Origin of the sequence: Candidatus Accumulibacter cognatus, from assembly GCF_000584975.1 — a bacterium.
GTDB lineage: Bacteria > Pseudomonadota > Gammaproteobacteria > Burkholderiales > Rhodocyclaceae > Accumulibacter > Accumulibacter cognatus.
In genome coordinates this window covers 1-49,488 of sequence record NZ_JDST02000057.1, presented here as the reverse complement: position 1 = coordinate 49,488, position 49,488 = coordinate 1, and the positions used below count along the sequence as shown (strand labels likewise).

The window sequence follows — 49,488 nt, the reverse complement described above, 5'->3', positions numbered from 1 at the left end:
ACCCGCCCGCCCCGGCCAAAGAAAGGAGCCCTGCATGATCTCCCTCACCGTCAACGGCAAGAAGCTCTCCGTCGATGCCTCGCCCGATACCCCGCTGCTCTGGGTGCTACGCGACCACCTCCACCTCACCGGCACCAAGTACGGCTGCGGCGCCTGCACCGTGCATGTGGACGGCGCGCCGCAGCGTTCCTGCGCGATCCCGGTCTCGATGGTCGCGGGCCGCGCGATCACCACCATCGAATCGGCCGACCAGACCAAGGTTGGCAAGGCCGTGCAGGCGGCCTGGCAGAAGCTCGATGTCGTGCAGTGCGGCTACTGCCAATCGGGACAGATCATGAGCGCCGTGGCGCTGCTCAGCACCAAGCGCAAGCCGACCGACGCCGACATCGACGAAGCGATGGGCGGCAACCTCTGTCGCTGCGCCACCTATCAGCGCATCCGCGCCGCCATCCACGAAGCCGCCAAGTCCCTCGCCTAGGAGCCGCGCCATGGACACGACAATCGCCACACCCCTCGCCGCAGCCGATCCCGCAACCCACGCCACGAACGCCCCGCCCGCCATCGAGAACGCCAGCCGCCGCCAGTTCGTGCAGGGCGTCACCGGACTTACGCTCGCCTTCTGCCTGCCCGCCTCTGCCACCCTCGCCGCCCCCGCCGGAGCCGGCAAGCTGGCCGCCACGGGTGGCGCAGCCGCCCCCCCCTTCGAACCCAACGCCTTCCTGCGCATCGGCGCCGACGACACGGTGACCGTGATCTCGAAGCACCTCGAGATGGGCCAGGGCACCTATACGGGCCTCGCGACTATCGTCGCCGAGGAACTCGACGCCGACTGGGCGAAGGTACGCATCGAAGGCGCGCCGGCAGACGCCAAGCGCTATAACAACCTGTTCTGGGGTCCGGCGCAGGGAACCGGCGGCAGCACGGCGATGGCCAATTCCTGGGAACAGCTGCGCAATGCCGGCGCCGCCGGCCGCGCGATGCTGGTCCAGGCCGCCGCAAAGAAATGGAAGGTGCCGGCCGCCGAGATCACCGTGAAGGACGGCGTCGTCATGCACGCCGCATCGAAGCGCAAGGAGCGCTTCGGCGAACTGGTCGCCGATGCCGCCAAGGAGGCGGTGCCGACCGGCGTGACGCTCAAGGATCCGAAGGACTTCCGGCTGGTCGGCAAGCACGCGCCGCGCAAGGACTCGGCCGACAAGACCACCGGCCGCGCGATGTTCACCCAGGACATGCAGATGCACGGCATGCTGGTCGCGATGGTCGCCCACCCGCCGCGCTTCGGCGCCAAGGTGCAGCGCTTCGACGCGACGCGTGCGAAGGCGATCAAGGGCGTCGTCGACGTCGTCGAGATCCCCTCCGGCGTCGCCGTCCTGGCGCTCGACACCTGGACCGCCAAGAAGGCGCGCGACACGCTCACGGTCGAATGGAACGACACGAACGCCTTCCGCCTGGGCAGCGAGGAGATCCTCGCCCGCTACAAGGAGATGGCGAAGAGACCCGGCCTCGTCGCCCACCAGGCCGGCGACACCGACGCCGCGTTCGCCAAGGCCGCGAAGAAGCTTTCGGCAAGCTACGACTTCCCCTACCTCGCGCACGCCGCGATGGAGCCGATGAACTGCGTCGTCGCCCGCACCGAGACCGGCTGCGAAGTCTGGAACGGCGAGCAGCTGCACACCGGCGACCAGTACGCGCTGGCTGTCGTGTTCGGCTTCAAGCCCGAGCAGGTGACGATCCACATGCTCTACGCCGGCGGCAGCTTCGGCCGCCGAGCCAACACCAAATCGGACTACGTCGTCGAGGCCGCGCAGATCGTCAAGGCCAGCGGCACGAAGGCGCCGGTCAAGCTGGTGTGGACGCGCGAGGATGACATGCGCGCCGGCTACTACCGGCCGCTCTTCCACCACGCGCTCGAAGCCGCGCTCGATGCCGAAGGCAGGCTCACCGGCTGGCGGCACCGCCTAGTCGGGCAATCGATCCTCAAGGGCTCGCCCTTCGAATCGATGATGGTCAAGAACGGCATCGACGCCGTCTCGGTCGAGGGCGCCGCCAACCTGCCCTACGCGATCCCCAACATGACCGTCGACCTGCACACGCCGGACGACATCCAGGTGCCCGTGCTGTGGTGGCGCTCGGTCGGCTCCTCGCATACCGCCTACTCGACCGAGGTCTTCCTCGACCAGGTGGCGCGCGCCGCCGGCAAGGACCCGGTCGCGATGCGCATGGACCTGCTCGACAAACACCCGCGGCACCGCGGCGTGCTCAAGCTCGCCGCCGAGAAGGCCGGCTGGGGCAAGCCGCTCGCCGCCGGCGCGCCGGGCACCCGGCGCGGCCGCGGCGTGGCCGTGCATGAATCCTTCAACAGCTACGTGGCGCAGGTGGCCGAGGTCACCGTCGATGCCGAAGGCAAGCTGAAGGTCGACCGTGTCGTCTGCGCCGTCGACTGCGGCATCGCGATCAACCCCGACAACGTGCGCGCGCAGGTCGAAGGCGCGGTCGGCTTCGCGCTCTCGGCGGCGCTGCACGGCGAGATCGAACTCAAGGACGGCCAGGTCGTCCCCGGCAATTTCGACGCCTATCCGGTGCTGCGCATTGCCGAGATGCCGAAGGTCGAAGTCCATATCGTGCCCTCGGCCGAAAAGCCCACCGGCATCGGCGAACCCGGCGTGCCGCCGCTAGCCCCGGCAGTCGCCAACGCGATCGCCGCGGCGACCGGCAAGGTTCCGACGCGCCTGCCCTTCAGTGCCGACGACCTCAAGGCCTGACGCCGTGGACAGCCAGGATCTGCAGGTCCTCGATGCCGTACGCCGCTGGTCGGCGGCGGGCCATACCTTCGCGCTGGTCACGCTGGCGCGCACCTGGGGCTCGGCGCCGCGCGCGCCCGGCGCCTGGCTGGCGCTGCGCGACGACGGCCTCGTCCAGGGTTCGGTCTCCGGCGGCTGCGTCGAGGCCGACCTGATCGAACGCATCCGCGCCGGCCGCCTCGGCGGGCCGGCGCCGACCAAGGTCGCTTACGGCGGGACGCCCGAGGAATCGGCGCGCTTCGGCCTGCCCTGCGGCGGCACGCTCGAACTGGTCATCGAGGCACGCCCCGATGTCGCGCAACTGATCGACATGGCCGACCGTATCGCTGCCGGCCGCCTCGTGCGGCGCACCGTGGACCTGGCCTCCGGCCACACGGCCATCGACGACGGCGCCCGCGGCGACGCGCTGACCTGGAACGGCACCCGCCTCTGCACGCTGCACGGTCCGCGCCGCCGCCTGCTGATCATCGGCGCCGGACAGATCTCGTACTTCCTGGCTTCGATGGCGCTGCTGATGGACTACGAAGTCACCGTCTGCGACCCGCGCGAGGAATACGCCGACGAGTGGCGCGTCGCCGGCACCACCCTGTCGCGCGAGATGCCCGACGACGTGGTGCGCGCGATGGGCCTCGACCCGCACAGCGCCGTCGTCGCGCTGACGCACGACCCCAAGCTCGACGACATGGCCCTGCTCGAAGCGCTGAAGTCGCCGGCCTTCTACGTCGGCGCCATCGGCTCGCGGATCAACAACGCGCGGCGGCGCGAGCGGCTGGCGCGCTATTTCGACCTCAGCGGGGAAGAACTCGCTGGCCTGCACGGCCCGGTCGGTCTGCCGATCGGCAGCCGCACGCCGCCCGAAATTGCGGTCGCCATCCTCGCCGAAATGACCGCGGTGATCCGTGGCGTGACCCTGGTCCGCAGCGGCACCGAGGTGCCCCTCACGAGCGGCGTCTGCGCGGCCAGCCTTGCCGGCTGACCCTGCCCGGGCCCGCTTCGTCGGCCTCCTGCTCGCTGCCGGCTACGGCCGGCGCTTCGGGACCGACAAGCTGATGTATCCGCTTGCCGACGGCACGCCGGTCGCCGTCGGCGCTGCCCGCGTGCTGCGCGCCGCCTGCCCCGATTCGATCGCGGTCTTGCGCCCCGACCAGACCGCGCTTGCCAAACGCCTGGCCGGCGAAGGCCTGCGCGTTGTGACCAGCGCGGTTTCGACGCTCGGCATGGGCCACAGCCTCGCCGCTGGCGTCCGTGCCAGTGCCGATGCGGCCGGCTGGATCGTCGCCCTTGCCGACATGCCCTTCATCGCCCCGGCGACCGTGCGGCAGGTGGCCGACGCGCTGCGCGATGCGGCCCGGACCGGCCATGCCCAGGCTATCGTCGCGCCGGCGCTGGGGAGCGTGCGCGGGCACCCGGTGGGTTTCATGACCGGCTGGCGCGACGCGCTATCGACCCTGCAAGGCGATGCCGGTGCCGGGCGCATCCTGAAGGCGCACCCCGAGTACCTGCGGCTGCTTGCGGTCGACGACGCGGGCATCTTGCGCGATATCGACATTCCCGGCGACCTGGGGTGAACGGCCGACGACGGTGTGGCACCAGCCCTTCCCAGGGCCAACGAATGACCCCTGTCGGCGGTTCGATCCACCGGATGGAGAGCCGAAACCCCATGGACGCATTTGTGAGCGGGTGAATCTTCCCAATCGCCAGCAATTGATCTCGGTAGGGCGAAAAATCGTCCGTCGAGTGCCCAATGGGCTGATTGTTTGTCGAAATCCCGACAGAAACACTCGTCAATCCGGTACGCTAGCGGGTTTTCCACCCCTGCCACTGCAATTTCCGGAATCAACGCCATGACCAGCTCCCCGCAAGCTCAAATTTCTGTCGAAAAGATCGGCGGCACCTCGATGTCCGCCTTCGGCGACGTGCTTCGCCACATCATGCTGTACGACAAGGATCGCATCTACGGCCGCATCTACGTCGTTTCCGCCTACTCGGGCGTAACCAACCAGCTGCTAGAACACAAGAAGACCGGCGAGCGCGGCATCTACGCGCTGTTCGCCGAGGGTGCCGACTACCACCAGGCGCTGGGCGGCCTCGCGGCCAGCCTGAAGAAGCTGAACGCCGGCTTCGCCGACCTCGGGCTGCCGCTGGCTATCGCCGACGCCTTCGTCGACGAACGCATCGCGCAGGCCAAGAAATACCTCGAGGCGATGCACCACGTACTCGCCAGCGGCTACATCAGCCGCAAGGACGTGCTGCTCGCGGCGCGCGAGGTACTCGCCTCGATCGGCGAATCGCATAGCGCCTTCAACGCCGTCGAGATCCTCAAGGCGAACGACGTCAAGGCCATCCTGCTCGACCTCGCCGGCTTCGACGACGACTACGCATGGACGATCGACGAGCGTATCCAGAAGAGCTTCCTTGGCCTCGACCTCGCCAACAACGTGATCGTCGCCACGGGCTACACCAAGGGCGTGGAAGGCATCATGCGCGAGTTCGACCGCGGCTATTCCGAGGTCACCTTCAGCAAGATCGCGGTCGAGGTGCGCCCGGCCGAGGCAGTGATCCACAAGGAGTTCCACCTCTCCTCGGCCGACCCCAACCTGGTCGGCCTCGAGAACGCGGTCATCGTCGGCGCCACCAACTACGACGTCGCCGACCAGCTGGCCGACGTCGGCATGGAGGCGATCCACCCGAAGGCCGCCAAGCCGATGGAACTGGCCGGCATCCCGATCCGCCTGAAGAACACCTTCGAGCCCGAGCATCCCGGCACGCTGATCACCAAGGACTACGTCGGCCAGCGCGCCCGCGTCGAGATGGTCACCGGCACCGACAAGGTGACGCTGGTCGAGATCCACGACCCCTCGATGGTCGGCACCGTCGGCTTCGATTACGGCCTGATGGAGATCTTCTGCAAGCACGAGATCAGCTACATCCTGAAGGCCACCAACGCCAACTCGATCGCCCACCTGGTCTGGGACAGTTCGGTGACCACGGAACTGGTCGAAGAGCTCGAGGCGCGCTACCAGGTCGTCACGGTGAAGAAGAGCGCCATCGTCTGCGCGATCGGCTCCAACATCGGTATCCCGGGCGTTTTGGCGCGCGCCGCGCAGGCGATGGCGGAAGCCGGCGTCAATGTCAATTGCATATCGCAGACCTTGCGCCAGGTGAACATGCAGTTCGTGATCGAGCGCGGCGACTACAAGAAGGCGGTCATCGCCCTCAACCAGGCGCTCTGCGTTGCTCCGGGAACGGTGGTGCCGAAGGCCTGACGTTCGGCGGGCGACCGATCGCGCGCGCCCGATTCAATCGGCGTCGAGCAGCGCGCGCACTGCGCGCGTCATCTCGTCGATCGCGTACGGCTTGGTGATCAGGTGCACCGGCGTCAGCGTGGCGTCGAGTTGCTGGATCGCGTTGCCGGTATAGCCCGACGTGTACATCACCTTGAGGCCCGGACGCCGCAGGCGGGCGCGGCGGGCGATCTCCGGGCCGTTCATGCCGCCGGGCAGGACGACGTCGGTGAACAAAAGGTCGATCGTCGCGTCGGACTCGATCAGGACCATGGCGTCGCGCCCATCGCAGGCCTGCAGGATGCGGTAGCCAAGCCCGCCGAGGACGCGGCAGGCCAGCTGCCGGACGTCCTCCTCGTCTTCGACGACGAGCAAGGTCTCGTCGCCGCCGCGGATCGGCAACTCATCCGCCGTGGCCGGTTCCGCCTCGCCGATCGACGTGGTGGCGACGACCTCGGGCAGGAAGAGCTTGATCGTCGTGCCGAAGCCTGGTTCGCTGTAGATCTTCACGTGCCCACCCGATTGCTTGACGAAGCCATAGACCATCGCGAGGCCGAGGCCGCTGCCCTTGCCGACCTCCTTGGTCGTGAAGAACGGCTCGCAGGCGCGCGCGACGACCTCGGGCGTCATGCCGCAGCCGGTATCCGACACGGCGAGCATCACATAGCGTCCGGGTTTGACATCGACCTCGTTCGCCGCATAGTGGGCGTCGAGCGTCACGGCGGCAGTTTCCAGCGTCAGGGTGCCGCCGTCGGGCATCGCGTCGCGCGCGTTGACGGCAAGGTTGAGCAGCGCGGTCTCGAGCTGGCCGGCATCGGCGATCGCGCGCGGCAGGTCCGCCGCGGGCGCGACGCCGATCGACACATGCTCGCCGAGCACGCGACGCAGCATGCCGGTCAGGTGGGCAATCATTTCGTTGCAGTCGACGGCCACCGGGGCCAGCCGCTGCTTCCTCGAAAACGCGAGCAGGGTGCGGTTGAGTTCGCTACCACGCCGCGCCGCCTTCAGGGCGGCCCCGGCCAGTTCTGTCGCGAATGGGTCCTTCGCGACATGGCGGGCCAGGATCTGCAGGCTGCCGATGACGACGGTGAGGAGGTTGTTGAAGTCGTGCGCGATGCCGCCGGTCAGCTGCCCGACGGCCTCCATCTTCTGGGCCTGGCGCAGCGCACCTTCGGCCTGCTCGCGGTCTGCCATCTCCTGGTGAAGCACACGGTTGGTCTGCTCGAGTTCGGCGGTCCGCTCGTGGACGCGCAACTCCAGTTCGTCTCGCGCCTGACGCAACGCTTCCTGGGTCCGCCGGCGCTCGGTGATGTCGCGGATCGCCGCGGAGAACAGCATGCCGCCCGGCGTGCTGAGCGGGCTCAGGCTGATCTCGACCGGCACCTCGCGACCGTCGCGGCAGCGTGCGCTGAGGTCGAGCGAGACGCCCATCGGGCGCGCCGTCGGGTGCTCGCCGAACGCCTGCCGACGCCCGACGTGCCCGGAGCGCAGGCGGTCCGGCACCAGCACCTCGATCACCTGCCCGACGAGTTCGCCACGCGAGTATCCGAACAAGCGCTCGGCCTGCGCATTGACAAGGACGATGCGGCCGGCGCCATCGATGACGACGATCGCGTCTGGCGCGGCATCGATCAGTGCGCTCGCCCAGGATGCGGTCTCCGGCGCGGGTCCCGGTGCTGATCCCTCCGGGGACAGTCGCGACATGACGGACGCCACGCAGGGCTCGGGAGGAGTATTCACGCGACCGCCGCTCAGGTTCGATCGACTTCGCGCTGAAAGGCTTCGATCACGCCGCTGAATTCGGCACGATTATTTTCACAGAGATCGCAGAGCATGCAGTGCGCCGAGACGATCGTTCGGGCAAGCTCGCGCTCGTCGGGGGTCGTTGCGGGAATCTCGTTTTCGGCGACCACTTCCGGTGCGCTGGCGACGATCGTGCAGACCTCGTCCAGGCAGACATTGCGCAGCGTCTCGACCACGTCGGCGTTCGCCGAGAAGACGATGGGCATTTCGCGACCGACAACCCGCATGCCGTTCGACAGCTTGGCGATCAAACCGATGCCCGTGCTGTCGATACTCGTCGTGGCGTTGAGATCGGCACAGATGCGCAGGGGATTGCCGTGTGCGAACATGTCGTCAATGAAGACGTCGACAGCGTGCGCCATCGTGTACCGGATATCCCCCTGGAACCGCAAGATCCAGGTACCGCCCTGGCGCGCGAAGCATACATTTCCGTCATCAGACACGGTGCAGGCATCTCCTCAATGACAGTACGGTGGCATCGTCCGGCAATTGCCGATCGCCGTCGATGCAGAGCCGGCGCGCCAGTTCGGCGGCGTCAGCGTCGATGTCGCCCGCAAGCTCGCGCAAGGCCGTCTTGCGACCGCTCAGGTCCGCTGCGTCCATGACATCGAGGACGCCGTCGGAAAAAAATCGCAGGGCGAAACGATCGGGAAGATCGATCTGCTCGTTGACGTAGCTCGCATCGGTGAACATCCCGACCGGCCGGCTGCGGCCGCCGATCTCGCTGACCGTTTTTCCGTCACAAAGCAGCGGGAACGGAAAATGCCCGCCATTGGCAAAATCAAAACGGCCGCTCGAAAGATTGACCACGCCATAAAACATCGTCAGGTACTTGCCGTGGCGCCCCTCGAAGATCTGCCGGTTGAGCGCCGCGAGCAGCGCCGCCGGGTCGAGGATCGTCGGGTCGGCATACTGGCGGAAGCTCTCCAGGTAGCGGCCCACATAGCTCTTGAGCAGCACGGTCACCACCGCCGAGGGAACGCTGTGGCCCGAGACATCGGCGATGTAGATGCCGATGCGTCCGGAATCGATCGCGAAATAATCGACGAAGTCGCCACCGAGGATGGCAGATGTCGCGAGGAAGCGGCTGCACTCGTAGCCGCCGAAGGCGGCCCGGTCGTCGGGCAGCAGAGTAAACTGGATCCGTCGTCCGGCCTCTTCGTCTTCCTCGATCCGGCGCAGCGTCTCCGCCAGCTTGGCGTTAGCGGCCTCGAGGTGCTCGCGGTAGGCGAGGTTCTCTTTGATCAACCTCGCCCGTTCGAGCGCCCGGCCCACGGCATGGTCGAGGACAGCAAAATCCTCGATCGGCTTGGTGATGAAGTCCCAGGCACCGAGCTTCAGCGCCTGGATCGCATCGCCGAGGTCGCCGGTGCCCGAGACGACGATGGCCGGAAGTCCCGGATAGTCGGCATGCAATGCCTCGATGACCCCGAGGCCGTCGAGACCGGGCATACGCAGGTCGCACAGAACCAACGCCGGGCGCTGGGCGGCACAACGCTCGACGCCGGCAAGACCGTCGCTCGCGGTCGCCGTCGCATAGCCCTGGCCGCGCAGGTGCAGCGCGAGCAGGTGGCGAATCGCCTCGTCATCGTCGATGATCAGAATTTCCGTTGCCGCCGCATCCATTCGTGACTCTGCCTAGGCTCCCCGAGTTGGCACGACACGACGGGCGTCGGTCGCTGAGTGCTTGGACCAACGCGAACGGTTGTCGTTCGCGTTGTCGAAAAACAGTGAGTATTCCGCAATCGCCCGATGCGGTCAAACGATTCAAGACCCTGAAAAATACATGGAAATGTGAGTACAGGACCGCTGGTCACCGGCACGACTGCATGGGTATCCCCGACCTCCACCGGGGACCGCGACAACCGCCCTGCGCCGCCGCGACCTCAGGCGATGCTAAAGTCGGAGCCCTTCAGGCCGGATACAGCAACCCTTGCCGTTCTATGAAGCAGACGATCTCGTCGAGGTCTTCATGTTCGTGAACACGACGGATCAATCGCCACGCATGCGTTTCGCGTGCCATCACGTCCATCGAGGCGCAGACCATGAAGCCGTGTCATCGATCTGATAGAGGATCGTGAAGAACATCATGCCCTGTTCCAATGAATGAATGCCGCCGCACTGTCCGTCGTTCGCAGGATAATCCGTCCCGGCGACCGGAAGCATTGCCGTCGGGAAGGACGGTGATCGTTGGCGTCGCCGCCTTGAGAGGGAATTTGCGTGAAAAATCACCACATCCTTGCGCTCGCGTGGGTCATTCTGGTCAGCGGCTGTAGCCTGCTTTCCCGCCATGCCCTGGACGAACAATACGGTCCGGCCGATCCGAAGCGCTTTGACGCGATGCGCGCACCGTTGCCTGGACTGGCTTTTCGGCGTGACGTTCAACCTATCCTCGAGCGCCGTTGCGTCGTTTGCCACGCCTGCTACGACGCGCCTTGCCAGCAGAAACTGACTTCCTGGGAGGGGATTGCCCGCGGCAGCAGCAAGGACCGGGTCTACGCCACGCGTTTGCGGGAGGCGCAACCGACCCGGCTGTTCGCCGATGCGCAGACGGCGTCGCAGTGGCGCAACCTGGGTTTTTCGGCGGTGCTCAATGAACGCGACGCCAGTGCGAATCTGGCGGCGAGCGTCCTTTATCGCCTGCTACGGTTAAAAGCGCAGCATCCCTTGCCAGCAGGCAGTATCTTGCCGCCAAGCTTCGACTTCTCGCTCGATCGCGCCGAATCCTGTCCGCGGATCGAGGAGCTCGACGCCTTCGAACGCGAGAACCCCTTCTGGGGAATGCCGTTCGGGTTGCCCGGACTGACCACGGCCGAGATGAGCATGGTGACTCGCTGGCTGGAAGCGGGAGCACCGTTCGAAGGAATGCCACCGTTGCCCAAGCAGGTCGAGGAACAGCTAGATCAATGGGAGCGTTTCCTGAATGGCGATTCGCTCAAACAGCGCCTGGTCAGTCGCTACCTCTATGAGCATCTCTTCCTCGCCCATCTCTTTTTCGACAACGATGCGCAGCGTCATTACTTCCAGTTGGTTCGCTCGCGCACGCCGCCGGGGGTAGCGGTAGACCTGATCGCAAGCCGAAGGCCGTACGATGATCCGGGCGTCGACCGCGTGTACTACCGCTTCGTGCGGGAAAGGGAAACGGTCGTCGACAAGACGCACATGCCCTATGCACTGGGAGCGAAGCGCCTGCTGCGCTGGCGCGAACTCTTCTTCAAGCCTGACTACGCGGTCGATGAACTTCCCGGCTACGATCCGGACGCGGCGTCGAATCCGTTCACGACTTTCCGCGCGCTGCCGGTCAGAGCGCGTTATCAGTTCCTGCTCGACGAAGCCGAGTTCACGATCATGGGATTCATCAAAGGGCCCGTGTGCCGTGGGCAGGTCGCGCTCGACGTGATCCAGGACCGCTTCTGGGTCTTTTTTGTCGCCAACCATGGCGTGGCTCAAGCGCGCGACGAGTTTCTCGATCGTCAGGCCCAGTTTCTGCGCCTGCCCTCAGAGGAGGGCAGTAACGCCAGGATCATCGGCCCGTGGCGCCGGTATGCCCAGCTCGAGGAGAAGTACCTTCAGGAGAAGTCGGCTGTGCTGACGCGTTACGCGCTTGACGATAATCGACCCGATCTCGACTGGATCTGGAAAGGAGAAGGCGTCAACCCGAACGCGGCGCTGACCGTCTTTCGCCACTTCGATAGCGCATCCGTGGTCAAGGGCTTGCTCGGTGAGCCACCGAAGACGGCCTGGTTGATCGGCTATCCTTTGCTCGAGCGCATTCATTACCTGCTGGTCGCCGGTTTCGACGTTTACGGCAACATCGGTCATCAATTTTTGTCGCGCTTGTATATGGATTTCATGCGCATGGAAGGCGAATTCAATTTTCTTGCCTTGCTGCCTCTCGACCGGCGGCGGGAAGTACGCGACTATTGGTACCGTGGTGCCGACGAGGACGTCAAGAACCATGTCTACGGCAGCTTGGCGCGTCTTGACGTCGACAGCGCGATTCCGTACCTGAGCGACGACCCGCTACCCGAGTTGTATGCCATGCTGCGCAAACACATGGCACCGGTGCTCGATCGTCGCCATGAACTGACCGGCATGGCCGATGTGGATCTGCGTCGCGACCTCGGCACCTTGGCAGCATTGCGCGGACCCGCGCTGTCGTGGCTACCGGAAGTGGTGATCCTGCGAATCGACCAGCCGGCACGAGTGCCGGCCTACTTCACCTTGTTGCGCAATACGGGACACAGCAACGTCACCAGTCTCTTGCGGGAAGGACGCAACCTGTTGCCGGCCGAGAACAGCCTGACCGTCGTCTCCGGATTCATCGGCGCCTACCCGAACGCGATCTATCGCGTCGAACGCAGCCGGGTTCCCGCACTGACGCAAGCGATCGCCGGGCTTGCCGGCGAAACCGACTATCGCGCGCTCGCCGATCGCTTTGCCGTGCGGCGAACGCACCCCGATTTCTGGCCGATCAGCGACGCATTGCAGGACGAGCACCTGCAACGCGAGCCGATCCGCGCCGGCTTGCTCGATTACGGGCGACTCGAAAATCGCTGACCTGGCAAGGCTGGCCTAACCCCGAACACTGTGCATGCTCGTTTACGGACCTAGCAAGTAACGAAAGGACAAGAAGGACTCACCAGTCCATGTCGTGCGCTACGCGCAGGGCGAGGTCTACAGCCTGCCGCTGCCGCATTCCGTCGATCACGTCGAAGCACTGGGCAAGCATGCGCTGGTCGTCGGCAGCGACGGCAAGGATCTGCACTTCACCAGCGTGCGTCTGGCGCGACTGCCGGTGACGGTGGACCGTTATACGCAGAAGAACTCGGCGCAGGGAGAGACGCGCAGCCACGGCTTCTTCTACCAACCGGAGAGCGAATTCGATGGCCTGCTCGGGTTGCCGATCATTGGCGGCGGCGACGCGGCGGCCGACCAATTGCGCCGTGAATCGGCCGGCGTCCTGTTTCTGCGCAACCATGCGCTGTCGCTTGGTGACCTAGGAAGGCTGGACGCGCGCCCGGCGGGCAAGGAGCGCAACGATGGTTGCCGCGCCTCGTGTGTGGACTGGTAAGGGAATTCGCGTCCGCTCTTCCTGCGGGGCCGGATCTTCGCGCTGATGGGCTACGAGATCGTCGAGGGCAAGCTCGACCAGCAACGTATCGTCGAAACCCGGCGCATCGACTTCTCGCCAGCTCCGCTGCTGATCAACCGCTAACCGCGAGAAAAGCACGCCGCCCGTGGGCGGCATGCAAGCGGCCATCAATGGATCGGTGACGGATCTGCAGGCGGGGCAGAACTCGAAATCCTCTTCGTGGAACTCGAGTTCACCGCGTGCAGAACCTCGCGGCGCTGTTCGCCTGCACGCAGCTCGACACCTGGGGAAGCGGAAGCGATCCTCTGTCACGCCGCCCGTTTCGCCTGGACACTGCTGCTCGCGCGGATCGATGAGGTCTTTCCGCTCGTCTGAGCACGCGGCGGCGAGAGGCGAATCATCGCCTTCATCACCGACGCCGGTGCCGTCTACGAAATCCTGACCCATCTGGGCGAACCGGCCTCGCCGCCACGGCTGATGAAAGCCCGTGCGCTCCCGCTCTGGGAGATGCAGGGCGAAACCCTGGGCGAGGACGACTGCCAGGCTCAGTCCGCGCCTGAGTACGCATCCGATCAGCGCGTTGCCTGGTAGGTGCTGGATGGAAGTAGCAGCCATGCGCAATGGCCCAGACTGAAGCAAGAAGAGTGCTCATCGCCCGTCGTGGGAGGACTCATGCCTGTGGTCATCCACCCGGCCGGGCGGATGACCACAGGCACTGAGCTGGGCGGGATTCAGATCGTGCATTCGATCGCGTTCCCCGCGATCGCGTATGCCCCATCGGTGGCTGCCCGGTCGATCTGGCAAAGGAGTTGGTGGCGAGTGGGGTGTTCAACGGCTTGCCGAGCGCGCCGGCAGTTCGGCGCTTTGCCCGCACGTGCTTCGTCTGCGGCCGCTCGCCAGGCTTCCGGCGATGCGCTGCGCCGCGAACCATCGACGAAAGACATCGCGACGCGCAAATGGTGTCGCGATGTTGTGCGCGATCGCCAGAACGGCAGACCGCCCGATGGAGTTCAGCTCGGGAAGAAGCGCCGGCGACCGGCGAGCGAAGCAAGCGCAGCGCCAACCAGCAGCACCGTACCCGGCTCGGGGACGGTTCCCTCGGATTTCACGTCGTGCTTCAGCTTCAGGTTGTCAAAACCAATGCCTGCGGCGTCATCATTGAAGATCGAAATGCCCGCGATATCAAAAGTGCCGCCCTCGCGGCTGAAACCGTAAAACGCGTCAGCCAGTCCGCCGACGACGAGGTGGTCGATCAGCAATCCGTCGCGGAGGAAGAAGTCGATGGTTGCCGACCCTCCGTTTCCGCCGACCAGCTGAAAACCGAACTCCGATTGATCGGTAGAGAAGAGGATGGCGAATGACCCTTCACCGATCGCGTCGAAGTCCTGGAAACCGGAGGGACCCAGTCCGGTGAGGACTTGACTCCCGGCGTTGATGAAGACGTTCAGGTTCTGATTCGTGGCGCTGACGGCGAGTGACAGCGATGCAGTCGGAGTCCTGCTGAGAACTTCGAGGCCTCCTGACGGCGTATTCGTCTGTCCGGCGAATCGCTCGGCAAAGCTCGCGCCGCTCAAAAAAAAGAATGGTGAACTGCTGGCCTACCTACGTCCGTGACGAGGAGGACGCACGCCACGCCTGGCAGCAGATGGCCGACCTGCTCGACCAGCTCAGCCGTCTCGGCCCCGGCATGCCGGTATCCGTCATCGCGCACGGCATGGGCAATTGCATCCTCGGCATGGCCTGTGGCCATCGGTTCGGCAACAGAACCGCCCACTTCGCGCTACACTTCGGCCCATGCCCTTTTTCCGCTTCACCGCTCTGTCGCTGCTGCTCCTGCTCACGGCCTGTGGCAGCGAGCAGAACGACCCCTATCCGCGCGCCGAACGCGGCCAGAACATCCTCTACTCGGCATTCACCGAGCGGCCCAAGCATCTCGACCCGGTACAATCCTACACCGAGGACGAAATCACCTTCACCGCGCAGATCTACGAGCCGCCGCTGCAATACCATTACCTGAAGCGACCGTACACGCTGATTCCCCTGACCAGCGATGCCGTGCCGACACCGCGTTATTACGACGATCGCGGTCGCGAACTGCCGGCCAGCGCGCCGGCCGAAGCCATTGCGCACAGTGTTTACGAGATTCGCCTTCGCCCCGGCATCCGCTATCAACCGCATCCGGCCTTTGCCAGCGATGCCACCGGCCAGCCCTTGTATCGGAATCTCGACCGCGAACAACTGCGCGGTATCGAGAAGATTGCCGATTTCCGCGCCACCGCCAGCCGCGAGCTGGTCGCCGATGATTACATCTACGAGATCAAACGCCTGGCGCATCCGCGCCTGCATTCGCCGATCTTCGGGATGATGGCCGAGCGCATCGTCGGCCTGCGCGAACTCGGCGACGCGCTGCAGGCAGAAGCCAGGACACTGCCACCCGACGCCTGGATCGACCTCGACCGCTTTGCGCTCAGCGGCGTCACACGGGTCGACCGCCATACCTACCGCATCACCCTGCGCGGCAAGTACCCACAGTTCGTGTACTGGCTGGCGATGCCCTTCTTCGCGCCGGTGCCGCGCGAGGTCGACCGTTTCTACCACCAGCCCGGCATGGCCGCGAAGAATCTGACGCTCGACTGGTATCCGGTCGGCACCGGCCCGTTCATGCTGACGCAGAACAATCCGAACAGCCGCATGGTCCTCGAACGCAACCCGAACTTCCACGGCGAGACCTATCCCTGCCTGGGCGACCCCGAAGACCAGGCCGACGGACTGCTGGCCGACTGCGGCAAGATGCTGCCGTTCATCGACCAGGCGGTCTTCTCGCGCGAAAAGGAGAGCATTCCCTACTGGAGCAAGTTCCTGCAGGGCTATTACGACGCTTCGGGGATTTCCTCCGACAGCTTCGACCAGGCAGTTCGGCTCGGCGTCGGTGGCGACGTGCAATTGAGTGACGAGATGCGCTGCAAGGGGATTCGCCTGCTGACCAGCGTGCGCGCTTCGATCTTCTACATGGGTTTCAACATGCTCGACCCGGTCGTCGGTGGCCTGGCAGAAGCGCAGACCAAGCTGCGTCAGGCGCTGTCGATCGCCATCGATCAGGAAGAGTTCATTTCGATTTTCATGAACGGTCGGGGTATTGCCGCGAATGGCCCGCTGCCGCCGGGAATCTTCGGTCATGTCGAGGGGGAAGCGGGCATCAACCCGGTGGTCTACGACTGGATCGACAGGCAGGCGCGGCGCAAACCCATCGACGTGGCGAAGAAACTGCTCGCCGAAGCGGGCTGGCCGAATGGTCGCCAGGCCAGCACCGGCGAGCCGCTGGTGCTGAATCTCGACACCACGGGTGGCGGCATGGGCGACAAGTCGCGACTCGACTGGCTGACGCGCCAGTTCGCCAAGCTCGACATTCAGCTCGTGGTTCGCTCGACCGATTTCAACCGCTTCCAGGAGAAGGTCCGCAAAGGGGCGGTGCAGCTCTACTACCTCGGCTGGAACGCCGATTATCCGGACCCCGAGAACTTCCTGTTCCTGCTCGCCAGTCGCGAAGGCAAGGTCGCCAAGGGCGGCGAGAACGCTTCCAACTACGCCAACCCGGCGTTCGACCAACTCTTCGAACAGATGAAGAACCTCGAGAGCGAGGGACCGCGCGGCGTCGAGAGGCTGGCGATCATCCGCCAGGCAGTGGCGCTGCTGCAGCACGATGCACCGTGGATCTACGGCTTTCACCCGACGAGTTATACGCTGAGCCATGTCTGGCTGAAGAATCGCAAACCGACCGAGGTCGGCCACAATACGCTGAAATACCAGCGCATCGATGTCGCCGAGCGGCAGCGCCTGCGGCAGGAATGGAATCGGCCGGTACTCTGGCCGCTGGCGGCAATCGCCGTTCTGCTCCTGGCCCTGCTCCTGCCGGCGGCGCTCGGCTATCGCCGCCGCGAGCGCAGTACGGCGCGCGGATGAATCCCTTGATGAGCGACCCGCTACCGCCACTTTCACGATCACCATGCTTGCCTATCTCATTCGCCGTCTGCTCTACGCGGTGCCGATCCTGATCGGCGTCAACCTGATCACCTTCGCGCTGTTCTTCGTGGTCAACACGCCCGACGACATGGCACGCATGCAGCTTGGCGTCAAGCGCGTGACGCCGGAAACCATCGAGCGCTGGAAAGCCGAGCGCGGTTACGACAAGCCGCTGTTCATCAACCCGGCGGCGACCGGCAGCGCGGTGTTCACCGATACCATCTTCTTCGCCAAGTCGGCGCGCATGTTCGCCGCCGATTTCGGGCGCGCCGAGGACGGTCGCGACATTGCTCGGGAAATCGTCTCGCGGATGGGCCCGTCGCTGGCCATCGCCCTGCCGACCTTCATTCTCGGCCTACTGGTGACGGTCTCGTTTGCCTTGCTGCTGACCTTCTTCCGTGCCAGCTATCTCGATTTCTGGGGCGTCGTCCTGTGCGTCGCGATGATGTCGATCTCGGGCCTCTTCTACATCATCGGCGGCCAGTATCTGGTCAGCAAGATCTGGCGACTGGTACCGATCTCGGGTTATGGCGGCGGCCTCGATGCCTGGAAGTTCCTGATCCTGCCGGTGCTGATCGGCGTCATTTCCGGCATCGGTTCCTCGACGCGCTGGTACCGCACGATCTTCCTCGAGGAAATCGCCAAGGACTATGTCCGCACCGCCCGTGCCAAGGGGCTTGCCGAAGCGGCCGTGCTCTTCCGGCATGTCCTGCAGAACGCCCTGATTCCGATCCTGACCGGCGTGGTGGTGGTGATTCCACTGCTGTTCATGGGCTCGCTGCTCACCGAATCGTTCTTTGGCATCCCCGGCCTCGGCAGCTACACCATCGACGCGATCAACGCGCAGGACTTCGCGGTCGTGCGCGCGATGGTGTTCATCGGCTCGGTGTTGTACATCGTCGGACTGATCCTCACCGATCTCTCCTACACCCTCGTCGACCCGCGGATTCGCTTCCATTGATGGCCCCTGTCCTACTCTGGTCGGATGGGCTGATCTGGCTGCTGGTGCTGGCGGCGAGCGTGCTCGGCTGGCTGTCCCGGCGTAATCCGCTATGGCGCGCCGCCTGGCGGCGGGTCGGCCGGAGCCGGTCAGGAATGGCGTCGGCAACGGTGTTGCTGGTCTTCGTCTGCATCGGCCTGCTCGATTCGCTGCACTATCGGCCGCGCCTCGAGGAAGGTGCCGGTCGCGGTGCCGGCAGCGGCAGCGAGAAAACCGCGGTCTATTCGGTCGAAGTGCTGTCGCTGCTCGACTTCCTCCTGACGCCGCTGCGTACGCGTACCGAGAAAACCTATTCGGAGCCTCTGGCGACGCGTGCGCACGCCAAGGAGTCGATCAAGGTCCGCGATGCCGACGGCCAGCTTCGGCAGAGTCGCGAATACCCGCGGCTCAAGCATGGCGGCGCGCATCTGGGTGCCGACGAGGCTCGCCGCGATGCCGACGTCGCTGAACGCGTCCTGCGCGCGCTCGGCATGGCCATGCTCGTCTGGTGGGCGCTGGCGGCAGCGACCGCGGCACTCCTGGCGCGTCGCCAGAACTGCTCGCACCGGCAAGCATGGCGGCGCATCTGGCACAAGGAGAGCGATCTGGCCTGCAAGGCGGTGCTCGCCGCGCTCGCCGCATTGCTGCTGTGCGGCCTGCCGCTGGCGATGCTGGCCACCGATTACCATGTCTTCGGCACCGACAAGGTGGGTCAGGACGTGCTCTATCAGGTGCTCAAGAGCGTGCGCACGGCGCTGGTCATCGGCCTGGTGACGACGCTGGTGATGCTGCCGGTGGCAATCTTCCTCGGCGTCGTCGCCGGCTACTTCCGCGGCTGGGTCGATGACCTGATCCAATACCTCTACACGACCTTGAGTTCGATTCCTGGCGTGCTGCTGATCGCTGCCGCAGTGCTGATGATGCAGGTGCTGATCGACACGCATCCGCAATGGTTCGCCACCGCCGCCGAGCGCGCCGACCTGCGTCTGCTGGCACTCTGCTTCATTCTCGGGGTGACCAGCTGGACCGGCCTGTGCCGGCTGCTGCGCGGCGAAACGCTGAAGCTGCGCGAACTCGAGTATATCCAGGCGGCGCAGGCCTTTGGTGTTTCCGACCTGCGCATCATCGCGCGCCACATCCTCCCCAACCTGATGCACATCGTGATCATCGCGCTGGTGATGGACTTTTCTAGCCTGGTGCTCGCCGAAGCGGTGCTCTCCTACGTCGGCATCGGCGTCGATCCGACGATGATCAGCTTCGGAACGATGATCAACAATGCCCGCCTGGAGCTGGCCCGCGAACCGATGGTGTGGTGGTCGCTGGCGGCAGCATTCGTTTTCATGTTCACGCTGGTGCTCGCGGCCAACCTGCTGGCCGACGCCGTGCGCGACGCTTTCGACCCCCGCCTGACGGGATCGGCATGAGTCAGGAAGCCACCGTGAACGAAGAACGCTTGCTTGAAGTGCGCGATCTCTCGATTGCTTTCGCCAGCGGGCGATCTCTGCTGGCGGCGGTCGATGGCATCGGCTTCGCGGTTGCCGCCGGCGAGACGCTGGCGCTGCTCGGCGAGTCCGGTTGCGGCAAGTCGGCCACGGCGCTGGCACTGCTGCGGCTGCTGCCAGCGGCCGGGCGGATTCTCGGCGGCGAAGTCTTATTCGCCGGCCGCGACCTGCTGCGGCTGCCGGAAGCCGACATGCGCGGCGTGCGCGGTGGCGGCATGGCGATGATCTTCCAGGAGCCGGCGACCAGCCTCAATCCGGTGTTGACCGTCGGTCGCCAGTTGGCCGAGGTGCTCGAACGCCACCTCGGGCTGGCCGGGCAGGCGATACGCTCGAGTTCGCTCGAACTGCTGACCGCGGTCGGCATTGCCGACCCCGAGCGCCGCCTCGGCGAATATCCCTTTCAGCTCTCGGGCGGCATGAAACAGCGGGTGATGATCGCGCTTGCGCTGGCCGGCCAGCCGCGCCTGTTGATCGCCGACGAACCGACGACGGCGCTCGACGTCACCATCCAGGCGCAGATTCTCGAACTGCTGCGGCGTTTGCAGGCCGAACGGGCGATGGGGATGCTGCTGATCACCCATGACCTCGGCGTCGTCGCGCAGATGGCGACCCGCGTCGGCGTCATGTACGCCGGCGAGATCGTCGAAGAGGCGCCGCGCGCGGCCTTCTTTTCATCGCCACGCCATCCCTATACGCAAAAGCTGTTCGCCGCCCTGCCCGACCTGGCGCGGCGCGGCGGCCGCCTGGAAACGATCCCTGGACAGGTGCCGCCACTGTCGGCCATGCCCGGCGGCTGCCGTTTTGCCGCGCGCTGCGCGCACGCCTGGGATCTGTGCCGCCGGGAAGCACCGCAGTGGCGGGAGGTGGGCCCGGATCATCGCGTCCGCTGCCACCTCGATGACGCACAGGGGCACGCGCGCAGCACCGGCAGCGCAGCGGCGACCGCCCGCGCGAGCGCCACCCTGGCCGCACCCGCGCTGCTCTCGGTCGCCGATTTGTGCGTCCATTTCCCGATCCGGCGCGGCATTCTGCAGCGCCCCGTCGGCTACGTTCGCGCCGTCGACGGGGTCTCGCTCGAACTGGCGCGCGGCCGTACGCTGGCGCTGGTCGGCGAATCCGGTTGTGGCAAGACGACGGTCGGCAAGGCGATCCTGCAACTGCTGCCGAGCAGCGGCGGCAGCGTGCGCTTGCTGGGACAGGAACTCGTCGGCCAGTCGCGCCGCGAGCTGCGGCCACTGCGTCGACGCCTGCAGATGATTTTCCAGGACCCCTTCGCTTCGCTGAATCCACGCATGGCCGTCGGCGAGATCATCGGCGAGGGCATGCGCGCGCTGGCAATGCCGGGAACCCACCCGCAGCGGCTGGAACGCGCGGCGGCAATCGCCACCGTCCTGCAACAGGTGGGCCTCGATCCAGCCGCCGCCGGGCGTTACCCGCACGAGTTTTCGGGCGGGCAGCGGCAGCGTATCGCGATTGCCCGCGCGCTGGCGGTACAGCCCGATCTGGTGATCTGCGACGAGCCGACCTCGGCGCTCGACGTTTCGGTGCAGGCACAGATTCTCAATCTGCTCGCCGACTTGCAGGCCGATCTCGGGCTCGCCTACCTGTTCATCACCCACAACTTCGCCGTCGTCGATCATCTGGCGCACGCCGTGGCGGTGATGTACCTGGGCCGTATCGTCGAGCAGGGAACGGTCGATGAAGTGCTGCGTTCACCGCAGCACCCTTACACGCGCGCCCTGTTGTCCGCCGTGCCGAGTCCGCGCCTGGATGCGCAGCCGCAGTTCATCCGCTTGCCGGGAGAAATCCCTTCGCCAGCCCATCCGCCAGACGGCTGCCATTTCCATCCGCGTTGCCGGCAGGCCAGCGCTACCTGCCGCGAACGCTATCCTGGGACGAGCACGCTGTCGGCCACGCATACGGTGCGCTGTCACCTGTATCGATAGCCGAGGTGCACGAAAAAAAACGCCGCCTCACGGCGGCGTTTTGCATTCTTCCGCGACAGGACGCGGCCGGGTGTCGGGCGAGCGAAGACGCGCAGTGCGTCGCCTGGGCTGCGGGCGGCAGCGCGAAACACCCTGGCCGCCCCCGTCCGATCATCGTGCCAGCAGGCGTAGCGGCCGGCAAGCGGGGTCGTCGTCGAGGGTGTTGGGCTTCGTACCTCAGCCCAACCTACGGCCTGCGTCCCCTTCATAGCTCCGCGCAAAGCAATACGCCGCCTCACGGCGGCGTATTGTCGGAAAACGGGTCACTTACAGCATGTTCTGCACGAGCTGGATGGTCAGCGTCTGTCCAGGCTTTATCTCGTGGCCCTGGATGCGGTTCCAGCGCAACAGATCATCCTTCTCGACCCGGAATTGCCTGGCGATCGAAACCAGGGTGTCGCCATGACGGATCGTGTATTGGGCCTGTCTGGCCTGTTTCTTGCTGGCAGGCCGGGAAGTGTCTGACGAATCTTCAGCCTTTTTCCCGGTCCTGGCTTCGGCCTTGGCCAGCGTCTGGCGGCTGTCAGCCTTGCCATGCCGGCTCTCGATCTCGGTGGCTTCGATTCGCGACTTGCCTGCCGGGACCTTGCTGACCGGCTCGGGTGCGGCCACCGCCAGTTTGACGCCGGCGTTCACCTGGTCGCCACGCAGCTTGTTGAGCTGCTTCAGCTCGGCCACGCTCATGTCGTAACGACTTGCCACCTGCGCCAGCGTTTCTCCCTTGCCGACGGTATGGCTGCGGGTCGCGGCAGGTGGGGTCGGTTCGGCGCGTGTTTCGGCACGTTTGCCGTCCACTGCCGCCAGGACGGGAGGCGCGCCCGCGGATGCCGGTTTGCCATTGTGCTCGGGCGCGGCCACCGCCAGTTTGACGCCGGCGTTCACCTGGTCAACACGCAGTTTGTTGAGCTGCTTCAGTTCGGCCACGCTCATGTCGTAACGCTGCGCCACCTTGAGCAGGGTCTCGCCTTTCTGCACCGTATGCGTGCGCGTGACTGCAACTGGCGCGGGTTCCGGCGGTGCGAGGCGCGGTGATGGCGGCGCGAGGCGCGGTGGTTCTGCCACCTGGGGTTGTTCAGGCAGCCCGGCCAGGTCGGCAGGCTCTGCGCCCTCCTGACCGGCAACCAGCAGGGTCAGTCCGGGGGCAAGTCTGATCCTGCCATTGATGCCATTGACCGCTTTGAGATTGGCGACCGTCATGCCGAAACGCGGCGCGACCTCTTCGAGCCTATCGCCTGCCCGCAGGGTATAGGCCTGCCAGGACGAAAGCGGCTTTTCGCTCTCTTCATGGGCCTCGAGATTGCTGATGAAGGTGTCGACCTTGTCGGCCGGGATCACCATCGGCGTCTCGGACTTGATGACCGGACGATTGTGTGCCGGGTTCAGCGCGACAAACTCCTTGACCGGCATTTCGGCAAGCTGCGCCGCCAGCTTGACGTCGATGTTGGCGGTCTTGGTGACCGTCGTGAAATAGGGCCGGTTGGGAACGCCGCGGATATTGAGATTGGCAAGGATGTTGGGGTTGCTGAAAACGTTCTTCAGCGCCTGCAGTTTGGGAACGTAATGCCGTGTTTCCTCGGGCATCGTCAGGCTCAGATAGTCGGTCGGCAGACCATTCGCGCGGTTCTTGTTGATCGCCTTGCCGACGGCGCCTTCGCCCCAGTTGTACGAGGCCAGCGCGAGATGCCAGTCGCCGTGCAGATCGTAGATGTACTGCAGGTAATCGAGTGCCGCCGCGGTCGAAGCAACGATGTCACGGCGTTCGTCAACCCACCAGTTCTGTTCGAGCTTGTATTGCCTGCCGGTTGCCGGAACGAACTGCCACAGGCCGGAAGCATGGCTACGCGAGTAGGCGGTCGGATTGTAGGCGCTCTCGACCATCGGCAGCAGGGCAAGCTCCATTGGCATGCCACGCTTGTCGAGTTCCTCGACGATGTGATGCAGGTAACGACTGCTGCGCTCGACCATGCGGCGCAGCGATTCGGGATGATTCAGATACCACTGCTGATGATGCAGGACCAGTGGGCTGTTGAGGTTGGGCATCGAAAAGCCCTGGCGCATACGGTGGAAGATTTCCTCTGGCTGAGCGGTCAGATCGATGGTCTCGGCAAGCGGCTTCGATGCGGGCAGCTCGATCACCGGCAAGACCCCTTCGGGGTCCAGTTGCCAAGCTGCGGTACCAGCCTGCGATAATCCGGCACTGGGTGGTGCCTGGCTGATCGAGGCAAGGCTCGTCGCTTCATCTGACGAAGCCGCCCCACAAGTAAAAGCAAAAGCAATGGCGAATGCAATTCGTGGCGTCATCCGTACATCCTTTTCTCGTTCTCGGGTGGGCGCCAGTTCATCCCCGCTGCGTGGGATCACCTGGTCGAATGGTGAAACTGCAAACGTAGAATTATAGAACAAAGAAACCGAGTGCGAATGAAAGCGTCAGCAATTCAGTCTGAGACCGGCGCTTGCCATCGGCGTCTGCTCGCCGTTGGGCTGAAGACCTTTCGGCGCACGCTCGACTGACTCGGTGCCAACAACGCGGCAGGCGTTGGCGGCAGTCGCGATCGCCAGCGGCGTTTTCACATTTCCGCGTGTCTCGGGGCATCGTCCTGTACATGCGCGAGCTGTTTGCGGCGCATCGGTCCGGCCAGCTTGAGCACCTGCCGGATCAGCTCCTTGCCGTCGGCATCGAGCCGTCGGGTCTGCCGGTAGTCGAGCAGGAAGCGCAACCGCTCGCTGCGCCGGAAGAACCACGGTGCCGGCGCATCCAGCGCAGCGAGGTCTGCCGCCCGCGCCGCGACGCCCAATTCCCGCGGATGCTGTCGGCCGCGCGGCATGTCGATGAGCGAGAGCCGCGCCAGCTCGTTGTCCGCAATCACCAGGTTTCGCCAGTACAGATCACCATGCGTAAACTGTCGCGCATGCAGCACGCGCGTGAGCCGGGCCACCTGGCGCAATAATTCGCCGCGGCCGGACCACCGTTCGGCGCCAGGCAGGCTCGGCAGCACGTCCCGGATGAACGCGTCCATGGACATTGGTTCGGCGATGCCCGTGGTGATCAGGAACGATCGCCACAACCAGCCGGCCCGTCGTTCCTCGCCGAAGGCCACGGGCGTTGCCTCGGTGAGCTGCCACTTGTGCAGCCGCTCCAGATTGCCAAACTCCCGCCGCACCTGCGAAGCACCGAAGAACGTCCCGCGAAACAAGCGGCTACGCAATTGCGCCCAGCGCGTTACCCAGGATTTCTTCAGGAACAATACCTGGCGTGCGCCCTCAACCTCGACGCGCCTCACCTCGCTGCTGCCGCTGCGGCGCACGACCGTCCCCTGCTCGCACAGGAACGCCAGTTCGAACGTGCCCAGTCCGGCGGCACGTAGCCGGGCTTCCCAGCCCGGCGCAAAATGGAGGTATTGGCTGCGGAGCACGCTGACCCCAGGGTGGCGGCGACTCAACCCGATACGCGTTCAAACACCGCCAGGTGAAGATTATTGGTCAGGTCGAGCGGAAAGTTTTTCACCAGCCTGAAACCATTGGCCTTGAAGTAGCCCATGACCTCAGCCAGCGGCGTGTTGAAGACGGACAGCTTCTTGCCCCGCCAACGGCGCAGCTTCTGTTCCAGCGCACGCAGCGTTTTCGGGTTGAAGTAGGACATCGCCACATGCTTGCGCGCGACCCGGCAGAGCTCGCCCACGACCTTGCGGCGCAACTCCTCGTTGGGGAGATGGTGAAAAAAACGGAAACAGACGATCGCATCGAAACTCGCGTCGGCCTGCGAAAGCCTCTCAATGTCCTCCTCGAACACCGGAACGTTGAGCCCTTTCGCAGCGGTGGTCTCGCGGGTGATTTGGCGCATCGGCTCCGAGTAGTCCGCCGCGCTCATCTCGTACCCGAGCTGGCTCAGCAGCACGGTCACCCGGCCGCCGCCACAGGGTACGTCGAGGACGGTGGCCGGCCTGGGGATGAGCTGGAAGGCGCGCTCGACCAGCTTCAACTCCGGCACGTTGCGCCGTGCGTCGCGGTTGGCATAGCCGCGAGCCTTGTCCTCGGTGTAATTGGTCTTGGCGCGGTAAGTCGCAGTGGGAGTTTCGTTCATGTTCGTCACCAACTTAACGGGATGATGATGCGCTCGCGACGCTTGGACACATCGCTAGGCGACGGCGACTGGCGGAGAGCGGTTCAAAAAAGAGGTTCAAAGGCATCTGGATCAGATGTTACCACCTCGGCCTGAAGCCCACCTTAACCCACGTTCGACGTGCCAAGGCTCGGTCGACATGCAACTCCTGGGACAGCCGATGAGCTGATGCGGCAAGCTCTGCTTATGCTCACCGATCAAAGAAGTTGACGATCTTGCTGATCCGCTTGCGGTCGTCGTCGGTCACCCGCGCGTGCCCTGCATAGTCAAGATAGAAGCGCAGTCGCTGCGTGCGCGATAACAGACGCCGGGCAGGCTTGTCGAGGCACGCGAGGTCCTTGGCAATGCGGTACTGCAGAACTGCGCCACGATAGAAGGCGCCACTGGGGCAATCGATCAGATACGCCGTTGGCAAGGATCCGCCATCGATCAGCAGGTTGCGCCACTTCAGATCGTTGTGCGCGAAACCGTGGTCGTGCAGGGTGCGCGCCATGTCGGCGATCTGCCGCGCGACATGGGCGACCCAGCAACGATCACGCAGGCGCGAATCGTTGGCGCGGGCCAGTTGCGCCAGATCGCAGGTGGCAGGGATCTCGTCGGTCACCACGGCACCCCGCGTGAAACCGCCAAAGCGACGCTCGAGGCCATAGGCAACCAGCGTCGCCGTCGGAATTCCCCAGTCCCGGAAAGCCTGCAGGTTTCGCCACTCAGCGCGTACTCTCGGCGAACCCAGCCAGCGCCGCAGGCCCAACCAGCGGCGCTGGAGATTTTTGCCCGTGCCACTGTAGCGCTTGACGTAGTAGCGCCTGCCACCGGCACTGACGCGCAGCACGCGGCAGAGCGAATCGCTGGTGATCAACTCGCCGTCGAGCGAAAAGACACGGTCGATGTCGCCGAACAGTTCTGCCACTTCGCTTGCCGGGTGCTGCCTGTTGACCCACCAGAACCTCACCTCTTTCGTCCTCTCGCATACTTCCCGGTGGTGCCAGCAAGCCCCGTGAAACCCGGAACACCAAAGTATTTGCGAAAGCGACATCGGCCGTCAAGCGCAGACGAACGCTTCAGTTCAGGTCCGCATGAAAAATGACCCCGCCGGACTGCACGTGCGGCGGCGTCATCAAACGACAGGAACTCGCCGCCTCCACATCTTCTCCAGCTAAAGATTGAAGAAATTCGCCGGGTCACACGCCGGGAAGGCATTCGTTTCCGCATTCATCAGGCCGAGGCCTGACGTCTCGTCCATGACCTCCGCCGCTTAACAAGCCTCACGATGACGTCGAGGGGCTTCCTTCTCCGCACCTTCCTCAAAAGCTTACGGAAGCGATGGCACTTCGTGCTTGTGGACGTCATCGAAAGTCATGAAGTCATGCGAAACTAGCCCGAAGTCGTCAGAGAATGGTGCTCCCAGCCGACAGCTCCCGCCCCGGCCCCCGGAAAGATCTGCCAGGCGGGCGGCTGCAGCATGTTGCCCGACCGGCATCCGGCAGCCGGCCCTGCAAACCTGGCCCTGGCTAGCGAAAGAATTCCTCCAGCCGCACAAACACTTCATGCTCGGCGCCGTGCCGGCGCACTGCCAGGACATCCTCGAGCTTCTCGATCTGTTTGACCATCTGGTCCAGTCGTTCATCCTCGTTGACCAATAGCCAGATGCGACTGGTCACGCCGCTTCCGACCGGCATCACCAGGATGCCTTCGACGTTGTACGCTCGCCGCGAGAATAGGCCGACGACATGTGACATGACACCAGCATGGTTATTGACATCCAGTTCGAGCACCGTGCGCGACAGTGCCTGGTGTTCCGTACCTGCAATCGAGTTCATCGTTCAGCCTCCGATCATTTCCTTGTTGGCCGCACCCGGCGGCACCATCGGCAATACCTGCTCGTGCATGGCGATGCTGGCGTGGATCAGCATCGGGCCCGAGGACGATAGTGCTCTGGCCAGCGCGGCCGTGGGATCGCTCTCCCGGTCGAGATCGATGGCGGGCACGCCGAACCCCTCGGCAACCCGGACGAAGTCGGGCATGCCCTTGAACTGGGAAGCGTAGATGCGCTCACCGTAAAACAGTGTCTGCTGCTGGAAGACCAGCCCCAGCGAGGCGTTGTTCATCAGCACGATCTTGACGTTGACGTCTTCCTCGGCGGCAGTGACCAGTTCCTGGATGTTCATCAGAATGCTGCCGTCGCCAGTGAAACAGACCACGGTGCGTTGCGGCTCGGCCAGCGCTGCGCCAATCGCCGCCGGCATGCCGAAGCCCATCGTGCCGAGCCCGCCGGAGGTCAGCCATTGCCGGGGTCGGCGCAGCGGATACGCTTGCGCGACCCACATCTGGTGCTGACCGACGTCGGTGGTGATCGTCGCCTGGTCATCGAGGCAATCGGCGACGGCACGGATCAGGCCGTAAGGGGTGCGCGGGTCATCGATACCCGGCATGCGCAGCGGATGCTCGGCCTTGAGGTTGGCCACGCACGCCAGCCAATCCGCACGTGCCGGCGTCTCGATCGCCGGCAGCAGCATCGCCAGGGCCGCGCCGACGTCGCCGGCGATGCCGATGTGTGCGGTCTTGATCTTGTCGAGTTCGGAAGGGTCGATGTCGATATGGATGATCTTCGCCTGCGGGCAGAAACCGGCCACCTTGCCGGTTGCCCGGTCGTCGAAGCGGGCGCCAACGGCAATCAGCAGATCACACTCGTCGAGCGCGAGGTTGGTACAGCGCGCGCCGTGCATGCCGAGCATGCCGAGCGACAAGGGATGATCGACCGGCATCGCGCCGAGCGCCATCAGGGTCATGACCGTTGGCAGGGAGGCTTTTTCGGCGAGCGCCACGGCCGCGCCAGAAGCGCCCGAATGCACGACGCCGCCGCCGAGGTAGAGGATCGGCCTGGCGGCCGCATTGATCATCGCCGCCGCCGCCTCGATCAATTCGGCGGCCGGCGCCGGCACACGGTCGGCACGGCCCGGCTCGGGCCACTCGTCAACCTCGACGAGCTGATTCTGCACGTCCTTGGGAATATCGACCAGTACCGGCCCGGGACGCCCCGACGCAGCGATGCAGAAGGCGCGAGGAATGATGCTCAGCAGTTCGTCGGCCGAACCGACCAGGAAGTTGTGTTTGGTAATCGGGATGCTCAGGCCATAGGTATCGACTTCCTGAAAGGCATCGGTGCCGATCATCGGCTTGGGGACCTGCCCGGTGATCGCCACCAGGGGAATCGAATCCAGTTTGGCATCGGCAATCGCGGTCAGCAGATTGGTGGCGCCGGGGCCGGACGACGCCATGCAGACTGCCGGTACGCCGGTGGCGCGCGCCATCCCCTGGGCCATGAAACCGCCGCCCTGCTCGTGCCGGGCGAGGACGTGGTGGAGTAGCGCCGATTTCGACAGGGCATCGTAAATCGGCAGGATGGCGCCGCCGGGAATGCCGGTCAGCGTTCGGACGCCCTGGCGTTCGAGCAGGCGGACGACGACCTGGGCGCCGGTGAGGGTTTCGGGGGGGTGTTGGGACAAGGGAATCTCCTCAAAATGAACGGCCGCCTGCGGCATCGCCAGGCCTTACCGTGAAAGTCGCTTCGGCGACTCACGAAACTCCCGAAACTCCCTTCTCCCGCGTGCGGGAGAAGGGTCGGGGTGAGAAACGGTCATGACTGCGGGTCCGGAAATGCAAAACCCCCGCTCGGTTCGCACCGGCGGGGGTTTCTGGAATATTCTGTGCTTCGATTTATCTCCTTCCGACCCTCGACGGTGTGTCAGGTTCTACACCTAGCACGCGTACGACCAGCACGGCGATCGAAACACCGCCCACGGCAAAACCCGCAACCTGGGCCACAGCCAGTCGAGCAGGATTGTCGGAACGGCGCATTGTCGTCAGCCAGCCTCAAGTTCAAGAAGCCCAATTAGAACCGAGTGCCGCGGGAAATGCAAGCGCTCAACAGCAGGCCAGATCGACGGCGTTGTGAATCATGAGCTGGTCCACCCACGCCTTGGCGTAAACCGTGCTATAGCTATTCGCACAGGCAGCCACTTCAAGGGTCAGCGTCACCGTACGGTTGGCAAAACGCTCCAGATCGATCGCCGCCTGGCGCAGCCACTCGGTTTCCTGGTGGACCATGCCGATGGCGGTGACCTCGTCAACCACCTGGCCATCAATCAGCACCCGGAAACTCGCGCTGGTGTAATCGTTGACCCCGGCGTTGAGATCCAGACGCCGCACGTAGCTTAGCTCAGGCTGAGAACCCAGTTTGATCCGCCGAGAAATCGACTGCGCCCGCGCGCCAAGGGCACCGTGGTCTCCTGACGAGGCATGGCCGTAGAGCATCGACCCCCCCCTAAAGGCGCGCGGATCATCAAGCAGCAGTTCCCATCCCGCCCCTTCCCAGCCAGATGCTTTCAGCATCGCTTCGGGAGCTGCTGACGCCGACCGCTGCGAGATGCCCTTCAATACACCGGCAGCCTCCAGCGCCGTCGAGATGATTCCCGGAACGTCGATGCCAAGCGGCGCCTTGCTGTCCGACCGGCGATTGCTGGTACCCGGCTTGAGCAGACCCGCCGCTTCCAGCGAGGCCGAAATGATGCCATGCACGTCGAGACCGAATGGCCGGCTGGTTCCGGAACGCTGCTCCTGCGTACCGGAGGCGTAGTCCTCCGGCCCGGTTTTCTGCGTGGCGTCCTCTTTGCAGGTACGCTGACCAAAATCGTCGATCGTGTGGGTACTCCCGGCAGTCGACGCACGGGCAGATCGCCCTGCTTCCTGCCCCGCCGTGGCCGGGTCACGCGCACTTGCCGGACGCTCGGCAAGGAGTCCCCAGAAGTCGGCAATCCGATGCGTCGAAGAAATTCCGACGGCGTTGAAGAACGGGGCTGCCGTGCCGCACTGATGAGGCTCGGCACCCGGATCCAGGGCAGCACCATGTGTCATGCCGGTGACCGTATAGGACTCGATCAGTTCTTCGCCACCGGGTCCCTGCCAGACCCGGCGCGGGTAGCCATCGACCATCATCTGCATCGTCGGCTGCAGGTCGAGGCCGTGGATGTCCGCCCATTGCTTGATGGTTTCTTCGGCGTTGACCGGCTTGACGGCAGTGTCGGCGTCACCATGCCAGACCGATACCTTCGGCCATGGTCCCGGGTGCGGCGATGCCGCCCGCACCAGTTCACCCCACTCCCTGGGTGAACGCGAACGTCCCTGGAAGATGCTTTCGAGGCCCTCCCGCAAGCCCTTGGCGGTACGGTAGGGCACGCCGGCAATCACCGCGCCGCCCGCGAACACCTCCGGATAGGTCGCCAGCATCACGTTGGTCATCGCCCCGCCAGACGAGGTACCGGTGACATAGACCCGGTCGCGATCGAGGCCATAATCGCTGAGCATCCGATCGACCATCTGTTTGATCGACAAGGGTTCACCTTTTTCGCGATCATGGTCTTCCGGCTTGAACCAGTTGAAACAACGGAGTGGATTGTTGTTCCAGTTCTGCTGCGGGAACAAGACCGCAAAGCCGTAACGGTCGGCCAGGGTGGACCAGCCGCTTCCCTTGTTGTACGAAGCCGCGCTCTGCGTACAGCCATGCAGTACGACCACCAGCGGCGCGTTCGCCGGCAAGCGTTCGGGAACATGGCAGTACATCCGCAATTCGCCGGGATTCGACCCGAATGCGGTGACTTCGAGCAAACGATTCTCTTGCGCGTCCACCTGCTCCGACCAGGCCTGCACCGCGGTCAGCGCCGACAGGAGTTTCTCCCAGCGACTTCCATGCGGCGTCTTCGCCGCGAGTTCTGCCATCTTCTTGATGGCGGCCACTTTATGGCCCAGTTTGTTCAACATTGGTGTACTCCTGTCTTCGGACAAGGTGGTCAACAGACCGATCTCGCTCAATTTCCGGACCGGCAAGAAAACGGTGTGAAGGAGGCCCGGATCGACCACTCCACCACGTTGGGGATCAAGCCAGGCCGGCGGAGCAGCGTCCGGGGCCAGGCCATAGGTATGACTGATCACGGCGCGCCGGCCTTGCCAGCAAGCACTGAATTGCAGCGATGCGACCGGGCAGCCGCGGTTGATCCGGATGCCAAACAGCTCGCTGGCAACGATCGCTCGCGTCTCCTCGGCGCAAGATAGTTCCAGCAGACCAGCCAGCGCCTCACCAAAAGAAAGTCCATCCAGACGGATCAAGAATTCGGAACGCTGCCCGGCTTCTGCAGTGACCATTGCCGGACCGAAGAGCACTCGCGGCGCGTTGCCGCACGCTGCGGACGCGTTCGGCCGCAGATCGGCATAACAACGAATGGCCTCAAGAGTCTGCGACTGTTGTGGTGCCGCCATGGCCCCGATCAGCAATTGCGCCGCATATTGTGGGCTCGCCGGTGGCGAGCCGCGCCCTCGCGGGCCAGGAGCGACCAGCCCCCCGGTGACCATCAACGTGACGCGGAAGCGCAGATCGCGCCGCGACTCGCCGAGAATGTCGGCGAGTCGTTCGCTGAATTCATAACGTGCCAGTCCATTTACCATGTAGCAACGATAGCACGCTTGGTACAATAATGCACCAAATTATTTAGTAAGTGACAAGAATTAATTTTTTATAAATTCTGTTGCTTTTAGATTGCCTGCCGTAGCGGGTGGGGTGCGCAGCCGCAAGCAGGACAAGCTCGCTGATTCCGGTTCGCAGCCAAAATCTTCACGGCCACCCTCAAAGGCGCGAAGATTGTAAGATTCGCGAATGCTCGCCTGCTCACCACCCGAACCGGGTTTCGGTCTCGCCCAGAAATCTACGGAGCACAAAGAATGATCGATCTGTACACTGCTGCCACTCCCAACGGGCACAAGATCTCGATTGCCCTTGAGGAACTCGCCCTGCCCTACACGATGCACACGCTGAACCTGTCAAATAAAGAACAAAAACAACCATGGTTTCTGGCCATCAATCCGAACGGTCGCATTCCCGCAATCGTTGACCGTGCTGCAGACGATTTCGTGGTCTTCGAATCCGGCGCCATCCTGCTCTACCTGGCGGAAAAAACCGGCCGTCTAATACCCGACGACAGCAAAGGCAGATCACAGGTCGTGCAGTGGCTGATGTTCCAGATGGGCGGGATCGGACCGATGATGGGCCAGGCCAACGTCTTCTTCCGTTACTTTCCGGAAAAGATCGCCGCTGCTATCGATCGCTATCAGGGTGAATGCAGGCGACTTTTCCGGGTGCTCGACAGTCATCTCGAGGAGCACGAGTTCCTCGCCGGCGACTACTCGATCGCCGACATCGCCAACTGGGCCTGGGTACGTACGCATCGCTGGTCAGGCGTGGACATCGATGACCTGCCGCAGCTACGACGCTGGCTCGAACAGATCCGCGCCCGCCCGGCGGTGCAGAAAGGCATCAATATGCCGCCGTCGGCGATTGATCGCGACGCCAACGACGAGCAGGCGCGGCAATTCGCCGCTGAAGCGCGCCGGATGGTTGAAATGGGTCAGTCGCGCCGGAGCGGTGTCTGAAACAATGGGCTGCGACCACCACCATGATCCAGGGCATCATTGCTGCCGATGGCTGCCGATGGCCCTCATCTCCTGGTCGAGCTCGACCGCTGCCACACCGCGAACGGTTTTCAGCGTACCGATGGCAGCGCGCGCAACGCTGCCGGAAATGATGCCCACCGTTGGCAAGACGCCTGAAACCTTCATCCCGGCGAGCATCAGGGCATCCGCCACCGTCTGAATCGATTCCAGATGCTGGTCATCAATCGTGATGATCACGGCGTCAAGCAGATCCTCGTTCATGTCGCCTCCCTTCCTTCCAACCATCGGTAATGCACCGACTTGCGGCCAATGCGCACAGACTGACACAAGGAGGCAATCGTCGGCAAGTCAACCGCATCGGCCGCCGACGATCGCGCTTGTTTCCTCATGGCCGTCTGACAAACAATGCGCAGGGGTGAAAGAGGATCCTTGCGTCGCGTGCAGAGAGATCCCCTCTGCTGGTCAGGCCATGACAACTCTCCCGGGAGCCGCTTACATGCGATGCGAAGCGAACTTGCTGCTTGGCACATCAGGGAACCGGGGACTGCACCAGGCCGCTGCCAACGTCACTCGTCGGCAGCGGCAGACGAACCGCTCGTGAGGTGAGCACCTGCCATAGCGCAGCGCCACGGTTGGCCGCCGACATCTGTGCCCACAGGGCCGCAACTCCGGCTACGTGCGGCGTCGCCATGCTGGTACCATTCCAGCTTGCATATCGTGTCGGCAGCTTGGTTGATGAATAGACCGCAACCCCCGGAGCGACCAGATCTACATTGGCGCCCGAAGCCGGTCCCGATCCGCACGAGAACGATGCCAGCCGGAGCCCATTATCCACGGCGCCGACGGCCATGATTGAAGGGCTGTTGGCGGGCTGCCCAACGGTGCCTGTAGACCGGTGGTTGCCAGCCGCAGCGACGATCAGGCATTTCTTCTGGAGCGCGCGACGACCCACGGTTTCGTAAGCGGTAGAGGGGGTCGTGGTGGTATTCCCGAGCGACATCGAGATGACCTGACAGCCGCTATTGATCGCCCACTCCATGCCCGCGATGATGCCCGCACTCGACCCGCTCCCTGCATTGCTCAAGACCTTGCCAGCGTAAATGGCTGCTTTCCAGGCAATTCCGTAGCGCCGGCCGCTGGCATCCTTGTATCCACAGGCGGTCCCAATGCAGTGGGTTCCGTGTCCGTGCCCGTCCTGGACGGCTTCCCCCGAAACGAAGGACTTCGTGATGATCCGCCGCCCTCGGAAATCAGGATGCTGCAGGTCCATGCCGGTATCGAGCACCGCCACTTTCATGGCGCTGCCCGTACGCGACGAGTGGATCGCGCGTGTCGCTTTCAGACCCCAGGTCGATAATGCATCGTCAGCAAACGTTGCCATGGCGCCCAATCGCTCCTCGGCGGCCACCGCCATGGCTTTTTGGTAGAGGTTGTCGACGGCATCCCGATAACCCTCCAGGTAAGCACCAGACAACGAACCGCTCTCGCCGATGGCGTAGAACATGCGCTCTGGTTCGATATCGAGAATCGCACCGTCGCCGTCTTCTGCCTGTGCCGCCATCAGGCTGTTCAGGGCATCGGGATCAAGGGTGACCAGCGCAATTCCCAATGTGGGAAAGACTGCTCCGCCTGCTTTCGCCACCTGCTCCATATCGATCGCCGAATCGGCGAAATCGGCTGCACTCGGCAGGCCAGCGACTGCAGCCCGCTTCTCGATCGCCCCCAGACCTTTGGAAACATCGTCTTCACGAAAAGTGATCAGATAACGCCCGGTCGTCTGCTCAGACTCGTTCGCACTGGCAGCCGAAAATGTCGCTTGCTGTGACATGACTTTCTCCTTTCGATGGATGGATAAGGAAGCTCTCGACCGCTCCCGATCGGCGGCTCATCGCGGACTTGACCAGCCTCCGGATCGGCTCGATAAAGAACACTCAAAATAATGCTTTAAAAGAGATTAGTTCACAGATTGACAAACTTCAAGGAAGCATCGGCCCCTGCCACTCTGTCTGAAGGGTGATCATCGGAAATGGGGATCTGCTTGCTGGCCAGCAACGTACGAGGTCGCCAGACATGCCGTGGTGATCACGTCAGCGGTGACTGGCATGCCGATAGACAGTTATAATCACAGCTCCCGCAACCAGTAGAGAGATCACGCAAATGGGCCTAGATCGCGTACCGCCCGGCAAGGCACTCCCCAACGATTTCAATGTCGTCATCGAGATTCCGATGCATTCCGATCCAGTGAAATACGAGGTGGACAAGGAGAGCGGCGCGGTCTTCGTCGATCGTTTCATGTCCACCGCCATGCACTACCCGTGCAACTATGGCTACATCCCGCACACCATTGCCGGCGACGGTGATCCGGTCGATGTGCTGGTGGTGAGCCAGTTTGCGCTGCCCCCCGGTGTGGTCGTGCGCTGCCGCCCGATCGGCATGCTGGCAATGGAAGACGAGGCCGGACCGGATGCCAAGCTGCTGGCTGTCCCGGTTGATAGTCTGACGTCGATGTATCGTGACATCGAATCCCCACGCGACTTTCCGCAGGTCATTCTTGACCAGATCGCGCACTTTTTTGCCCATTACAAGGATCTTGAACCTGGCAAATTTGTCAAGGTCGCAGGTTGGCTGGGCAGTGACGAAGCCAAGAAGGAAATCATCGAGGGGGTCAGGGCCTACGCGAACGCCAAAGAGAAGCCGGCATTCTGAACCTCTCTGAACGATTCCACTGCGCACGCTGAAGGAGCGCGCGCGCCCTTTTCGCGGGTACTGGCTCTCATGTCCCTGAAAATTGCGATTGCCCAGATCAATGTCACCGTGGGTGACTTTGCCGGAAACCGTGCACGCATCCTGGATTTTGCCGAACGCGCCCGGCGACAGGGAGCTGACCTGCTGCTGACACCGGAATTGGCGCTCTGCGGTTACCCGCCCGAGGATCTGCTGCTGCGCGACGACTTCTGCGCAACCTGCGATCGCGAGCTGGCTACCCTGGCTGCCAGCCTGCCTGGCATCGCGGTGCTCGTGGGACACCCGGAGAAACGCGGACTACGCTGCTACAATGCGGCGACGCTGATCAACGACGGCAGGCGGGTCGCCACCTATTACAAGCAGCGACTACCGAGCTACGAGGTGTTCGACGAGGAGCGCTATTTCGAATCCGGCGACGACCCCTGTGTTCTAACGATCAAGGGCGTTCGCTGCGGGGTGAATATCTGCGCCGATGTCTGGGAAGCCGGTGCGGCCGATCTGGCCCGCCAGGCTGGCGCCGAGGTCCTGCTGGTCCTCAACGCCTCGCCTTACCACATCGGCAAACGAGAGCGGCGCACCGAAGTCCTGCGTCAGCGCACCGCCAGCACCGGCCTGCCGGTGGTGTACGCGAATCTGGCCGGCGGACAGGACGAACTGGTCTTTGACGGAGGCTCATTCGTACTGGACTCACAAGGTGCGCTCTGCTGCCAGTGGGCACAGTTCGAGGAGACGCTGGGCATCGTTGACTTCGTCGATGGCCAGCCGCAACCGGGCACCATCGTTCCGGCGCCGTGCCTCGAAGCCGAGGTCTATCAGGCCCTGCTCCTCGGAGTCCGCGATTACCTCGGCAAGAACTGCTTTCCCGGCGCCATCATCGGCCTGTCGGGTGGCATCGACTCGGCGCTGACCCTGTGCATCGCGGTCGACGCACTGGGTGCCGACAAGGTCCGTGCGGTGATGATGCCTTCTCCATACACGGCCGAGATCAGCCTCTCGGACTCGCGCGAGATGGTCCGTCTGCTTGGTGTACGCTACGACGAAATCGCCATCGAACCTGCGATGCAGACGCTCGGCAGCATGCTCGACAAGCAGTTTGCCGGTCTGCCGACTGATACCACCGAAGAAAACCTGCAGGCCAGGATTCGCGGCATGATCCTGATGGCGATCTCGAACAAGACCGGTTCGCTGGTACTGACCACCGGCAACAAGTCGGAAATGGCGGTCGGTTACTGCACACTCTATGGCGACATGGCCGGGGGCTTCGCGGTGATCAAGGACATCGCTAAGACACTGGTTTACCGTCTCGCGCGCTGGCGCAATACCGTCGCCTACGCCATTCCCGAACGGATCATCAACCGCCCGCCATCGGCCGAGTTGAAACCCGACCAGACCGACCAGGATAGTCTGCCACCTTACGAAGTGCTCGACGCCATCGTCGAGGCATACATGGAGAAGGATCTCAGCCCTCGTGAAATCATTGCCCGCGGTCATGCCGAAGCCGATGTGCGCCGCGTCGTGCATCTGCTCAAGATCAGCGAATACAAGCGACGGCAGTCGCCGGTCGGCATCCGCGTCACGCAGCGCGGTTTCGGGAAGGATTGGCGCTATCCGATCACCAACCGCTACCGCGACCTCTACTGATGGCGATCGCAAGTCTTACTGATCACTTGCGGACGCCTGATTTCTGATACGATTTCCTTACGATCTTCCCTGGAGCAGAGGCCATGAAAAAAATTGAAGCGATCATCAAACCATTCAAGCTCGACGAAGTCCGCGAGGCTCTATCGGAAATTGGCGTCACCGGCCTCACCGTCACCGAAGTCAAGGGCTTTGGCCGCCAGAAGGGCCACACCGAACTCTATCGCGGAGCGGAATACGTGGTCGATTTCCTGCCCAAGGTAAAGATCGAGATTGTCGTTTCCGACAGCGCGGCCGACAACGCCATCGACGCCATCGTCAAGGCCGCGCGTACCGGCAAGATTGGTGACGGCAAGATCTTCGTCAGTACCGTCGAACAGGTCGTGCGCATCCGCACCGGCGAACTCGACGATTCGGCGATATAAGGCGCTATTCCAGAAACCACAATAGTTTTCCGCAACTGTTCAGGACGCTAGCGACAACATCGCCAGCGGCCTCAGAAAGCGGCGATGCCGGTTTGCGCCCGGCCAAGGATCAAGGCGTGTACATCATGGGTGCCTTCGTAGGTATTGACCACTTCGAGGTTCACCAGGTGCCGGATGACGCAGTACTCGTCCGAGATGCCGTTGCCGCCGAGCATGTCGCGCGCCATGCGAGCGATGTCGAGTGCCTTGCCGCAGGAGTTGCGCTTCATGATCGAGGTGATCTCGGGCGTCGCCGTGCCTTCTTCCTTCATCCGCCCGAGGCGCAGGCAACCCTGCAGAGCCAGCGTGATTTCGCTCTGCATGTCGACAAGCTTCTTCTGGACCAACTGGTTGGCGGCCAGTGGGCGGCCGAACTGCCTGCGATCGAGCGTGTACTGGCGCGCCGTGTGCCAGCAAAACTCGGCGGCGCCGAGCGCACCCCAGGCGATGCCGTAGCGTGCCGAATCGAGGCAGGCGAATGGTCCCCTGAGCCCCCGCACTTCCGGAAAGGCGTTCTCTGCCGGTACGAAGACCTCGTCCATCACGACCTCGCCGGTAATCGACGTGCGCAGACCGACCTTGCCATGGATGGGCGGCGTCGACAGGCCCGGCATGCCTTTCTCGAGGACGAAGCCGCGAATTGCGCCGGCGTCGTCCTTGGCCCAGATGATGAACACATCAGCAATCGGCGAGTTGGTGATCCAGGTCTTGTTGCCCGAGATTCGGTAGCCGCCGTCCACCGCACGCGCCCGGGTCTCCATGCTGCCCGGGTCGGAACCGTGGTTGGGCTCGGTCAGTCCGAAGCAGCCGATTGATTCACCGCGCGCCAGCCGGGGAAGGTACCTCTGCTTCTGCTGCTCGCTCCCGAACTCGTGGATCGGCAGCATCACCAGCGAAGACTGCACGCTCATCATCGAGCGAAAACCCGAATCGACACGCTCGACCTCGCGCGCGACGAGGCCGTAGCTCACATAGTTAAGCCCGGCACCCCCGTACTCGGGCGGAATCGTCATGCCGAGCAGTCCCATCTCGCCCATTTCCAGATAGATCGACGGATCGGTTCGTTCGAGGCGAAAGGATTCGAGAACGCGCGGCAGCAATTTACCCTGGCAGTAGTCGCGCGCCGCATCGCGCAACAGTCGTTCGTCTTCGCTCAGTTGTGCTTCGAGCAACAAGGGGTCTTGCCAGCAGAATTTCGCTTTCGATGGCTTGGCCATGTGCTTCCTTTCTGTTCTTACCGTGAACCCACCTTGGGCAAATCCCTGGCGACCATGGCACAGTCATCCGCACAGAGCGGACACAGTCAATGGTAGTGAACACAGGCCTAGATCATGCCTGCATTCTATCGGAGATGACAGGGTAGCGCCCGGATCATGGCCAGATCCTGCCCACCCTTAATGATGATCGCATGGACCGTTTCCCTTCCCTGCCGGGCGATGCCAGTGCGCACGCCGGGTAGTTCTTGCGCCAGGGCTGCTTGCATTGCCGGTTTTCGTTCGTATAATCCCTGAATCTACCAGGTCATACGACATGGCAAGCATTCAGGGGGTGGCATGAAGGGTTTCTTGAATCTGCTGGCGAAAGCAAAGCTTATCGAGCTGTCGGAAGATGAGCGTCTGGCGGCGTCAGCGGAGCCACCGCAGGAGGCTCTGGCGGCCAGGCCCGAGACGCGTGCCGAGGCGCCTGTATTGCCCCGGCTGTGCGAGCAAGCCTCCGAGGAACCGAAGACCATGCCAGCCGCCAGTGCGCTGCCCTCGCTCGCGGAGGCCTGCCCGGACCTGGATGGCGATGCCCTGGAAGGCCATGCCTTCGAAGACATTTTCGCGGCTGCCCAAGTGCCTGCCTCGCCATATCCGGCCGAAAAGCTGCTGCGCCTTCTCGACGGCCTGCGCGCCATGGATGCGGGAACCCGCAAGATGGCGGTGCTGGCGATGGATGCGGCCGATGACAACTGGCAGATCAGCGATTGCCTGAGCGACGCCGATCTCAAGATCGCCGCGCTGGAAGATCACAAGCGGCAATTGGCCGCGCAGTTGCAGGAGCGCGAGCGGCAGTCCACCGAACTCGTCGATCAGATCAGGCGGGTCCTCGACGAGGGAACGGCAGCGATCCGTAAACAGATCACCGAACTCGAACAGTTGCTGGAACGTGAAGTGACCCGTGCGGCGCAGGAAACAACCAGCGTCGAAGCGGGCCTGCGCGTAGCGCGGGAGTCCGCTGCGCGCGAGACGCGCCGCGTCGATGCCGAAATTGATCGCCTGCGTGAAATCCCGACGATTTTCAGGGCGCCCGGCGCCGCCCACTGACATTCCCAGCAAGGAGAACAACACATGGCTCAACTGACACCGCTGGCCAAGGGACTGATCACCGTCGTCGTTCTTGGCGTTGCCGGTTCTCTGGCCTGGAACTTCGGGCTCAAGGAGCGTTTCACCAGTGGCGAGGCGGCGCCTGCGAAGCCGACGGCGGCAGCGCCCGCGCCCACGCCAACGCCTGGAGCGACCACCAGCAAGTCGACGCCGCCGGCCAGGGTAACGACGGCCGAAGACCGGAACGCGCCACTCGGCAGCGCCGCCAACCCCCTCAAGGTCAGCCTGGTCAGTTTTCACGGCTATGCCCCGGCGCTGGTCGCCAATGGCAACGACCTGAATACCCAGCCGGGTTCGCTTTACGGCAGGGAAGGAATCCATGTCCGCTTCGTGATCCAGGACGACATTCCGACGCTGGCCACCATCTTTGAATCCGGCGCCGCGCAGTGCGCCTGGCGAACCTCGGATTTCTGGGCGCAGGAACAACCTAACCTGCGCAACGCCGGCCTCGATGGCAAGGCGGTGATGATCGTTGACAACACCCAGGGCGGAGATGCGGTCATCGCTCGCGATGCGGCGGTCAAGGCGGTCGAAGACCTGGCCGGTCGGTCGGTCGCGCTGCTGCAGTTCACACCCTCGCACGGCATGCTGATCGACGCCATCGACAATTCATCGCTGACCGCGCGCAAAAAGGACAGCATCAAAATGGTGTTCATCAACGCCGAGGAAGGCACTGCCGGCGTGCGCGCGGCGCTCGAGTCCGGTGCTGTCGACGCGGCTGTGCTATGGGACCCTGATCTGGCTCTTGCCCTGCGCAACGTCAAGGGAGCGCATGTCGTCTATTCGACCCGAACGGCGACCAACCTGATCTTTGACGTGATGGTCTGCGACGCGCGTCTGCTGGCCAGGCCGGAAGGACAGGCGGTGGTGCAGAAATTCGTTGCCGGCTGGATGGCGGGCGTGCAGACGGCACGAGCCAACCCTGACAACGCTGTCGAAGCGCTGGTCAGGACACAGGAGTTCTTCAAGTTGCTGGCCGACAAGGAAGGCCGGCCGTTCGTCAAGGCCCTGTTTTCCAACCTGGTCTGGACCGACGTCGAGGACAACGCGCGCATTCTCGGACTAGCCGGCGGGACCAATCATTACGAGCGGGTCTACAAGCGCTTCGACGAGATCTATCGCAAGGCGGGGGCGCTGGCCAATCCCAAATCACCGGTGATCGCGCCGCAGGACAGCTTCGACTATCGCTACATCAAGGCCCTGCTCGGGCAGAACAAGGCGGCGGCAGAGGCCGCAGCCAGGCCACAGACGACATTCACCCAGGCAGCACAGAAGGAAGCGACACAGCAGGAGGCGATGGTAACCAAGCCGGTGACCGTGGGTTTCGCCTCGGGGAGCGCAGAATTGACCAAGCGCGCGCAAAAAACGGTCGACACCGAGATGGTGCCGTTCATCGAGAACAACGGCAAGGCATACTTCGAGGTCAGCGGCAATTCGGATGCGACCGGTGCCCGCGAGCTCAATCTTCGCCTGTCGGCTGCGCGCGCGCGCGCGGTCGTTGACTATCTGGTGACACAATGGGAATTTCCGCGCGAGCGTTTCAAGATCGTTGGCAACGGCCCGGATCGGCCGTTGTGCGTCGAGGCCAACGCCGCCAATGAAGGGCTCTCGATCGAGGAATGCCGGGCGCTGAACCGGACGACGCGGGTCGCCGTTTTCGGCGGCCGCTGACCCGCATGGCCAGGCGCGCATGAGCGAATTCTGGAACCCCTACGCGCCGCTCGATGGCCGACAGCGGCAATGGCTCGGCGTCGGCTCGGTGCTGACGCTGTTGCTGGTATGGGGCCTGCTGGCGGTCTCTGGACTGGTCAGCTCGACCAAACTGCCGGCGCCCTGGGAGGTGGTCACGGCACTGTCTTATCTGAGCTGGCACGAGGGCGACAGCCTGTTGCTCACCGCGACGCTGTGGTCGGTCGGCCGCTTGCTCGTCGCGGGGGCGCTGGTGATCGCCATCGGCATTCCGATCGGCATCGGCATGGGCGCCGCACCGCGCGTGAACGCCGCCCTGTCACCGCTGGTCGATCCCTTCCGTTCGGCGCCGGTGGTGGCTCTGCTGCCGATCCTGGTGATGTGGCTGGGCATCGGCGAGACGATGAAGATTGCCTTCCTGTTCATCGGCGCCGTGGTCTATCTGATTCCAATGGTCCGTGACGCGATCCAGGCGGTACCGCAGAGCTACTGGATCGGCGCCCGCGACCTTGGCGCGACGCCCTGGGAATGCATCCACCGTGCGGTGATTCCGATGGCCATGCCGCGCATCGCCGATGCCGTGATCGTCGCCTTCTCGGTGATGTGGACCTACATCACCGTCGCCGAATACGTCAATGCACGCCAGGGCCTCGGGCAGTTGATCCAGAATGCCCGGCGCTTCAGCGCCTGGGATCAGGTCTTTGCCGGCATCATCGTGATCATCGCGCTGGCGCTGGCCACCTATCAGTTCATGGTCTGGCTGAAGCGCCGTCTGTATCCCTGGGAAACGCAGCAGTGACCGTGGCCAAGCCAGCGGCAGCCAGGCCGCCGTCGGTGGTCGTCCGGGACCTCGTGCAGGAATATCCGGCGCCCGGCGGCGGCGTGACGCGGGTCATCGACCAAATCTCGCTGAGCTTCGATCAACCGGGCATCAGTATGCTGCTCGGACCCTCGGGCTGCGGCAAGAGCACCCTGCTGCACATGCTCGGCGGGGTGCGGCCGATGGGTATCGAAACGCCGACGGCGGGCAAGGTCCTGATCGATGGGGTCGAGTGCAACGGCCCGCACGACGATGCGGTGATGGTCTTTCAGCGCTACGCCAATCGGCCGGATCTGACGGTGTTCGACAACGTCGCCTTCCCGTTCCGGCTCCATCTCTGGAAAGCACGGGTACCGGAAGCCGAGTGGCGTCAGCGCGTGGCCGACATCCTCAAGGCGGTCGGACTCGCGGACAAGCTCAAGCTGCGGCCGGCGCAGCTCTCCGGCGGCCAGAACCAGCGCGTTGCGCTGGCGCGCGCACTCGTCCTGCGGCCGCGCATCCTGCTGATGGACGAGCCTTTCGGGGCGCTCGACGCGCAGACGCGCGAGGAAATGCAGCAATTGTTGATCGAGTTGTATCAGTCCTGGCCGTGCCTGGTAGTCTTCGTGACGCACGATGTCACCGAAGCGCTGGTACTCGGCGACCGCGTCATCGTCCTGTCCGCACAGCCGGCGCGCGTTGCCGATGATTTCGTGATCAGCGAAGCACGGCCGCGCTCGGCCACCTGGCAGCGCTCGCGCGAGGCGCAGGCGCTCGAAGAGCGCATTCTCAGGCAACTGCACCAGGCCAGTCCCGGCCGGGGCCAGGTGCGGGTGACGGTGTAGCCATGGCCGAGGCGAAACCCTCCTACGTCCGGGAGGTTCTGACCAGTCAGACCAATCTCTACGCCTTTCTCGGTTCGCTGGCAGTCGGAGCATTGCTCTCGATCCCCTTCGGTTTCGCGGTCGGTGCGGTGCCGCTGATCGCTTTTGCCGCCGGCGACATCCTCGCCGCGCTGCACATCCCGTCCTTGCCGACCTTTCGGGAAAAGGTCGATCGGCGCTGGCGGGCGAACGTCCGTCAGACCTCGCGCGAGCAGTTGATGACCGAAATTCAGAAGCGCTCGGGCAAGCGTCCGCTTCCCGAACCCACCTTGCGTACCTATCAGCGCATGTATGAACGCGTACAGTCGCTCTATCAGCGAGCCGACAGCGGTCATGGCCGGCTCGCCTGGCGTGATGTCGAACAGCTCGACGAGGTGACGCTCGAATACCTGGCGATGTGGCTGGCGCTCCTGGTCATGAACGACCGCGCCGAGTCGGTCAATCTGCGCGAGGTCGAACAGCAGGTGGCGGCGCTGGACAGGGAACTCGCCACCCCCCGTCCCGGCACCGACCTGCGGCAGTTGCAGAAGGCACGCACCGATTACCTGGCGATCATCGAGCGGCACCACCGCATGCTCAGTCGCCGGCGGGCGATCGAGGCGGCGATGCTGTCGATGCCTGACCAGCTCGACGAGATTTATCAGACGATCATGACGCTGCCGGTCAGCGAAGACGTCGGCACGCGGCTCGAAGAGGCGATCGGCAAGCTGCGCCTGCAGGAAGACATCGAGGCAGATCTCGCGAACGATCTCGCCGAAGCCTTGCCGGGCGTGGCGATGCCGACCTCGACTGCGGCGGCGGCACGGCAGCGGCACCTGGTCGCGGTCGGCGGTCGCAGGCGCGTCGGTTAATGTAAAAGTCGCGTCAGCGACTCACGAAAGGAAGAAAGCGATGGCTGACATCAATTTTGTCGGACGCCTGTCCAACCTCTGGTCGGGCTTTGTTTCGCTGTGGATCACCGATGTGGAAAAGCGTCATCCCGAGATCGCTTACCAGAATGCCATCGACTCGATGATCGAGAAATACGGCAGGCTGAAGAGCGCCACCGCTGCGATCATGCGTCGGCGAGAGGAGATCTCGGCACGACTGGAGAAAGAGCGCAGCGAACTCGCGGCGATCTCGGCCGACCTCAACGCCGCGCTCGCCACTGGCCAGGACGAACTCGGCATCGTGCTGATCCAGAAAAAGAACGCCCTCGAGGCCAGCACCAAGGTGCTCGACCAGGAAATGGAACAGGCCAGCACTGACGCACAAGAGGCAAAGGATTCGCTGATCCAGGTCAAGGCCGAAATTCAGAAGCTCAAGGATGAGAAGGATCGCATGCTGGCGCAGATGCACAGCGCGCAGGCGCGGCTGAAGATTCAGAACCAGCTCGACGGCCTGTCGGTCGATGCCGAAGTGCGGGCGCTCGACAACGTCCGCGAACACATCAGGAATACCGTTGCCGAAGCCAAGATGGGCAGCGAGCTGCGCGATTCCGATCTCGACGTCAAGCTCGCGCGGCTGCGGCAGAGCAGCGGTGCAATCACCGCCCGCCAGCAGCTCGAGGAAATGAAACGCGCGCGCAGCGTTCAGACCGATACCACCGGCAAGTCGATGTGATGCGCGATGTGATGCGCAAGGTGATACACACGGCCATGCGCGACCGCAGGCGCTGCCCTGCCCGCGTCCCGGCATGAGCCCCGGCAGCGACGGCCGGCCAGCCCTGCCCGCCTGGGCCGAGACGCTACGCCAGAAATACCTGGCCGGCGAAGCCTCGGTATTCGTTCTCTACCGCAACGTTTTCGACCGTTATCGGGTCGGCGAACGCTATTACACGCTGTTGCCCTTCCTCAGCGAAGTGCTGCTCAAGGACAACAAGCAGCACATCTACGAACTCAGCGTCGACCTTGGCGTACGCGTCATTCAGGGCGGCAGCGCTGAAGAGAAGGCAGAACTCTACCGCCATCTTGAAGGCAAGGGACTCAACGGCATCTTCGAGTCGCTCGAACGGCAGATGCGCGGGCAAGGCTCCAGCGCGCTCCTGATTCCCTACGCTGGAACCCTTTTCCCTGCCGCCGAACTGCACCAGCTCTCGCTCGAGGAGCGCGGTGCGTTCACGGCCCTGCATCGCTGGTCGCTGGATGAACAGTTTGCCAATCGCGACAACGTCGTCATCCTGGTCAGCGAATCGCTGGCCGACCTGAGCCCGGCGCTGCTGACGCATCCACGCGTGTTGGCGATCGCGCTGCCGATGCCCGATCGGGCCGATCGGCATGCGGCGATCCGGCACTACTCACCAGGCATGCCGGCAGCCGAGGCCGAGCTACTCGCCGACCACACCGCCGGCCTGCGCCTGATTCAACTGGCCAGCATCGTCGCCAGCGAAGCGCCGCAAGGGATGAGCCAGACGCAGCGGCGGACGCTGATTGCCAGCCTGCTGCAGGGTAGCCCGCAAGCCGCCGAGCGTGCCGAAAAACTGGCCGCGATCACCGCCGGCATGACGCCCGCCGAAATCCGCCAGATCGTCGACCCAACGCGCGCGCTGCCCGAAAGCGGCGATCCTGCGGGCGAAATGATGGCCTTGGTACGCCAGCGCAAACGCGAATTGATCGAAAAGGAATGCGCCGGCCTGATCGAATTCATCGATCCACGGCATGGCCTGGAAAGCGTCGGCGGCAATGAACCGATCAAGAGCGAATTGCTTGACATCGCGCGCCTGATCCAGGGCGGCGAGCGCGCACGCGCACCGATGGGCCTGCTCGCAGTGGGGCCGATGGGCTCCGGCAAAACCTTCGTGATCAAGGCCTTTCTCAAGGAGGCGGGACTTTCCGGAATCGCCCTGAAAAACTTCCGATCGAAATGGGTCGGATCGACGGAGGCCAACCTCGACCGCGTTTTGGCAACCGTCAAGGCGATGGGACCGATCGCGCTGCTCATCGACGAAGGCGACCGCAGCTTCGGCCGGCAAGGTGACGATGCCGACGGCGGCACCAGTTCGCGGGTCATTGCCCGACTCAAGGAATTCATGTCCGATCCCGAGAATCGCGGCCAGGTCCTGTTCATCCTGCTGACCAACCGCCCCGACAAGCTGGATACCGACATCAAGCGCCCCGGCCGCCTCGACCGTAAAATCCCCTTTTTCTACGCCGAGACCGCGGCCGAACGTGCCGCCGTCATGGGCGCCGTTTTCGAGCGCTACCGGGTGCCCGTCGATTTCCCGGAAGCGCACCTGCTGGCCGCCTGCGAGGGGCTCGAAGGCTATTCCAATGCCGACCTGGAAGCCCTTGCCCTGCTCGCCGCCGAGTTCGCCGAGCGAGCGCAGCGGATCGATTCGCCCCTTCCTTCGCCCCCCGATGCGCGCGTACGAACCGGCGCCGCGGCTACCCCGGCCGTCAGCCGGGAGGTCCTCGCGCGCGCCATCGAGGACTTCATGCCACCGCAGGAAACGGCCATGGTGGGCTACATGGAAATGCTCGCGGTGGCCGAAACCTCGCGGCGCTCGCTGTTGCCGCAACGCTTCCGGTCGCTGTCCGCGCGCGAGGTGCAGGAACGACTCGCCGAACTGCGGCGTCAGATCCAACCTTGAAGGAGTTCGTATGTTCCCCCTGCTCGAAAACGTATCCCTCGATGCCGGCCAGAGCATCGCCGCGACCCGCCTGCTGTTGCGCATCGCGCATGTCGATGGCGTCAGGACCGCCGAGGAAGTGGCCCTGATTCGCTGGTTCCATGACAGCGGTTGCGACGACCGCGTCGACTGGCCGGCATTCGACAGCCTGCAAGCGACCGGACAGACGGGTGAATTCGCCGGCATCTTCAGCGAGGCGGCGGAGCGCGACCTGGTGATTGCCACCTGTCTGATGGTCGCCTATGCCGACGGCGCGCTGACTACCGATGAACTGGCAGCAGTGCGCGGCGTGGCCGAGGAAATCGGCATGCCGCCAGCGCGCGTGGATGAACTGCTGGCGCTGGTCAAGGACTACATCCTCTCGCAACTGGCCAGCCTGCCCGACGCTGGCTCGGTGGCGGTCGTGGCGCGCGAACTCGGCTGAAGTTTGGCGGAGAGCTTGCGCCTTGCGCCAGTTCACGGGGGAACGCAGGGAACATTCCGAATCGGGTTCCGTCATGCGGTGTTTCCGCAAAAGGCAGTGATATTCATGCTGTGACTTGCCTGCAGCGGCGTTATGGCGTCTAATCGACCTGTATCCCGGCACGGCTGATCGGTGGTTGCAGGTACTGCGGCGATGTGCCGCCGCCATCCGGAGCGTACGGACAGAAGGAGAAATGCGCGATGTTTTCGCCCGAATGGTGGCACTGGATGGTCCTCGGACTGAGCCTGACGATGGCCGAAATGGCCATCCCAGCATTTTTTCTGGTCTGGTTCGGCATCGCGGCAGCAGCCGTCGGCGTCATCCTGCTGGCCGTGCCTGAGCTCTCCTTGGCCAGCCAGTTCCTGCTCTGGGCGGCGCTCTCGGCAATGCTGGTCGGTCTCTGGTTTCGCTATCTCAAGCCGCGCACAAGGACCGCTGTCGGCACCTCGGCTGCCAACGTGGGCGGTGAAGTCGGCATCCTGGTCTCTGGAGTCACCCCGGAAACCCGCGCTCAGGTGCGTTTTCAGAAACCGATTCTCGGCGCCGACGTGTGGGAGTGTTACGCCGATACGGCGATCGGGGCGGGTGAGCGGGTTCGCATCGTCGCGGTTGAAGGCAGTTACATCAAAGTGGAGCAAGCAAGATGACCGGCATGACCATATTTTCGATCGTTTTCCTCATTTTTGTCGCGGTTACCGTCGCCAATGGCGTTCGTATCGTTCCGCAAGGCGAGGAGTGGATCGTGCAGCGCCTCGGCAAGTACCACAGCACGCTGCTGCCAGGACTGCGCTTCATCATTCCCTACATCGATATCGTCTCCTACAAGGTCACCACCAAGGACATCATTCTCGATGTCCAGGAGCAGGAGGTGATCACGCGCGACAATGCGGTGATTGTGGTCAACGCCATCGCCTTCATCAAGGTCACCGACCCGGTGAAAGCCGTCTATGGCGTTCAGGATTACTCTGAAGCGATCCGCAACATGATCATGACCACCCTACGCTCGATCGTCGGGGAAATGGAACTCGACCAGGCACTGTCGTCGCGGGATACCATCAAGGCGCGTCTCAAAGCCGGCGTTGCCGACGAAGCGCTGGACTGGGGACTGACCGTCAAATCGGTCGAAATCCAGGACATCAAACCCTCGCAGTCGATGCAGCGCGCGATGGAAATGCAGGCCTCGGCCGAGCGGGAACGCAAGGCGATGGTCACCCGTGCCGAAGGCGAGAAGCAGTCGATGATCCTCACCGCCGAAGCACGCCTGGAATCCGCCAAACGCGATGCCGCAGCGCAGGTGACCCTTGCCGAAGCATCCTCGCAGGCGATCACGAAGGTGAATCGTGCTTTTGGCGACAACGAACTGCCGATGCTCTACCTGCTCGGCGAGAAATACATCACCAGTCTCAGCAAGATCGCTGAATCCGACAACGCCAAGGTCGTCCTCCTGCCTGCCGACATTCAGAGCACTTTGCGCGGACTTTTTCAGCGAGTAACCAAGAACGGTCAGTGACTTCTGGCCAGTCATCTATCTCTGTTTCCTTCACCGAAAATGGAGGACCATGAACGCAGGCTGGATCATTTTTGGCCTCTGCATCGTTTTCGTTCTCGGTGCCGCGCTGCCGCTCATCCACGATCGTCGTGCCAACAAGGATGCCCCCCTGCCGCGCAAGGAAACGCTGCGCGACTGGCGTAACGAAAAGTAGTGCCACCGTCGGCCAGACCAGGTTTAAGGTGATCTCCGCAA

Annotated in this window: 41 protein-coding genes; 27 read left to right on the top strand and 14 right to left on the bottom strand. The window is 63.8% G+C overall.

Going from position 1 to position 49,488, the window contains the following annotated elements; translation table 11 throughout:
- Positions 1 to 34: 34 nt before the first annotated feature.
- The 5 genes from AW06_RS11435 to AW06_RS11415 all read left to right on the top strand — a co-directional run bounded on the left by AW06_RS11435 (position 35) and on the right by AW06_RS11415 (position 6,067).
- Positions 35 to 478 carry a (2Fe-2S)-binding protein gene (locus tag AW06_RS11435; protein WP_034949977.1) on the top strand — a complete coding sequence of 148 codons (444 nt, stop codon included), beginning with the start codon at positions 35 to 37 and terminating at the stop codon, positions 476 to 478.
- 10 nt (positions 479 to 488) lie between these two features.
- Positions 489 to 2,762: a xanthine dehydrogenase family protein molybdopterin-binding subunit gene (locus tag AW06_RS11430; RefSeq protein WP_273704620.1), complete on the top strand. Its 2,274-nt coding sequence runs from the start codon at positions 489 to 491 to the stop codon at positions 2,760 to 2,762.
- A 4-nt stretch (positions 2,763 to 2,766) separates the two neighbouring features.
- Positions 2,767 to 3,777, top strand: a complete 1,011-nt coding sequence (locus AW06_RS11425) for an XdhC family protein (protein WP_034949974.1) — start codon at positions 2,767 to 2,769, stop codon at positions 3,775 to 3,777.
- A complete protein-coding gene (locus AW06_RS11420) occupies positions 3,767 to 4,369 on the top strand; it encodes a nucleotidyltransferase family protein (protein ID WP_034949971.1) in 603 nt (200 codons plus the stop codon). Before AW06_RS11425 ends, AW06_RS11420 begins: the two co-directional genes overlap by 11 nt.
- Positions 4,370 to 4,645: 276 nt before the next feature.
- Entirely contained in the window at positions 4,646 to 6,067 is a 1,422-nt protein-coding gene (locus tag AW06_RS11415; protein WP_034949969.1) for an aspartate kinase, read from the top strand.
- A gap of 33 nt (positions 6,068 to 6,100) precedes the next feature.
- Here the strand turns inward: AW06_RS11415 and AW06_RS11410 are convergent, their stop codons facing one another.
- From AW06_RS11410 to AW06_RS11400, 3 genes are read right to left on the bottom strand one after another with little or no spacing between them, the layout of a single operon-like run.
- On the bottom strand, positions 6,101 to 7,789 hold the full coding sequence (locus tag AW06_RS11410; protein ID WP_138677711.1) for a PAS domain-containing hybrid sensor histidine kinase/response regulator: 1,689 nt from the start codon (positions 7,787 to 7,789) through the stop codon (positions 6,101 to 6,103).
- 47 nt (positions 7,790 to 7,836) lie between these two features.
- Positions 7,837 to 8,331, bottom strand: coding sequence for an STAS domain-containing protein (locus AW06_RS11405; RefSeq protein WP_046535012.1), 495 nt, complete (start codon positions 8,329 to 8,331; stop codon positions 7,837 to 7,839).
- On the bottom strand, positions 8,324 to 9,514 hold the full coding sequence (locus AW06_RS11400) for a SpoIIE family protein phosphatase (protein WP_034949966.1): 1,191 nt from the start codon (positions 9,512 to 9,514) through the stop codon (positions 8,324 to 8,326). Before AW06_RS11400 ends, AW06_RS11405 begins: the two co-directional genes overlap by 8 nt.
- A gap of 594 nt (positions 9,515 to 10,108) precedes the next feature.
- On the opposite strand from AW06_RS11400, the gene AW06_RS11395 reads away from it, so the two are divergent.
- From AW06_RS11395 to AW06_RS20470, 3 genes are all read left to right on the top strand, one after another.
- Entirely contained in the window at positions 10,109 to 12,448 is a 2,340-nt protein-coding gene (locus AW06_RS11395) for a fatty acid cis/trans isomerase (RefSeq protein ID WP_273704619.1), read from the top strand.
- A gap of 94 nt (positions 12,449 to 12,542) precedes the next feature.
- Positions 12,543 to 12,962, top strand: coding sequence for a hypothetical protein (locus AW06_RS11390; RefSeq protein ID WP_034949963.1), 420 nt, complete (start codon positions 12,543 to 12,545; stop codon positions 12,960 to 12,962).
- A 240-nt stretch (positions 12,963 to 13,202) separates the two neighbouring features.
- Positions 13,203 to 13,358: a hypothetical protein gene (locus AW06_RS20470; protein WP_171047249.1), complete on the top strand. Its 156-nt coding sequence runs from the start codon at positions 13,203 to 13,205 to the stop codon at positions 13,356 to 13,358.
- A gap of 635 nt (positions 13,359 to 13,993) precedes the next feature.
- Here the strand turns inward: AW06_RS20470 and AW06_RS20465 are convergent.
- Entirely contained in the window at positions 13,994 to 14,557 is a 564-nt protein-coding gene (locus tag AW06_RS20465; protein ID WP_273704618.1) for a PEP-CTERM sorting domain-containing protein, read from the bottom strand.
- A 220-nt stretch (positions 14,558 to 14,777) separates the two neighbouring features.
- On the opposite strand from AW06_RS20465, the gene AW06_RS11370 reads away from it, so the two are divergent.
- From AW06_RS11370 to AW06_RS11355, 4 genes are read left to right on the top strand one after another with little or no spacing between them, the layout of a single operon-like run.
- Complete coding sequence (locus AW06_RS11370; RefSeq protein ID WP_034949953.1) at positions 14,778 to 16,943, top strand: ABC transporter substrate-binding protein; 2,166 nt, start codon at positions 14,778 to 14,780, stop codon at positions 16,941 to 16,943.
- Positions 16,944 to 16,986: 43 nt separating this feature from the next.
- Positions 16,987 to 17,964 (top strand): ABC transporter permease, encoded by a 978-nt coding sequence (locus AW06_RS11365; RefSeq protein WP_034949951.1) that lies wholly within the window; start codon positions 16,987 to 16,989, stop codon positions 17,962 to 17,964.
- Complete coding sequence (locus tag AW06_RS11360) at positions 17,964 to 19,406, top strand: ABC transporter permease (RefSeq protein ID WP_034949949.1); 1,443 nt, start codon at positions 17,964 to 17,966, stop codon at positions 19,404 to 19,406. Before AW06_RS11365 ends, AW06_RS11360 begins: the two co-directional genes overlap by 1 nt.
- 38 nt (positions 19,407 to 19,444) lie before the next feature.
- Positions 19,445 to 21,430, top strand: coding sequence for a dipeptide ABC transporter ATP-binding protein (locus AW06_RS11355; protein ID WP_246148461.1), 1,986 nt, complete (start codon positions 19,445 to 19,447; stop codon positions 21,428 to 21,430).
- A gap of 306 nt (positions 21,431 to 21,736) precedes the next feature.
- Here AW06_RS11355 and AW06_RS20460 read toward each other — a convergent pair whose 3' ends face one another.
- From AW06_RS20460 to AW06_RS20455, 7 genes are all read right to left on the bottom strand, one after another.
- Positions 21,737 to 23,770 (bottom strand): LysM peptidoglycan-binding domain-containing protein, encoded by a 2,034-nt coding sequence (locus AW06_RS20460; protein ID WP_273704616.1) that lies wholly within the window; start codon positions 23,768 to 23,770, stop codon positions 21,737 to 21,739.
- 266 nt (positions 23,771 to 24,036) lie between these two features.
- On the bottom strand, positions 24,037 to 24,882 hold the full coding sequence (locus AW06_RS11345; protein ID WP_034949945.1) for a lipopolysaccharide kinase InaA family protein: 846 nt from the start codon (positions 24,880 to 24,882) through the stop codon (positions 24,037 to 24,039).
- Between the two features lie 23 nt (positions 24,883 to 24,905).
- On the bottom strand, positions 24,906 to 25,550 hold the full coding sequence (locus tag AW06_RS11340) for a class I SAM-dependent methyltransferase (RefSeq protein ID WP_034949942.1): 645 nt from the start codon (positions 25,548 to 25,550) through the stop codon (positions 24,906 to 24,908).
- A gap of 229 nt (positions 25,551 to 25,779) precedes the next feature.
- Positions 25,780 to 26,541: a lipopolysaccharide kinase InaA family protein gene (locus AW06_RS11335; RefSeq protein WP_171047250.1), complete on the bottom strand. Its 762-nt coding sequence runs from the start codon at positions 26,539 to 26,541 to the stop codon at positions 25,780 to 25,782.
- A 559-nt stretch (positions 26,542 to 27,100) separates the two neighbouring features.
- On the bottom strand, positions 27,101 to 27,409 hold the full coding sequence (ilvN, locus tag AW06_RS11330; protein ID WP_034949939.1) for an acetolactate synthase small subunit: 309 nt from the start codon (positions 27,407 to 27,409) through the stop codon (positions 27,101 to 27,103).
- 3 nt (positions 27,410 to 27,412) lie between these two features.
- Positions 27,413 to 29,131 (bottom strand): acetolactate synthase large subunit, encoded by a 1,719-nt coding sequence (gene ilvB, locus AW06_RS11325; RefSeq protein ID WP_138677717.1) that lies wholly within the window; start codon positions 29,129 to 29,131, stop codon positions 27,413 to 27,415.
- Positions 29,132 to 29,513: 382 nt separating this feature from the next.
- The gene (locus AW06_RS20455) at positions 29,514 to 32,087 is read right to left on the bottom strand and encodes a PHB depolymerase family esterase (RefSeq protein ID WP_273704615.1); all 2,574 of its coding nucleotides are present in this window, start codon (positions 32,085 to 32,087) and stop codon (positions 29,514 to 29,516) included.
- Between the two features lie 273 nt (positions 32,088 to 32,360).
- Between AW06_RS20455 and AW06_RS11315 the strand changes: the two genes are divergently transcribed.
- Positions 32,361 to 33,068, top strand: coding sequence for a glutathione S-transferase N-terminal domain-containing protein (locus AW06_RS11315; protein ID WP_034949936.1), 708 nt, complete (start codon positions 32,361 to 32,363; stop codon positions 33,066 to 33,068).
- A 36-nt stretch (positions 33,069 to 33,104) separates the two neighbouring features.
- On the opposite strand, the gene AW06_RS11310 is transcribed toward AW06_RS11315, so the two are convergent.
- Both AW06_RS11310 and AW06_RS11305 read right to left on the bottom strand, forming a co-directional pair.
- The gene (locus tag AW06_RS11310) at positions 33,105 to 33,350 is read right to left on the bottom strand and encodes a hypothetical protein (protein WP_034949933.1); all 246 of its coding nucleotides are present in this window, start codon (positions 33,348 to 33,350) and stop codon (positions 33,105 to 33,107) included.
- 268 nt (positions 33,351 to 33,618) lie between these two features.
- Positions 33,619 to 34,917, bottom strand: a complete 1,299-nt coding sequence (locus tag AW06_RS11305; RefSeq protein WP_034949928.1) for a S8 family serine peptidase — start codon at positions 34,915 to 34,917, stop codon at positions 33,619 to 33,621.
- Between the two features lie 329 nt (positions 34,918 to 35,246).
- Here AW06_RS11305 and ppa point away from each other — a divergent pair, with 329 nt between their 5' ends.
- From ppa to AW06_RS11290, 3 genes are all read left to right on the top strand, one after another.
- On the top strand, positions 35,247 to 35,795 hold the full coding sequence (gene ppa / locus AW06_RS11300) for an inorganic diphosphatase (RefSeq protein ID WP_034949924.1): 549 nt from the start codon (positions 35,247 to 35,249) through the stop codon (positions 35,793 to 35,795).
- Between the two features lie 69 nt (positions 35,796 to 35,864).
- Positions 35,865 to 37,475: an NAD+ synthase gene (locus AW06_RS11295; protein WP_034949921.1), complete on the top strand. Its 1,611-nt coding sequence runs from the start codon at positions 35,865 to 35,867 to the stop codon at positions 37,473 to 37,475.
- An 83-nt stretch (positions 37,476 to 37,558) separates the two neighbouring features.
- A complete protein-coding gene (locus tag AW06_RS11290) occupies positions 37,559 to 37,897 on the top strand; it encodes a P-II family nitrogen regulator (RefSeq protein ID WP_034949919.1) in 339 nt (112 codons plus the stop codon).
- A 71-nt stretch (positions 37,898 to 37,968) separates the two neighbouring features.
- Here the strand turns inward: AW06_RS11290 and AW06_RS11285 are convergent, their stop codons facing one another.
- A complete protein-coding gene (locus AW06_RS11285; protein WP_034949917.1) occupies positions 37,969 to 39,153 on the bottom strand; it encodes an acyl-CoA dehydrogenase in 1,185 nt (394 codons plus the stop codon).
- Between the two features lie 336 nt (positions 39,154 to 39,489).
- Here AW06_RS11285 and AW06_RS20450 point away from each other — a divergent pair, with 336 nt between their 5' ends.
- The 11 genes from AW06_RS20450 to AW06_RS20445 all read left to right on the top strand — a co-directional run bounded on the left by AW06_RS20450 (position 39,490) and on the right by AW06_RS20445 (position 49,447).
- Positions 39,490 to 40,242: a hypothetical protein gene (locus AW06_RS20450; RefSeq protein WP_273704614.1), complete on the top strand. Its 753-nt coding sequence runs from the start codon at positions 39,490 to 39,492 to the stop codon at positions 40,240 to 40,242.
- 24 nt (positions 40,243 to 40,266) lie between these two features.
- Positions 40,267 to 41,973, top strand: a complete 1,707-nt coding sequence (locus tag AW06_RS11275) for a phosphate ABC transporter substrate-binding/OmpA family protein (protein ID WP_034949915.1) — start codon at positions 40,267 to 40,269, stop codon at positions 41,971 to 41,973.
- A gap of 19 nt (positions 41,974 to 41,992) precedes the next feature.
- A complete protein-coding gene (locus tag AW06_RS11270) occupies positions 41,993 to 42,790 on the top strand; it encodes an ABC transporter permease subunit (RefSeq protein WP_034949910.1) in 798 nt (265 codons plus the stop codon).
- Positions 42,787 to 43,635, top strand: a complete 849-nt coding sequence (locus AW06_RS11265) for an ATP-binding cassette domain-containing protein (protein ID WP_273704613.1) — start codon at positions 42,787 to 42,789, stop codon at positions 43,633 to 43,635. Before AW06_RS11270 ends, AW06_RS11265 begins: the two co-directional genes overlap by 4 nt.
- A 2-nt stretch (positions 43,636 to 43,637) precedes the next feature.
- Positions 43,638 to 44,525 (top strand): hypothetical protein, encoded by an 888-nt coding sequence (locus AW06_RS11260; RefSeq protein WP_034920828.1) that lies wholly within the window; start codon positions 43,638 to 43,640, stop codon positions 44,523 to 44,525.
- A gap of 40 nt (positions 44,526 to 44,565) precedes the next feature.
- Positions 44,566 to 45,276 carry a PspA/IM30 family protein gene (locus tag AW06_RS11255; protein WP_034920827.1) on the top strand — a complete coding sequence of 237 codons (711 nt, stop codon included), beginning with the start codon at positions 44,566 to 44,568 and terminating at the stop codon, positions 45,274 to 45,276.
- 73 nt (positions 45,277 to 45,349) lie between these two features.
- Entirely contained in the window at positions 45,350 to 47,242 is a 1,893-nt protein-coding gene (locus AW06_RS11250; protein ID WP_034949903.1) for an ATP-binding protein, read from the top strand.
- Between the two features lie 10 nt (positions 47,243 to 47,252).
- Positions 47,253 to 47,705 (top strand): TerB family tellurite resistance protein, encoded by a 453-nt coding sequence (locus AW06_RS11245; protein ID WP_138677723.1) that lies wholly within the window; start codon positions 47,253 to 47,255, stop codon positions 47,703 to 47,705.
- A 239-nt stretch (positions 47,706 to 47,944) separates the two neighbouring features.
- Entirely contained in the window at positions 47,945 to 48,391 is a 447-nt protein-coding gene (locus AW06_RS11240; RefSeq protein WP_034920823.1) for an NfeD family protein, read from the top strand.
- A complete protein-coding gene (locus tag AW06_RS11235; protein WP_034920821.1) occupies positions 48,388 to 49,254 on the top strand; it encodes an SPFH domain-containing protein in 867 nt (288 codons plus the stop codon). Before AW06_RS11240 ends, AW06_RS11235 begins: the two co-directional genes overlap by 4 nt.
- Positions 49,255 to 49,303: 49 nt before the next feature.
- Positions 49,304 to 49,447 (top strand): hypothetical protein, encoded by a 144-nt coding sequence (locus AW06_RS20445; protein ID WP_273702790.1) that lies wholly within the window; start codon positions 49,304 to 49,306, stop codon positions 49,445 to 49,447.
- Positions 49,448 to 49,488 lie beyond the last annotated feature (41 nt).

What these genes read in the sequence shown, in the direction of transcription:
- ilvB (WP_138677717.1), bottom strand. Translation starts at nt 29,131, where the DNA reads ATGCCGCAGGCGGCCGTTCATTTTGAGGAGATTCCCTTGTCCCAACAC.
- AW06_RS11285 (WP_034949917.1), bottom strand. Translation starts at nt 39,153, where the DNA reads ATGGCCAAGCCATCGAAAGCGAAATTCTGCTGGCAAGACCCCTTGTTG.
- AW06_RS11255 (WP_034920827.1), top strand. Translation starts at nt 44,566, where the DNA reads ATGGCTGACATCAATTTTGTCGGACGCCTGTCCAACCTCTGGTCGGGC.
- AW06_RS11235 (WP_034920821.1), top strand. Translation starts at nt 48,388, where the DNA reads ATGACCGGCATGACCATATTTTCGATCGTTTTCCTCATTTTTGTCGCG.
- AW06_RS20450 (WP_273704614.1), top strand. Translation starts at nt 39,490, where the DNA reads ATGAAGGGTTTCTTGAATCTGCTGGCGAAAGCAAAGCTTATCGAGCTG.
- ilvN (WP_034949939.1), bottom strand. Translation starts at nt 27,409, where the DNA reads ATGAACTCGATTGCAGGTACGGAACACCAGGCACTGTCGCGCACGGTG.
- ppa (WP_034949924.1), top strand. Translation starts at nt 35,247, where the DNA reads ATGGGCCTAGATCGCGTACCGCCCGGCAAGGCACTCCCCAACGATTTC.
- AW06_RS11435 (WP_034949977.1), top strand. Translation starts at nt 35, where the DNA reads ATGATCTCCCTCACCGTCAACGGCAAGAAGCTCTCCGTCGATGCCTCG.
- AW06_RS11340 (WP_034949942.1), bottom strand. Translation starts at nt 25,550, where the DNA reads ATGAACGAAACTCCCACTGCGACTTACCGCGCCAAGACCAATTACACC.
- AW06_RS11410 (WP_138677711.1), bottom strand. Translation starts at nt 7,789, where the DNA reads ATGTCGCGACTGTCCCCGGAGGGATCAGCACCGGGACCCGCGCCGGAG.
- AW06_RS11275 (WP_034949915.1), top strand. Translation starts at nt 40,267, where the DNA reads ATGGCTCAACTGACACCGCTGGCCAAGGGACTGATCACCGTCGTCGTT.
- AW06_RS11250 (WP_034949903.1), top strand. Translation starts at nt 45,350, where the DNA reads ATGAGCCCCGGCAGCGACGGCCGGCCAGCCCTGCCCGCCTGGGCCGAG.
- AW06_RS11415 (WP_034949969.1), top strand. Translation starts at nt 4,646, where the DNA reads ATGACCAGCTCCCCGCAAGCTCAAATTTCTGTCGAAAAGATCGGCGGC.
- AW06_RS11260 (WP_034920828.1), top strand. Translation starts at nt 43,638, where the DNA reads ATGGCCGAGGCGAAACCCTCCTACGTCCGGGAGGTTCTGACCAGTCAG.
- AW06_RS20460 (WP_273704616.1), bottom strand. Translation starts at nt 23,770, where the DNA reads ATGACGCCACGAATTGCATTCGCCATTGCTTTTGCTTTTACTTGTGGG.
- AW06_RS20445 (WP_273702790.1), top strand. Translation starts at nt 49,304, where the DNA reads ATGAACGCAGGCTGGATCATTTTTGGCCTCTGCATCGTTTTCGTTCTC.
- AW06_RS11430 (WP_273704620.1), top strand. Translation starts at nt 489, where the DNA reads ATGGACACGACAATCGCCACACCCCTCGCCGCAGCCGATCCCGCAACC.
- AW06_RS11360 (WP_034949949.1), top strand. Translation starts at nt 17,964, where the DNA reads ATGGCCCCTGTCCTACTCTGGTCGGATGGGCTGATCTGGCTGCTGGTG.
- AW06_RS11315 (WP_034949936.1), top strand. Translation starts at nt 32,361, where the DNA reads ATGATCGATCTGTACACTGCTGCCACTCCCAACGGGCACAAGATCTCG.
- AW06_RS11400 (WP_034949966.1), bottom strand. Translation starts at nt 9,514, where the DNA reads ATGGATGCGGCGGCAACGGAAATTCTGATCATCGACGATGACGAGGCG.
- AW06_RS11295 (WP_034949921.1), top strand. Translation starts at nt 35,865, where the DNA reads ATGTCCCTGAAAATTGCGATTGCCCAGATCAATGTCACCGTGGGTGAC.
- AW06_RS11245 (WP_138677723.1), top strand. Translation starts at nt 47,253, where the DNA reads ATGTTCCCCCTGCTCGAAAACGTATCCCTCGATGCCGGCCAGAGCATC.
- AW06_RS11305 (WP_034949928.1), bottom strand. Translation starts at nt 34,917, where the DNA reads ATGTCACAGCAAGCGACATTTTCGGCTGCCAGTGCGAACGAGTCTGAG.
- AW06_RS20455 (WP_273704615.1), bottom strand. Translation starts at nt 32,087, where the DNA reads ATGGTAAATGGACTGGCACGTTATGAATTCAGCGAACGACTCGCCGAC.
- AW06_RS11370 (WP_034949953.1), top strand. Translation starts at nt 14,778, where the DNA reads ATGCCCTTTTTCCGCTTCACCGCTCTGTCGCTGCTGCTCCTGCTCACG.
- AW06_RS11310 (WP_034949933.1), bottom strand. Translation starts at nt 33,350, where the DNA reads ATGAACGAGGATCTGCTTGACGCCGTGATCATCACGATTGATGACCAG.
- AW06_RS11270 (WP_034949910.1), top strand. Translation starts at nt 41,993, where the DNA reads ATGAGCGAATTCTGGAACCCCTACGCGCCGCTCGATGGCCGACAGCGG.
- AW06_RS11240 (WP_034920823.1), top strand. Translation starts at nt 47,945, where the DNA reads ATGTTTTCGCCCGAATGGTGGCACTGGATGGTCCTCGGACTGAGCCTG.
- AW06_RS11290 (WP_034949919.1), top strand. Translation starts at nt 37,559, where the DNA reads ATGAAAAAAATTGAAGCGATCATCAAACCATTCAAGCTCGACGAAGTC.
- AW06_RS11365 (WP_034949951.1), top strand. Translation starts at nt 16,987, where the DNA reads ATGCTTGCCTATCTCATTCGCCGTCTGCTCTACGCGGTGCCGATCCTG.